At 72.4% G+C, this 52,151-nt stretch carries 52 protein-coding genes; 27 read left to right on the top strand and 25 right to left on the bottom strand.

Going from position 1 to position 52,151, the window contains the following annotated elements:
* Positions 1–56: 56 nt before the first annotated feature.
* A complete protein-coding gene (locus IG74_RS0137815; RefSeq protein WP_030686754.1) occupies positions 57–425 on the bottom strand; it encodes a metal-sensitive transcriptional regulator in 369 nt (122 codons plus the stop codon).
* A gap of 167 nt (positions 426–592) precedes the next feature.
* Between IG74_RS0137815 and IG74_RS0137810 the strand changes: the two genes are divergently transcribed.
* The gene (locus IG74_RS0137810; protein WP_016644813.1) at positions 593–1,213 is read left to right on the top strand and encodes a DUF47 domain-containing protein; all 621 of its coding nucleotides are present in this window, start codon (positions 593–595) and stop codon (positions 1,211–1,213) included.
* 8 nt (positions 1,214–1,221) lie between these two features.
* Positions 1,222–2,220: an inorganic phosphate transporter gene (locus IG74_RS0137805; RefSeq protein ID WP_030686751.1), complete on the top strand. Its 999-nt coding sequence runs from the start codon at positions 1,222–1,224 to the stop codon at positions 2,218–2,220.
* Between the two features lie 108 nt (positions 2,221–2,328).
* Here IG74_RS0137805 and pstB read toward each other — a convergent pair whose 3' ends face one another.
* The 8 genes from pstB to mshD all read right to left on the bottom strand — a co-directional run bounded on the left by pstB (position 2,329) and on the right by mshD (position 12,008).
* Positions 2,329–3,105, bottom strand: a complete 777-nt coding sequence (gene pstB, locus IG74_RS0137800) for a phosphate ABC transporter ATP-binding protein PstB (protein WP_030686749.1) — start codon at positions 3,103–3,105, stop codon at positions 2,329–2,331.
* 73 nt (positions 3,106–3,178) lie between these two features.
* Positions 3,179–4,234, bottom strand: a complete 1,056-nt coding sequence (pstA, locus tag IG74_RS0137795) for a phosphate ABC transporter permease PstA (protein ID WP_030686746.1) — start codon at positions 4,232–4,234, stop codon at positions 3,179–3,181.
* Positions 4,231–5,256 (bottom strand): phosphate ABC transporter permease subunit PstC, encoded by a 1,026-nt coding sequence (pstC, locus tag IG74_RS0137790; protein ID WP_030686744.1) that lies wholly within the window; start codon positions 5,254–5,256, stop codon positions 4,231–4,233. The genes pstA and pstC overlap by 4 nt, the downstream gene beginning before the upstream one ends.
* 105 nt (positions 5,257–5,361) lie before the next feature.
* Entirely contained in the window at positions 5,362–6,483 is a 1,122-nt protein-coding gene (pstS, locus tag IG74_RS0137785) for a phosphate ABC transporter substrate-binding protein PstS (RefSeq protein WP_030686742.1), read from the bottom strand.
* A 340-nt stretch (positions 6,484–6,823) separates the two neighbouring features.
* Positions 6,824–7,252, bottom strand: a complete 429-nt coding sequence (locus IG74_RS0137780) for an NUDIX hydrolase (protein WP_030686738.1) — start codon at positions 7,250–7,252, stop codon at positions 6,824–6,826.
* A 16-nt stretch (positions 7,253–7,268) separates the two neighbouring features.
* Positions 7,269–8,375: a CHAD domain-containing protein gene (locus IG74_RS0137775; protein WP_030686736.1), complete on the bottom strand. Its 1,107-nt coding sequence runs from the start codon at positions 8,373–8,375 to the stop codon at positions 7,269–7,271.
* Complete coding sequence (locus tag IG74_RS0137770; RefSeq protein WP_030686734.1) at positions 8,356–10,629, bottom strand: RNA degradosome polyphosphate kinase; 2,274 nt, start codon at positions 10,627–10,629, stop codon at positions 8,356–8,358. Before IG74_RS0137770 ends, IG74_RS0137775 begins: the two co-directional genes overlap by 20 nt.
* A gap of 383 nt (positions 10,630–11,012) precedes the next feature.
* On the bottom strand, positions 11,013–12,008 hold the full coding sequence (gene mshD, locus IG74_RS0137765) for a mycothiol synthase (protein ID WP_030686732.1): 996 nt from the start codon (positions 12,006–12,008) through the stop codon (positions 11,013–11,015).
* Between the two features lie 157 nt (positions 12,009–12,165).
* On the opposite strand from mshD, the gene IG74_RS0137760 reads away from it, so the two are divergent.
* A complete protein-coding gene (locus IG74_RS0137760; RefSeq protein WP_030686729.1) occupies positions 12,166–14,013 on the top strand; it encodes a bifunctional metallophosphatase/5'-nucleotidase in 1,848 nt (615 codons plus the stop codon).
* A gap of 52 nt (positions 14,014–14,065) precedes the next feature.
* Entirely contained in the window at positions 14,066–15,274 is a 1,209-nt protein-coding gene (locus IG74_RS0137755; RefSeq protein WP_030686727.1) for a DUF2993 domain-containing protein, read from the top strand.
* A 36-nt stretch (positions 15,275–15,310) separates the two neighbouring features.
* Here the strand turns inward: IG74_RS0137755 and abc-f are convergent, their stop codons facing one another.
* The 6 genes from abc-f to IG74_RS0137725 form a co-directional block, all read right to left on the bottom strand.
* Positions 15,311–16,945: a ribosomal protection-like ABC-F family protein gene (gene abc-f / locus IG74_RS0137750; protein WP_030686724.1), complete on the bottom strand. Its 1,635-nt coding sequence runs from the start codon at positions 16,943–16,945 to the stop codon at positions 15,311–15,313.
* A 135-nt stretch (positions 16,946–17,080) separates the two neighbouring features.
* Positions 17,081–18,511 (bottom strand): ATP-binding protein, encoded by a 1,431-nt coding sequence (locus IG74_RS0137745; RefSeq protein ID WP_030686722.1) that lies wholly within the window; start codon positions 18,509–18,511, stop codon positions 17,081–17,083.
* Entirely contained in the window at positions 18,508–19,248 is a 741-nt protein-coding gene (locus IG74_RS0137740; RefSeq protein WP_030686720.1) for a response regulator transcription factor, read from the bottom strand. The genes IG74_RS0137745 and IG74_RS0137740 overlap by 4 nt, the downstream gene beginning before the upstream one ends.
* A gap of 233 nt (positions 19,249–19,481) precedes the next feature.
* The gene (locus IG74_RS0137735; protein WP_030686719.1) at positions 19,482–20,516 is read right to left on the bottom strand and encodes a S1C family serine protease; all 1,035 of its coding nucleotides are present in this window, start codon (positions 20,514–20,516) and stop codon (positions 19,482–19,484) included.
* 93 nt (positions 20,517–20,609) lie between these two features.
* Entirely contained in the window at positions 20,610–21,035 is a 426-nt protein-coding gene (locus IG74_RS0137730; protein WP_030686716.1) for a hypothetical protein, read from the bottom strand.
* Between the two features lie 197 nt (positions 21,036–21,232).
* Entirely contained in the window at positions 21,233–21,553 is a 321-nt protein-coding gene (locus IG74_RS0137725) for a hypothetical protein (protein ID WP_158857920.1), read from the bottom strand.
* A gap of 536 nt (positions 21,554–22,089) precedes the next feature.
* On the opposite strand from IG74_RS0137725, the gene IG74_RS46610 reads away from it, so the two are divergent.
* Complete coding sequence (locus tag IG74_RS46610) at positions 22,090–22,344, top strand: hypothetical protein (RefSeq protein ID WP_037826732.1); 255 nt, start codon at positions 22,090–22,092, stop codon at positions 22,342–22,344.
* Positions 22,345–22,416: 72 nt separating this feature from the next.
* Here the strand turns inward: IG74_RS46610 and IG74_RS0137715 are convergent, their stop codons facing one another.
* Together IG74_RS0137715 and IG74_RS0137710 are read right to left on the bottom strand one after the other, a co-directional pair.
* Positions 22,417–23,442 (bottom strand): LacI family DNA-binding transcriptional regulator, encoded by a 1,026-nt coding sequence (locus tag IG74_RS0137715; RefSeq protein WP_030686709.1) that lies wholly within the window; start codon positions 23,440–23,442, stop codon positions 22,417–22,419.
* 23 nt (positions 23,443–23,465) lie between these two features.
* A complete protein-coding gene (locus IG74_RS0137710; protein ID WP_030686707.1) occupies positions 23,466–24,323 on the bottom strand; it encodes a response regulator transcription factor in 858 nt (285 codons plus the stop codon).
* Between the two features lie 276 nt (positions 24,324–24,599).
* On the opposite strand from IG74_RS0137710, the gene IG74_RS0137705 reads away from it, so the two are divergent.
* From IG74_RS0137705 to IG74_RS0137680, 7 genes are all read left to right on the top strand, one after another.
* The gene (locus tag IG74_RS0137705) at positions 24,600–25,445 is read left to right on the top strand and encodes an alpha/beta hydrolase (protein ID WP_078869401.1); all 846 of its coding nucleotides are present in this window, start codon (positions 24,600–24,602) and stop codon (positions 25,443–25,445) included.
* 20 nt (positions 25,446–25,465) lie between these two features.
* Positions 25,466–25,720 (top strand): MoaD/ThiS family protein, encoded by a 255-nt coding sequence (locus IG74_RS0137700; protein WP_030686702.1) that lies wholly within the window; start codon positions 25,466–25,468, stop codon positions 25,718–25,720.
* Positions 25,721–25,722: 2 nt separating this feature from the next.
* Positions 25,723–26,976, top strand: coding sequence for a hypothetical protein (locus IG74_RS0137695; protein ID WP_030686699.1), 1,254 nt, complete (start codon positions 25,723–25,725; stop codon positions 26,974–26,976).
* A 147-nt stretch (positions 26,977–27,123) separates the two neighbouring features.
* Positions 27,124–27,876 (top strand): DUF2993 domain-containing protein, encoded by a 753-nt coding sequence (locus IG74_RS0137690; protein ID WP_030686697.1) that lies wholly within the window; start codon positions 27,124–27,126, stop codon positions 27,874–27,876.
* Positions 27,877–28,123: 247 nt separating this feature from the next.
* A complete protein-coding gene (locus IG74_RS54810; RefSeq protein WP_361843195.1) occupies positions 28,124–28,204 on the top strand; it encodes a putative leader peptide in 81 nt (26 codons plus the stop codon).
* Between the two features lie 141 nt (positions 28,205–28,345).
* On the top strand, positions 28,346–29,191 hold the full coding sequence (locus tag IG74_RS0137685) for a sulfurtransferase (RefSeq protein ID WP_030686694.1): 846 nt from the start codon (positions 28,346–28,348) through the stop codon (positions 29,189–29,191).
* 38 nt (positions 29,192–29,229) lie between these two features.
* On the top strand, positions 29,230–29,517 hold the full coding sequence (locus IG74_RS0137680) for a DUF1416 domain-containing protein (protein ID WP_030686692.1): 288 nt from the start codon (positions 29,230–29,232) through the stop codon (positions 29,515–29,517).
* Positions 29,518–29,642: 125 nt separating this feature from the next.
* Here IG74_RS0137680 and IG74_RS0137675 read toward each other — a convergent pair whose 3' ends face one another.
* Positions 29,643–29,900: a DUF3099 domain-containing protein gene (locus tag IG74_RS0137675; protein ID WP_030686690.1), complete on the bottom strand. Its 258-nt coding sequence runs from the start codon at positions 29,898–29,900 to the stop codon at positions 29,643–29,645.
* Positions 29,901–30,145: 245 nt separating this feature from the next.
* Here IG74_RS0137675 and IG74_RS0137665 point away from each other — a divergent pair, with 245 nt between their 5' ends.
* The 3 genes from IG74_RS0137665 to IG74_RS0137655 are packed head-to-tail and all read left to right on the top strand — an operon-like array spanning position 30,146 to position 32,257.
* Entirely contained in the window at positions 30,146–30,718 is a 573-nt protein-coding gene (locus IG74_RS0137665) for an FABP family protein (protein WP_030686685.1), read from the top strand.
* A gap of 17 nt (positions 30,719–30,735) precedes the next feature.
* Complete coding sequence (locus tag IG74_RS0137660) at positions 30,736–31,257, top strand: Fur family transcriptional regulator (protein ID WP_234334574.1); 522 nt, start codon at positions 30,736–30,738, stop codon at positions 31,255–31,257.
* Positions 31,258–31,291: 34 nt separating this feature from the next.
* Positions 31,292–32,257 (top strand): YgfZ/GcvT domain-containing protein, encoded by a 966-nt coding sequence (locus IG74_RS0137655; protein WP_030686680.1) that lies wholly within the window; start codon positions 31,292–31,294, stop codon positions 32,255–32,257.
* A gap of 81 nt (positions 32,258–32,338) precedes the next feature.
* Here the strand turns inward: IG74_RS0137655 and dtd are convergent, their stop codons facing one another.
* Positions 32,339–32,764, bottom strand: a complete 426-nt coding sequence (gene dtd, locus IG74_RS0137650; protein ID WP_030686677.1) for a D-aminoacyl-tRNA deacylase — start codon at positions 32,762–32,764, stop codon at positions 32,339–32,341.
* Positions 32,765–32,920: 156 nt separating this feature from the next.
* Here dtd and IG74_RS0137645 point away from each other — a divergent pair, with 156 nt between their 5' ends.
* From IG74_RS0137645 to IG74_RS0137635, 3 genes are all read left to right on the top strand, one after another.
* Positions 32,921–33,595 (top strand): ABC transporter substrate-binding protein, encoded by a 675-nt coding sequence (locus IG74_RS0137645; protein ID WP_078869399.1) that lies wholly within the window; start codon positions 32,921–32,923, stop codon positions 33,593–33,595.
* 52 nt (positions 33,596–33,647) lie between these two features.
* Positions 33,648–34,616 carry an asparaginase gene (locus IG74_RS0137640; RefSeq protein ID WP_030686673.1) on the top strand — a complete coding sequence of 323 codons (969 nt, stop codon included), beginning with the start codon at positions 33,648–33,650 and terminating at the stop codon, positions 34,614–34,616.
* 406 nt (positions 34,617–35,022) lie between these two features.
* Positions 35,023–35,886 (top strand): GntR family transcriptional regulator, encoded by an 864-nt coding sequence (locus IG74_RS0137635; RefSeq protein ID WP_051856223.1) that lies wholly within the window; start codon positions 35,023–35,025, stop codon positions 35,884–35,886.
* A 6-nt stretch (positions 35,887–35,892) separates the two neighbouring features.
* Here IG74_RS0137635 and IG74_RS0137630 read toward each other — a convergent pair whose 3' ends face one another.
* Complete coding sequence (locus IG74_RS0137630) at positions 35,893–36,081, bottom strand: hypothetical protein (RefSeq protein ID WP_030686668.1); 189 nt, start codon at positions 36,079–36,081, stop codon at positions 35,893–35,895.
* Between the two features lie 125 nt (positions 36,082–36,206).
* On the opposite strand from IG74_RS0137630, the gene IG74_RS0137625 reads away from it, so the two are divergent.
* The 3 genes from IG74_RS0137625 (at position 36,207) to IG74_RS0137615 (ending at position 39,255) form a co-directional block, all read left to right on the top strand.
* Positions 36,207–37,118, top strand: coding sequence for a GntR family transcriptional regulator (locus IG74_RS0137625; protein WP_078869402.1), 912 nt, complete (start codon positions 36,207–36,209; stop codon positions 37,116–37,118).
* Entirely contained in the window at positions 37,119–37,847 is a 729-nt protein-coding gene (locus tag IG74_RS0137620) for an HAD family hydrolase (RefSeq protein WP_030686663.1), read from the top strand. It abuts the gene before it with no gap.
* 271 nt (positions 37,848–38,118) lie between these two features.
* Positions 38,119–39,255: an aminoglycoside phosphotransferase family protein gene (locus IG74_RS0137615; RefSeq protein WP_030686661.1), complete on the top strand. Its 1,137-nt coding sequence runs from the start codon at positions 38,119–38,121 to the stop codon at positions 39,253–39,255.
* Between the two features lie 148 nt (positions 39,256–39,403).
* On the opposite strand, the gene IG74_RS0137610 is transcribed toward IG74_RS0137615, so the two are convergent.
* Together IG74_RS0137610 and IG74_RS0137605 are read right to left on the bottom strand one after the other, a co-directional pair.
* On the bottom strand, positions 39,404–39,997 hold the full coding sequence (locus IG74_RS0137610) for a hypothetical protein (RefSeq protein WP_158857918.1): 594 nt from the start codon (positions 39,995–39,997) through the stop codon (positions 39,404–39,406).
* 11 nt (positions 39,998–40,008) lie between these two features.
* Positions 40,009–40,677: a TetR/AcrR family transcriptional regulator gene (locus tag IG74_RS0137605; RefSeq protein WP_051856220.1), complete on the bottom strand. Its 669-nt coding sequence runs from the start codon at positions 40,675–40,677 to the stop codon at positions 40,009–40,011.
* Between the two features lie 73 nt (positions 40,678–40,750).
* On the opposite strand from IG74_RS0137605, the gene IG74_RS0137600 reads away from it, so the two are divergent.
* Both IG74_RS0137600 and IG74_RS0137595 read left to right on the top strand, forming a co-directional pair.
* On the top strand, positions 40,751–42,787 hold the full coding sequence (locus IG74_RS0137600; RefSeq protein WP_030686655.1) for a HelD family protein: 2,037 nt from the start codon (positions 40,751–40,753) through the stop codon (positions 42,785–42,787).
* A gap of 143 nt (positions 42,788–42,930) precedes the next feature.
* Positions 42,931–43,710: an SRPBCC domain-containing protein gene (locus IG74_RS0137595; RefSeq protein WP_030686654.1), complete on the top strand. Its 780-nt coding sequence runs from the start codon at positions 42,931–42,933 to the stop codon at positions 43,708–43,710.
* Between the two features lie 30 nt (positions 43,711–43,740).
* On the opposite strand, the gene IG74_RS0137590 is transcribed toward IG74_RS0137595, so the two are convergent.
* Complete coding sequence (locus tag IG74_RS0137590) at positions 43,741–44,841, bottom strand: pyridoxal-phosphate dependent enzyme (RefSeq protein WP_030686653.1); 1,101 nt, start codon at positions 44,839–44,841, stop codon at positions 43,741–43,743.
* Between the two features lie 93 nt (positions 44,842–44,934).
* On the opposite strand from IG74_RS0137590, the gene IG74_RS0137585 reads away from it, so the two are divergent.
* From IG74_RS0137585 to IG74_RS0137570, 4 genes are all read left to right on the top strand, one after another.
* Positions 44,935–45,867: a LysR family transcriptional regulator gene (locus tag IG74_RS0137585; RefSeq protein ID WP_030686650.1), complete on the top strand. Its 933-nt coding sequence runs from the start codon at positions 44,935–44,937 to the stop codon at positions 45,865–45,867.
* 356 nt (positions 45,868–46,223) lie between these two features.
* A complete protein-coding gene (locus tag IG74_RS0137580; protein ID WP_030686648.1) occupies positions 46,224–47,066 on the top strand; it encodes a DUF4097 family beta strand repeat-containing protein in 843 nt (280 codons plus the stop codon).
* A gap of 69 nt (positions 47,067–47,135) precedes the next feature.
* Positions 47,136–48,134 carry a daunorubicin resistance protein DrrA family ABC transporter ATP-binding protein gene (locus IG74_RS0137575; RefSeq protein WP_037826730.1) on the top strand — a complete coding sequence of 333 codons (999 nt, stop codon included), beginning with the start codon at positions 47,136–47,138 and terminating at the stop codon, positions 48,132–48,134.
* Positions 48,131–48,931, top strand: a complete 801-nt coding sequence (locus IG74_RS0137570; RefSeq protein ID WP_030686643.1) for an ABC transporter permease — start codon at positions 48,131–48,133, stop codon at positions 48,929–48,931. The genes IG74_RS0137575 and IG74_RS0137570 overlap by 4 nt, the downstream gene beginning before the upstream one ends.
* Before the next feature lie 31 nt (positions 48,932–48,962).
* On the opposite strand, the gene IG74_RS0137565 is transcribed toward IG74_RS0137570, so the two are convergent.
* Both IG74_RS0137565 and IG74_RS0137560 read right to left on the bottom strand, forming a co-directional pair.
* Complete coding sequence (locus tag IG74_RS0137565; protein WP_030686641.1) at positions 48,963–50,405, bottom strand: FG-GAP-like repeat-containing protein; 1,443 nt, start codon at positions 50,403–50,405, stop codon at positions 48,963–48,965.
* Positions 50,406–50,526: 121 nt separating this feature from the next.
* The gene (locus IG74_RS0137560; RefSeq protein WP_030686639.1) at positions 50,527–51,972 is read right to left on the bottom strand and encodes a PLP-dependent aminotransferase family protein; all 1,446 of its coding nucleotides are present in this window, start codon (positions 51,970–51,972) and stop codon (positions 50,527–50,529) included.
* Between the last annotated feature and the right edge of the window lie 179 nt (positions 51,973–52,151).

Here is a 52,151-nt window from a genome sequence, read left to right as displayed (position 1 = left end):
GGGTGGGAGAAGGGGCCTGCTGCAGCCGGGGCCCGCTGTTCGGCGCGCCGCAGGCGTCAGGTGCGGAGCATGCGGCCGATGGCCTTCGTGGCCTCCTCGACCTTCGCGTCGATCTCGTCGCCGCCCTTGACCGCCGCGTCCGCGACGCAGTGCCGCAGGTGCTCCTCCAGGAGCTGCAGGGCGAAGGACTGCAGCGCCTTCGTGCCGGCCGAGACCTGGGTGAGTATGTCGATGCAGTAGACGTCCTCCTCGACCATGCGCTGCAGGCCGCGGATCTGGCCCTCGATGCGGCGCAGCCGCTTGAGGTGTTCGTCCTTCTGCTTGTGGTACCCGTGCGTCTGGTGCCCCGCGTGGTCCGCCGTCTGCTCCGAGCCGGAGGGCGCTTCGGTGCCCGTGGCCGCCGCGGCCGCCTCTGTGGTCGTCATCGCGTCCTCCTGTGCATACCCCTAGTGGGTATATGGTACTGGATTTCTCGGGTGGTGTGCTGATCACTGTGCCTGATGGGCGACACTGGGGTATGGCCGGTTAGCCGTGGCCAGATGATGCGCCTAGCATCAGCCTGACCGCATCCAAAGCACCCCGAGGACCCCACGTGCGATTTCGTCTGACCCCCAGGGAGACGAGCTTCTACGACATGTTCGCCGCATCCGCGGACAACATCGTCACTGGCTCGAAGCTCCTGATGGAACTGCTCGGGGCCGACGCCTCGGCCCGAGCCGAGATCGCAGAGCGTATGCGGGCCGCGGAACACGCGGGGGACGACGCGACGCATGCGATCTTCCACCAGCTGAACTCCTCGTTCATCACGCCGTTCGACCGCGAGGACATCTACTCCCTCGCGTCCTCGCTCGACGACATCATGGACTTCATGGAGGAGGCCGTCGACCTGGTCGTTCTGTACCAGGTCGAGGAGCTCCCGAAGGGCGTCGAGCAGCAGATCGAGGTCCTCGCCCGGGCCGCCGAGCTCACGGCCGAGGCCATGCCGCACCTGCGCACCATGGACAACCTCACCGAATACTGGATCGAGGTCAACCGCCTGGAGAACCAGGCCGACCAGATCCACCGCAAGCTGCTCGCCCACCTCTTCAACGGCAAGTACGACGCCATCGAGGTCCTGAAGCTCAAGCAGATCGTGGACGTCCTCGAAGAGGCCGCCGACGCGTTCGAGCACGTGGCGAACACCGTGGAGACCATCGCGGTCAAGGAGTCCTGAGTCACTTCATGGACACCTTCGCTCTGGTCGTGACCATCGGTGTCGCGCTCGGTTTCACGTACACGAACGGCTTTCACGACTCCGCGAACGCCATCGCCACCTCCGTCTCCACGCGTGCGCTGACGCCCCGCGCGGCGCTCGCCATGGCCGCGGTGATGAACCTGGCCGGTGCCTTCCTCGGCAGCGGCATCGCCAAGACGGTCAGCGAAGGGCTGATCGAGACGCCGCACGGCACCAAGGGGATGTGGATCCTCTTCGCCGGTCTGGTCGGCGCGATCGTCTGGAACCTCGTCACCTGGTACTTCGGCCTGCCCTCGTCCTCGTCGCACGCGCTCTTCGGCGGTCTCGTGGGTGCCGCGCTCGCCGGTGGCATCGGGGTCATCTGGTCGGGTGTCATCGAGAAGATCGTCATCCCGATGTTCCTCTCGCCGCTCGTCGGGCTCGTGGTCGGCTACCTCGTGATGTGCGCGATCATGTGGATGTTCCGGAAGGCCAACCCGCACAAGGCCAAGCGGGGCTTCCGGATCGCCCAGACCGTGTCGGCCGCCGGCATGGCGCTCGGGCACGGCCTGCAGGACGCGCAGAAGACCATGGGCATCGTGGTGATGGCCCTCGTCATCGCCGACGTCGAGAACCCGGGCGACCCGATCCCGGTCTGGGTGAAGATCTCCTGCGCGGTGATGCTGTCGCTCGGTACGTACGCCGGTGGCTGGCGGATCATGCGGACGCTCGGCCGGAAGATCATCGAGCTCGACCCGCCGCAGGGGTTCGCGGCGGAGACCACGGGCGCGGGGATCATGTTCACCACCGCCTTCATGTTCCACGCGCCGATCTCCACGACGCATGTGATCACCTCGGCGATCATGGGTGTGGGCGCCACGAAGCGGGTCAACGCCGTGCGGTGGGGGGTCGCCAAGAACATCATTCTCGGCTGGTTCATCACCATGCCCGCGGCCGCGATCGTCGCCGCGGTCAGCTTCTGGATCGTGAATCTGGCGTTCCTGTAACTCCGGCAGCCGCACGCACGCGGGCCCGCCCCCGGGAGCCGGGGGCGGGCCCTTTTGCGTTCCCCGCGGTGGCACCGCCATGCAGCACCGCGGGGAGTCGGGGGCGGCTCAGCCGAAGCGGCCGGAGATGTAGTCCTCGGTGGCCTGGACGGACGGGTTGGAGAAGATGCGCTCGGTGTCGTCGATCTCGACGAGCTTGCCGGGCTGCCCGACCGCCGCGAGGTTGAAGAACGCCGTACGGTCCGAGACGCGGGCCGCCTGCTGCATGTTGTGCGTCACGATGACGATCGTGAAGCGCTCCTTCAGCTCGCCGATCAGGTCCTCGATGGCGAGGGTGGAGATCGGGTCGAGGGCGGAGCAGGGCTCGTCCATGAGGAGCACCTGCGGCTCCACGGCGATCGCCCGTGCGATGCACAGGCGCTGCTGCTGGCCGCCGGAGAGGCCGGAGCCGGGCTTGTTGAGGCGGTCCTTGACCTCGTTCCAGAGGTTGGCGCCCTGCAGCGACTTCTCGACGATGTCGCTCAGCTCGGACTTCTTGTACGAGCCGTTGAGCTTCAGGCCCGCGGCCACGTTGTCGTAGATCGACATCGTGGGGAAGGGGTTCGGGCGCTGGAAGACCATGCCGATGGTGCGGCGCACGTTCACCGGGTCGACACCGGAGCCGTACAGGTCGTCGCCGTCGAGGAGCACCTTGCCCTCGACGCGGCCGCCGGGCGTGACCTCGTGCATGCGGTTCAGGGTGCGCAGGAACGTGGACTTGCCGCAGCCGGAGGGGCCGATGAAGGCCGTCACCGAGCGGGGCTCGACCGTCATGGAGATGTCTTCGATTGCCTTGTGCGAGCCGTAGAAGGCGTTCAGGCCCGAGACGTCGATTCGCTTGGCCATGGGGATCACTGCTTTCGAGAAGTCTGCTGTTGGTCGCGTACGGCCCCACTCGGCGGAGCCGAATGAAGTCGCCTCAGCGACCGGTCTTCGGGGCCTTCCAGCGGGCGATGCCGCGGGCCACGAGGTTGAGGATCATGATGAAGGCGATCAGGGTGAGGGCCGCCGCCCAGGCGCGGTCGTATCCGGCGTTCGTGCCGGACGCGTACTGCTGGTAGATGTACAGCGGCAGGGAGCCCTGGGGGCCGTCGAACGGGTTCGTGTTGATGAAGGGGTTCGTCCACACGAGCAGCAGCACCGGGGCCGTCTCGCCCGCGATGCGGGCCACCGCCAGCATGACGCCGGTCGTGATGCCGCCGATCGCGGTCGGCAGGACCACCTTCAGGATGGTGCGCCACTTCGGTACGCCGAGGGCGAGCGATGCCTCGCGCAGCTCGTTCGGGACGAGCTTCAGCATCTCCTCGGTGGAGCGCACGACCACCGGCATCATCAGGATCGAAAGCGCCATGGCGCCGGCCCAGCCGGAGAAGTCGAAGCCCAGGATCAGGATCCAGAAGCTGAGGACGAACAGACCCGCGACGATGGACGGGATGCCCGTCATCACGTCGACGAAGAAGGTGACCGCCTTGGCGAGCTTGCCGCGTCCGTACTCGACGAGGTAGATCGCGGTGAGCAGACCGATCGGCACGGCGATCAGGCAGGCGAGTCCGACCTGCTCCAGGGTGCCGATGATCGCGTGGTAGATGCCGCCGCCGGTCTCGTCGTCGGCGACGACGCCCATGGAGTGGCTGAGGAAGTAGCCGTCGAGGACCTTCGCACCGCGCTTGACGGTCTCGTAGATCAGCGAGGCCAGCGGGATCACGGCCAGCAGGAACATCACCCACACCACCGAGGTGGCGAGGCGGTCCCTGGCCTGGCGGGGGCCTTCCACGCGGGCCGCGAGGGCGTAGGAGACGCCGACGAACAGCAGGGCCGCGATCAGGCCCCACTGGATGCGGGAGCTCAGGTCCGCCGCGAGGCCGACGGCGCTGGCGACGGCGAGCGAGCCGGCCGCGACGACGTAGGGCGTCCAGCGGGGCAGGCGCGCGGCCTTCAGGCCGGCGGGCGCGGGCTTGACGGTGGTGGTGCTCATGCGTTGGCCCCCGAGTACTCCTTGCGGCGGGCGATGATCATCCGGGCCGCGCCGTTGACAAGAAGAGTGAGAACGAAGAGGACGAGACCGGAGGCGATGAGGGCGTCCCGGCCGTACTCGCTGGCCTCACTGAACTTGCTGGCGATGTTCTGCGCGAACGTGCCGCCGCCGTAGTCGAGCACGGAGGCCTGGATCACGAAGGTCGGGGAGAGCACGGTGGCCACGGCGATCGTCTCGCCGAGCGCGCGGCCGAGGCCCAGCATCGAGGCGGAGATGATGCCCGAGCGGCCGAAGGGGAGCACCGACATGCGGATGACCTCCCAGCGCGTGGCGCCGAGGGCGAGCGCGGCCTCCTCGTGCATCTTCGGGACCTGGAGGAAGACCTCGCGGCTCACGTTGGTGATGATCGGCAGGATCATGATCGCGAGCAGGATGCCGACGGTCATCAGCGAGCGCGGGGCGCCGCCCTCGTACTCGAAGATGCCGGTCCAGCCGAAGTAGTCGTCGAGCCAGCTGTAGAGGCCGGTGAGCTTCGGGGCGACCACGAGGGCGCCCCACAGGCCGTACACGATCGACGGCACGGCGGCCAGGAGGTCGATCACGAAGGCGATGGGGGAGGCGAGCCTGCGCGGCGCGTAGTGCGAGATGAACAGCGCGATGCCGATGGCCACGGGCACGGCGATCACGAGCGCGATGATCGAGCTCACGATGGTGCCGAAGACCAGGACGGCGATGCCGAAGTAGGGCTTGCCGTCGTGCAGGGCGCCCGCGGGGTCCCACTCGAAGGTGGTGAGGAAGCTGCCCTCGTTGTCCGCGAGCGCGATGGACGCGCGGTAGGCGAGGAAGGCCGCGACGGCGGCCATGATCAGCAGCAGCGTGATGCCGGAGCCCCGGGAGAGCGCGAGGAAGATCCGGTCACCGGGGCGGGTGGCGCCGCGTGCGGCGCGCTTCTGCTCGGTGGTGGTGGGCTTGGCGTCCTCGACGGTCGAGGGCGGGGGAGGAGTGTCGGTGGGTATGTCCATGGGGTTCTCCGGTCTGCGGAGCCGGCCGTGCGGTGGGCGCGGGCGGCTCCAGGCGGCGGTGCACCGGACGGCGCGGCCCGCCGGGGAGGCGGGCCGCGCTCAGGTTCAGCTCAGGGCCTTGACGGTCTCGCGGACCTTGGTGATGATCTCGGCCGGCATCGGCGCGTAGGACTCGTCCTTGAGCACGGACTGGCCGTCCTCGCTGGCGATGTAGTTCAGGAAGGACTTCGTCGTGGCGAGGGTGTCCTTGTTGTTGTTCTTCTCGCAGACGATCTCGTACGTGACCAGGATGATCGGGTACGCGCCCTCGGCCTTGGGCTTGTAGTTCAGCTCCATGGCCATGTCCTTGCCCTTGCCGACGACCTTGGCCTCGGAGATGGCCTTGGAGGCGTTGTCGACGGTGGCCTTGACCGGCTCCTTGGCGTCCGTCTTGATGTCGACGGTCTTGATGCCTTCCTTGGCGTACGACAGCTCCATGTAGGAGATGGCGCCCTCGGTCTGCTTCACCTGCTGGGCGACGCCGGAGGAGCCGCTCGCGGACTGGCCGCCCTTGGCCGCCCAGATCTTGGCCGGCTCGTGCGGCCAGGCGGCGGGCGCGGCGCCCTTCAGGTACTTGGTGAAGTTGTCCGTGGTGCCGGACTCGTCGGAGCGGTGGAAGGCCTGGATCTTGGTGCTGGGGAGCTTGGCGTCCGGGTTGAGCTTCTGGATCGCCTTGTCGTCCCAGGTCTTGATCTTGTCGTTGAAGATGTCGGCGACGGTCTTGGCGTCCAGGGTGAGGCTGTCGACGCCCGGGACGTTGTAGCCGATCGCGATCGGGCCGCCGACCATCGGCAGGTCGATGGCCTGGCTGTCCTTGCAGACCTTCTTCGACTTCTCGATCTCCTCCGGCTTCAGGGCCGAGTCGGAGCCCGCGAAGGCGGTCTGGCCCTGGAGGAAGGAGGTGATGCCGGCGCCGGAGCCGTCGGGCTTGTACTGCAGCTGCACGTCCTTGCAGGCCGCGCGGTACTGCTTGACCCAGGCGTCGATCGCGCCCTTCTGGGCGGACGAGCCGGAGGCCATGAGCTGGCCCTTCGCGCCCTCGCAGTCGATGTTGCTGTTGGCGGTGGTCTTCTTGCCGCCGTTGCTGTTGCCGTCGTCGTCCGAGCCGCACGCCGTGAGGGCCAGGGCGCCGGAGACGGCGAGAGCACCGAGGGTGAGGGCCCGCCGGTTCATGCGCTGAAGCTTCACTTTCGGGAGTTCCTTCCGGGAGCCGCCGGCCGTGACTGGCCTGTTCGTGGCGGCGTGCGAAGTGGTTCGGGTGGCCGTGGCGGCCGCTGGTTCGAGCACGCGGGGCGGAGCTTTCTCGACGATCGCGCCGTCGCACCGCGTAAGGCCGAAATTAGGCAGAACAGGTGAAGCCGCCGATGGGCGTAAGTGAACGAGCGGTGAACCTACGCGGACTTTGTGGTTAGGTCACGGGCTGATTACGTCGACAGGCGTGTGAAAGCTTTGCTGGGCGCGCATTTGTGAGCGCGCGCTGGGTAGTGCACGCCCCTTGTGGGAGGCGGGACCGCAGGTGGGGGCGGGATCAGAGCGTCCCGAGGGCGTACAGGGTCGCCAGACAGGCGTCGAGGAGCTGGCGGTCGCGGAGCTGGGTGAGGCGTACCCGGGCCTCGTGCGGGGCGAGCCAGCGGACGCGGTCGACCTCGCGGCTGGGGGTGAAGTGGCCGCCGAGGGCTTCCGCGGCCCAGTAGTGGACCTCTTTGGGGCGGCCGTTCGCGACGTAGCGGGCCATGGGGAGCGGGGGGCCCGGCGCGCAGCGCTGGCCCGTCTCCTCCTCGACCTCGCGCAGGGCGCAGGCCAGGAGCGTCTCGCCCGACTTGATCTTGCCCTTCGGCCAGCTCCAGTCGTCGTACTTCGGCCGATGGACCACGCAGAGGACCAGGCCGTCCGGGGCGGTGGAGCGGCGCCACAGGACGCAGCCCGCCGCCTTGATCGGCTCCGGTGCTCCGGTCATCGGACCGCCCTCCGGCTCACGGTGCCGTGACCGCCTCCCGCAGCCACGCCTGCTGGAACGCGAACCTCGCCGCCTCCACCTCGTGGCGCTGGTCGGCGTGCAGGACGCCGAGCGCGTACGCGGTGGCCGGGGCGATGCGCGGAGTGCGGGCCGCGGCCGCGGCCGCCGATGCCGCGTCGGCGGCCTCGCGGTGCCGGTCCAGGGCCGCGCCCGCCGCCGTGAGCCGGGCGTCCGGCGGGGCGGCGCCGAGCAGGACCTCCTGGGCGTAGCGGTGCAGGCGCAGCAGGGAGCGGACCTTGAGCCAGGGGGCGTCCTGGGCCTCCGGTGCCGTGTCGGCGGCCAGGCCGTGGACGAGGGCCTCGGCGTTGTACGGGTGGCCCGCGCGCAGCAGGGGCAGGGCGGCGACGGCCTCGGTGAGGTGGGCCTCGGCCGCGGCTGCCAGGGGTTTCAGGTCCGCGTCCGGTGCGGGGCGCAGGGGGACGTCGCTGGCCATGACGGCGACGTTGTCGGCTACGGCGTGGAAGCGGGAGGAGCCGAAGGCCTGGAGGGCGGCGGAGTGGGCCCGGGTGCGGGCCAGGGTCAGCTGCCGCTCCAGCAGGGCGGCGGCCTTGGCTGCGCCCACGGCGAGCTGGCCCGCCGGTTTCCTGGCGCCGGGCCTTGCTTCGCCGGTGCGGGGCGCCGGGGGCTGTGCCCACCCCTCCCCAAGCTCTCGGCTTCGCTCGGGCAGGGGATCCCCCACTCGCCCCGCGGGACGATTGCCCACAGTAGGAACGGGCAGAGCTGGCGCCGGAGTCGACAAGCGGTGGAGGGCGCCCAAGAGGCGGTCCAGGCGGGCCGCGTAGGCGTGCTCGCGTGCGAGCGTGCCCGAGAGCCAGGCCAGCTCCGGCCGGAGCCCCTCCGCCCACTCCTGGTCCAGGAGGGGGCGGAAGGTGTGCAGCGTGGCGCCGACGCGGCGCGCGGCGCGGCGCAGCGAGCGGGCCGCGGCGAGCGACTCCTCGGCGCCCTGTGCGTCCGTGGAGGAATCGCGGTGCAGCCGCAGCGAGCGGAGGAAGTCGGTCGCCTGGTCCTGCAGGTAGACCGACAGGGCCTCGCCCGCCGTCATCTCATGGTGTTGCTGTGCCACGCCGGCGCCTCCGGGCGTCTATGAGCATCTCCTGTACGTTCCGCAGGGGCTGGCCTTCCGGGTCCGTGGCGTGCCGCGTCCAGTTGCCGTCCGCCCCCAGGTGCCACGAGGCCGTGGTGTCCGACATGCCGGTCTCGAGCAGCCGGTTGAGGGTGGCCCGGTGAGCCGGGGCCATGACCCTCACCATCGCCTCGATGCGGCGGTCGAGATTGCGGTGCATCATGTCGGCGCTGCCGATCCACACCTCCGGTTCGCCGCCGTTGCCGAAGGCGAAGACCCGGGAGTGCTCCAGGAAGCGGCCGAGCACGGAACGCACGCGTATGTTCTCGGAAAGGCCCGCGACCCCGGGCCGCACCGCGCAGATGCCGCGCACCCACACGTCCACCGTGACACCCGCCTGCGAGGCGCGGTACAGCGCGTCGATGATGGCCTCGTCGACGATCGAGTTGACCTTGATGCGGACGTAGGCGGGGCGGCCCGCGCGGTGGTGCTGGACCTCCCGGTTGATGCGGGTGATCAGGCCGTCGCGCAGGGAGCGCGGGGCCACGAGCAGCCGGCGGTAGGTCTCGCGGCGCGAGTAGCCGGAGAGCCGGTTGAACAGGTCCGAGAGGTCCGCGCCGACTTCCTGGTTGGCGGTGAGCAGGCCCAGGTCCTCGTACAGGCGCGCGGTCTTGGGGTGGTAGTTGCCGGTGCCGACGTGCGAGTAGCGCATCAGCTGGTCGCCCTCCTGGCGGACGACGAGCGACAGCTTGCAGTGGGTCTTCAGGCCGACCAGGCCGTAGACGACGTGGCAGCCCGCCTCCTCCAGCTTGCGGGCCCACTTGATGTTGGCCTGCTCGTCGAAGCGGGCCTTGAGCTCCACCAGGACGAGGACCTGCTTGCCGGACTCGGCGGCGTCGATGAGCGCGTCCACTATCGGCGAGTCGCCGGAGGTGCGGTACAGGGTCTGCTTGATGGCGAGCACGTTCTCGTCGGCGGCGGCCTGTTCGAGGAAGGCCTGCACGGACGTGGAGAACGAGTCGTACGGGTGGTGCAGGAGCACGTCGTGGCCGCCGCGCAGGGCGGCGAAGATGTCGGGCGCGGACGCCGACTCGACCTCGGCGAGGTCCCGGTGGGTGCCCGCGACGAACTTGGGGTACTTCAGCTCGGGCCGGTCCAGGCCCGCGATGGCGAACAGGCCGGTGAGGTCGAGCGGCCCCGGCAGCGGGTACACCTCGGCCTCGCTGATCTTCAGCTCGCGCACCAGCAGGTCGAGGACGTCCTTGTCGATGGACTCCTCGACCTCCAGGCGCACCGGCGGCCCGAAGCGGCGCCGCATGAGCTCCTTCTCCAGGGCCTGGAGGAGGTTCTCCGCGTCGTCCTCCTCCACCTCCAGGTCCTCGTTCCGGGTGAGCCGGAACATGTGGTGCTCCCGGATGTTCATCCCCGGGAACAGCTCCTGGAGGTGCTTGGGCGCGGCGATGACGTCCTCGATGGGGACGTACCGCTGCGGCGAGGCCTCCAGGAAGCGGGAGAGCAGCGGCGGGACCTTGACGCGGGCGAAGTGCTCGTGGCCGGTGACCGGGTTCTCGATCACCACGGCGAGGTTCAGGGACAGGCCCGAGATGTAGGGGAAGGGGTGGGCGGGGTCCACGGCCAGGGGAGTGAGCACGGGGAAGATGCGCTGCATGAACAGCGTGTAGAGCCGGGACTGCTCCTTGTCGGTGAGCTCGTGCCAGCGCACCACGTGGATGCCCTCGTCGGCGAGGGCGGGGGCGACCTCTTCCTGGTAGCAGGCGGCGTGCCGGGCCATGAGCTCGCGGGAGCGGTTCCAGATGAGCTCCAGGACCTCGCGGGGCTGGAGGCCGGAGGCCGAGCGGGTGGCGACGCCGGTCGCGATGCGGCGCTTGAGGCCCGCGACCCGGACCATGAAGAACTCGTCCAGGTTCGAGGCGAAGATCGCCAGGAAGTTCGCCCGCTCCAGGAGCGGGGTGCCCGGGTCCTCGGCGAGCTCCAGGACGCGTTCGTTGAAGGCGAGCCAGCTGCGCTCCCGGTCCAGGAAGCGGCCCTGCGGCAGCGCGGTGCCGTCGTGGCCGGTCTGGGCGTCCTCGTCGTACGCGTCGAGGTCGGCGTCGATGTCCGGATCGAGGTCGGACACGGCGGCCGCGACGGTGTGCGGCCGGTGCGCGGCGAGGGCGCCCACGGAGGGCTGGACGTGCCGGATGCCGTCGGAGTCGGGGCTCGGGGCTTCGGTCTGCGCGGTGGGCTCGCTCATGGTCTTATTCTTCCGCGCGCCACCCCCGGCGGGCGCGCCGGAGAGCGCGGGCGCGGGACGGACCCGGCCGTTGTGGCGCGCACGGTCCTGCACCGGGTCGGGCACGGTGGGGGGCTGCATTGCCTGAGCGTCGCAAGCCTGTCTGAATCATTGGTTACGCCGACATGACGCCTGGGAGTGCGCATGGGGACTCCCAGGCGTCTACACGGCGCCCCGGTCAGCCGCGCGGCCCGGACGAACTGGTGCGGCCCCGCTCCGAGTTCGCCCCGGACGCGAGCGGCGCGGGTCGGCGTTCGTGGCGGCGGGCCCGTGCCGGGGGGCTGAGCCCGTCCGGCGTTTGAGGACGAGCGCGCAGCGCGACGAGCCGTCCCGGAGGTCCCCCGTCAGGACTCCGTGCGGTACATCAGGTCCGTCTCGTGGGTGGTGAAGCCCATGCGCTCGTACACGTTCACCGCCGCCTTGTTGTCCGCGTCCACGTACAGCATCGCCGTCGGCAGGCCCGCCGCGGCCAGGTGGCGGAGGCCGATCGCGGTGAGCGCCTTGCCGAGGCCGCCGCCCTGCGCGCCGGGGCGCACCCCGAGGACGTACACCTCGCCGAGGCGCTCCGCCGCGTGCGTCTTCGTCCAGTGGAAGCCGATCAGTTCGGCTCCGCCCTCGGGCCCGCGCTCGGCGAGGAAGAACCCGGCCGGGTCGAACCACGGCTCCGCCTTGCGGTCGTCGAGGTCCCGCTGCGTCAGGGAGCCCTGCTCCGGGTGGTGCGCGAACGCCTCCGCGTTCACCGCGAGCCACGCCGCGTCGTCCGCGCCGGGGACGAAGGCGCGCACGCGCACGCCCTCGGGCAGCACCGGCTCGTCGAGGTCCAGGCCGTCGAGGGGGCGCCGCATCTGGCGCAGCTCGCGGAACAGGGTGAGGCCGAGCACCTGCGCCAGGTGCCGGGCCGCGGAGTGCCCGCCGTGTGCCCACACCCGCAGCCGCCTGCCGGACTCCGCGAGCAGCGCGGTGCCGAGCGCCCGCCCGTGCCCGTGGCCGCGGTGCGCCGGGTGCACCACCAGCTCGGCGGCCGGGGCCTCCACGGGGTCGTTGTCCTCCAGCTGTGCGTAGCCCACGAGTTCGCCGTCGACCGTCAGGAGCAGATGCCGCACGCCCTCGCGGGCGCCGCCCGCCCGTCGCCCACCACCACCCTCAACCGAGTCGCTGCGCGACGCTGTGAAGTTCCGCAGCTGGAGCCGCCCCTGCTCGGACACGGCCTGCTGGCCGTCGGTGCGCGCGGCCTCCGCGAGGAGCGCGAGCACGGCGGCGGCCTGCTCGTCCGTGAGCACGTCGTACGTGTCGATCTGGCGGAGGGCGGCGGGGGTCCTGGCGGGCGTCTCGTCTGTCATGGATCCGAGGGTAAGTCGAAGGGTGGCGACGGCACGACAGCGCCTGGGCGGCGGTGAATGGCTATCAGGCTGTAACCACCGGGACTCTGTTGCGCTACGCGCGTTGACCATAGGCTTCCGCACGGCCCCAGTCGTCCACACCACCCCAGGGGAACACGTGTCAGCCACATCCCAGCCACGCAGGCCGAGGCGCAGAGCCGCCCGGGTGCTCGCCCTCACGGCGGGCCTCGCCACCGTCGGCGCGCTCGCCGCCGCGCTGCCCGCCGCCGCGGGCCAGGAGCAGGGTCAGGACCGGATGGCGGCCGTGGGCCACCACGGCAAGAAGCGCACGGTCGATGTGCAGCTGCTCTCCTTCAACGACTTCCACGGCAACCTCCAGGCGCCCGCCGGGTCCTCGGGCCAGGTCACCGAGAAGCAGCCGGACGGCACGGAGAAGAAGGTCGACGCGGGCGGCGCCGAGTACCTGGCGACCTCCCTGCGCACGGCCCGGAAGGGCCACCCGTACTCGATCACCGCGGCGGCCGGCGACCTCATAGGCGCGAGCCCGCTCCTGTCCGGCCTCTTCCACGACGAGCCGAGCGTCGAGGCCCTGAACAAGATGGACCTGGACGTCTCCAGCGTCGGCAACCACGAGTTCGACGAGGGCGCCAAGGAACTGTCGCGCATCCAGAACGGCGGCTGTCACCCCAAGGACGGCTGCTACGAGAAGGACAAGCACGGCAAGGCCAAGAAGTTCGAGGGCGCCGACTTCCCCTACCTGACGGCCAACGTCACCAAGGAGAAGACCGGCAAGTCCCTCCTCAAGCCCTACTACGTGTGGAAGCACAAGGGCGTGAAGATCGGCTTCATCGGCCTCACCCTCGAAGGCACCCCGGACATCGTCTCGGCCGACGGCATCAAGGGCCTGAAGTTCCACGACGAGGTCGAGACGATCAACAAGTACGCGAAGGTCCTCGACAAACAGGGCGTGAAGTCGATCGTCACCCTCATCCACGAGGGCGGCTCCCCGGCCAGCCAGGCCTACAACTACGACTGCGACTCGCCGGGCGCGGGCGACGGCATCTCCGGCCCGATCGCGGCGATCGCCAAGAACGCCTCGCCCAAGGTCGACGCGTTCGTCACCGGCCACACGCACCAGGCGTACGTCTGCACCATCCCCGACCCCGCGGGCAAGCCGCGCATGGTCACGTCGGCGTCCTCCTACGGGAAGCTCTACACCGACACCACGCTGACGTACGACCGCAAGACCAAGGACATCGTGCGCACCGGCGTGAAGTCGGCCAACCACGTCGTCAGCCGTACGCAGCCCAAGGCCGCCGACATGACGCGCCTGATCGACCGCTGGAACAAGCTGGCCGCGCCGATCGCCAACAGGCCCGTCGGCTACATCTCCGGCGACATCCCCGGCCGCGGTGCCGCGACGCCCGAGTCGCCGCTCGGTGACCTCATCGCCGACGCGCAGCTCGCGCACGCCAAGTCCCTGGACCCGAAGGCCGCCGTGGCCCTGATGAACCCGGGCGGCATCCGCTCCGACCTCGTCCACAAGGCGAGCGGCGGCGAGGGCGACGGCGTCGTGACCTACGGCGAGGCGTTCACCGTGCAGCCGTTCGCCAACACCGTGAACCTCGTCGACCTCACCGGCGCGCAGCTGCTCACCGCCCTGCGCCAGCAGGTCAGCGGCCCGAACGAGGCCTCCCCGAAGATCCTCCAGATCTCGGCGGGACTCACGTACACGCTGGACATGACGAAGACGGGCGCGGACCGGATCGTCACCGAATCGGTGAAGCTGAACGGTCAGCCGCTGGCGGCGAACGCCACCTACCGCGTCGCCCTCAACTCCTTCCTCGCGGGCGGCGGTGACGGCTTCGCCGAGCTGGGCAAGGGCACGAAGCCGCTGGTCGGCGCGGACGACCTGAAGGCGCTCAACGACTACTTCGCCGCGAACTCCTCGGCCGCCAAGCCGATCGCGCCGCCGAAGGCCGACCGGATCACGGTTGTGAAGTAACTCTCCGCAGTGAGGCTTGGGGTGGGGTGTGAGCGTGTGGTGAGATCACCTGATGCGTTCCCCCCACCGCATAGCCCCCACGACTGACCCCATAGCGAAGCCCAACCCGTACGACGAACTGGCCGAGCTCGCGCCGAACCCGCTGGACGACTTCCTCGAAGAGGACGTCGGGGACGCGGACGACGAGCCCTGGTCCCCGCCCAACCACCGGCGCGGCAGCCGACGCCGCCGCAACCGGTTCGCCGGGCTCCCGTTCGCCGCGAAGACCCTCGTCGCGCTCGCCGTCGGCGCCGCCTTCCTCGTCCTCGCCGACCGCTGGGCGCTGCTGTACGCCGAGCACGAGGCCGCCGCCAAGCTCAAGGACCAGCTGAACCTCAGCGCGGCGCCCGAGGTCGACATCGAGGGCTTCCCCTTCCTCACCCAGGTCCTCGACCAGCGCCTGGACGAGGTCGAGGTCACCGTCCCCGACGTCGCCGCCGACCGGGTCTCGCTCGCGAAGGTCTCGGCGACCGCGACGGACGTGACCCTCAAGGGCGACGGGCCCACCTCCCTCACCGGCGCCCTCATCGACAAGATGCACGGCGAGGTGCTGCTCTCCTTCGACGACCTGAACCGCGAACTCGGCGCCTCGCAGGTCACCTTCACCGGGCACGGCCGCGACCAGGTCCTGGCACGCGGCACGCTGCCCGTCGCCGGGCACGACCTGAAGGTGCGCGCCGACGCCCACATCGAGCGGGTCGGCGTGCGCGGCGTGGCCACCGACATCGACCGGATGCGGCTCGACATCGGCGACCTGGCGACGTACCGGCCCGGCGCGCGGGCCTCCGAGGGGCTGCACCTGAGCCGGAAGTCCGCCGGGCGGGTGGCCCGCGAGTCGGACCGGGCCGAGGCGCTCCTCGCGGTGCCGGCGATCGCCCACCGGCTCGGCCTGCCCGACGCGGCCGTGCGCGAGGCGCTGCGCAGCGACGCCAAGCTCAACGAGCTCACCGGGTCGCCCCGGTTCGTCGACGACGTGATGCGCCTGAACCTCCTGGACGTGGCCCGCCGCCACCCCGAGCTGCTCCGCCGCCTCGGCCTGGACCCCGCCCTCCTCAAGGGCCTCGAAGAACTCACCCGCCCCGTCCTCGTCGACCGCCTCACCCTCGCCTTCCAACTCCCGGAGCTGCCGGGCGAGGGGGCGGTGGCGCTGCGCGACGTGACGGTCGAACGGGACGGAATCCGAGCGGGCGTCGAGGGCTACGGCATCGGCTTCGGCGACTAGGCCCGGCGAGGGTGGTGGGCGGCAGGGCGCGGTGCCTCAGCCGAGGCTGAGGGTCGGGCCCGGGAAGGCTTCCCGGAGTTTCCTGTCGTGGCTGACCACGACCACCGTGCCGGGGTAGGTCGCGAGCGCCGCCTCCAGGTCCTCCACGAGGGCGGGCGCCAGGTGGTTCGTCGGCTCGTCGAGCAGCAGCAGGTCGTACGGCTCGCTGACCAGGCGGGCCAGGGCGAGCCGCCGCCGCTGCCCGGTGGACAGGTCGCGCACCGGCCGGGCCAGGTCCCGCTCCCGGAAGAGCCCGAGCGCGAGCAGCTCGTCGGCGCGGTCGGCGCCGAACGCGGCGAGCACCGAGCGGGTCTCCCCGAGCCGGGTCAGCGGCTCCTCCACCTGCCGGAGGAGGCCGACCCGCGCGGGCCTGCGGACCGTGGCGCCCGGCTCGGGGGCCAGCTCGCCCGCGAGCACGCGCAGCAGCGTGGACTTGCCCGCGCCGTTGGGCCCGGTGACGAGGAGGCGCCCGCCCGCGGGCACGTGCAGGGAGTCGAGCGAGAGCCGCCCCGGCACGCGCACGTCGGCGAGTTCGACGGCCCGGTCCGCGGCCCCGGCGATGGCCGCGGTGAACCGCAGGGGCTCGGCCGGCCGGGGTGCCGGGTTCGCGGCGAGCCGCGCGAGGCGCTCCCGCGCGTCCCGGATGCGGCTCATCGCGCCGTGCGCCCGCGACCGGGCGCGGAAGGCCCCCGCGCCGCTGAACGCCGCGGGCGCCTTGCGCGGAATCGCGTCGAGCCGCCCGATGTGGGAGTCGGCGAGCCGCGACTGTCGGGCCACCTCGGCACGCCACTCCTCGTACTCCCGCTCGAGGCGGGCCCGTTCGGCGGCCTTGGCGGTCAGATATCCCGCGTAGCCGTTGCCGTAGCGGCGTACGGAACGGGTCTCGTGGTCGACCTCCAGGACGGTGTCGGTGACGCGGTCGAGGAACGTCCGGTCGTGGGTGACGGCGACGAGCGTGCCCCGGTGGGCGCGCAGCCGCTCCTCCAGCCAGGCGACGGCCTCGTCGTCGAGGTCGTTGGTGGGCTCGTCGAGCAGCAGCAGCTCGGGCGCGGAGGCGAGCGTGGCGGCAAGGGCCAGGCGGGAGCGCTGCCCGCCGGAGAGCGTGCCGAGCCGCCGCGCGCGGTCGAGGCCGGTGTGCTCGCCCAGGTGGCGCAGGGCGACGTCGACGCGCCGGTCGGCGCCGTAGCCGCCGCGGGCCTCGAACTCCTCGACGAGGGCGGCGTACTCCTCGGCGTACTTCGCGTACGAGGACGGTTCGCGCTCGTCGAGCCGGGCCCCCGCGGTCTCGATCCGCCGCTCCAGGGCGCGGAGTTCGGCGAGGGCGAGGTCGACGGCGTCGCCGACGCGCGCCGAACCCGGCAGGTCGAGGGTCTGCGCGAGATGCCCGACCCCGCCCGGCGCGACCACGGTCACCGTGCCGTTGTCGGGCCGCTCCGCCCCGGCGAGCAGCCGGAGCAGGGTGGACTTCCCCGAGCCGTTGTCCCCGATGACCCCGGCCTTCTCGCCGGGACGGACGGTGAGCGAGACGCGGTCGAGAACGACGTGGTGCGGATAGCGCTTGGTGACGTCGGCGAGCGTGAGCTGCGAGGCGGCGGTGGTACGGGCGGCGGTGACTGCGGGAACACGGAACAAATGAGGCTTCTTTCGCAGGCGATAGGGTCAAATTCCGAGACGAGACGGTCCGTCTCGTTCGAAGTGGCTTCACCATAGCGCCTTCGCGACGCCTTGGCAAGACGTTGCGTCTCGTTTGTTTTCGTACGGGGTTCGTCAGGGCGCCGCGGGCGGCGGCGTCGGGGCACCCGGCAGGGTGATCGTGGCGACCGTTCCGGTGGTGGGGGCCGGGCCCAGGGTCACCTCGCCGCCGGACTGGCGGACCGTGCGGGCCACGATGGAGAGGCCGAGCCCGGAGCCCGGGAGGCTGCGGGCGGTGGGGGAGCGCCAGAAGCGGTCGAAGACGTAGGGCAGCTCGTCCGGCGGGATGCCGGGGCCGTGGTCCCGCACGGTCAGGACGCCCTGCTTCAGGGCGACCTCGATGGCCGTGCCCGGCGGGCCGAACTTCACCGCGTTGTCCAGGACGTTGACGATGGCCCGCTCCAGGGCGGGCGGCTCCGCGCGGACGTACCACGGCGTGAGGTCCGCCTCGAACGTCAGCTCCGGACCGCGGAGCCGGGCCCGCTGCAGGGCCGCGTCCACGACCTCGTGCAACGCGACGACCTGCACCTTGCTCTCGCCCGCCGCGTCCGGGCGCGACAGCTCCTGGAGGTCGCCGATGAGCGAGGCGAGCTCCGTCATCTGCGCCTTGACCGACGCGAGCAGCGCCCGGCGGTCGTCGGGCGGGATGGCGCGGCCCGTCTCCTCGCTGCGGGCGAGCAGCTCGATGTTCGTACGCAGCGAGGTGAGCGGGGTGCGCAGCTCGTGCCCCGCGTCGGCGATCAGCTGCTGCTGGAGGTCGCGGGAGGAGGCCAGGGCCGACGTCATGGCGTTGAAGGACCGGGACAGACGGGCGATCTCGTCGTCGCTCGCCTCCTCCGTCGGGATGCGCAGACCCAGGTCCTCGGTACGGGCCACGTGCTCGACGGCGGCCGTCAGCTCGTCCACGGGACGAAGGCCGGTGCGGGCCACCCACAGGCCCGCGGCGCCCGCGCCGACGACGCCCACCCCGGCCACCAGGGACAGCACCAGGACGAGGTTGCTCAGGGTGTCCTGGACCTCGTTGAGGGGCCGGGCGATGGAGATCGCCAGGGGCTGACCGGGCATTGGATAGGTGTAGACGCGGTACTTCACGCCGTCGGACGTGGTGGCGTCGTGGAAGGACTCGGCCCGCTCGCGCAGCGCGACCTCGGTGTCGGACTTCTTCAGCTGGAGCGTGATGTCCGGCCGCCCCAGGACGATGCAGGCGTTGCCGTTCTGGTCGACCACCTGGAAGATCTGCTGATACAGATCCGGCCTGTTGGTCCGCCCGATGGACGCGCGCCCGCACCGTCCGGTGTCGTCGATCATGCTGCGGACCTGGTCGTCGAGCGAGCTGGTGCGGCGCTCGCTCAGCGCGTCGTCCAGCGAGCTGACCAGCACGTTGCGCACCACGAACCAGCACGCCACCGCCGCCGCGGCGACCGCGAACGCCACCGCCGCCGTCACCAGCAGCGCGAGCCGCGAGCGCAGCGGCAGCGCCTTCAGACGGCGCACCAGGCCCTTCACTCGCGGCCGCCGGTCCCCGCGCCGTCCGCGCGCAGTACGTACCCCACGCCCCGCACCGTGTGCACCAGGCGCGGCTCGCCACCGCCCTCGGTCTTGCGGCGCAGGTACATGACGTACACGTCCAGGGAGTTGGACGACGGCTCGAAGTCGAAGCCCCACACCGCCTTCAGGATCTGCTCCCGGGTGAGCACCTGGCGCGGGTGCGCGAGGAACATCTCCAGGAGCGTGAACTCGGTGCGGGTCAGCTCCACCGTGCGCGCGCCGCGCGTCACCTCGCGGGTGGAGAGGTCCATCCGCAGATCGGCGAAGGCGAGCACCTCGCTCTCCGTCGTCCGCCCGGCGGCGACCGCGTACGAGCTGCGCCGCAGCAGGGCGCGGATGCGGGCGAAGAGCTCGTCCAGCTCGAAGGGCTTGACCAGGTAGTCGTCCGCGCCCGCGTCCAGGCCCGAGACGCGGTCGCCGACCGTGTCCCGGGCGGTGAGCATCAGGATCGGCGTCGTCGAGCCGGTGGCGCGGAGCCTGCGGGCGGCCGTCAGGCCGTCCATGCGGGGCATCTGGATGTCGAGCACGACGAGGTCGGGGCGGTACGCGGCGGCCTTCTCCAGGGCGTCCGCGCCGTCCACGGCGACCTCGGTGCCGTAGCCCTCGAAGGCGAGGCTGCGCTGGAGCGCCTCGCGTACGGCGGGCTCGTCGTCCACGATCAGGATCCGCTGCGGGTCGCCTTCGGCGGGGCTCATGGGTGTGGGTCTTCCTCGGGTCCGGTGCGGTCAGGGGTGCTATCAGCGTCGCACGGGCCCTCGCGGGTGCGCCCCAGGCCCGCCCCTTCCCGAACTGGGGCTCCGCCCCAGACCCCGCTCCTCAAACGCCGGAGAGGCTGGAAGTTTCAGCCCGTCCGGCGTTTGAGGACCGGGGGTACGGGGGCGGAGCCCCCGGAGCGGGAAGGGGCGGGCCTGGGGCGCCCCGCGAGGCCTCAGCCGTCCGCGCCCGCCCGCAGCTTCGCCAGGTCCGCCTTCACCGTGTTGACGGGGATCGCGAAGCCGAGCCCGACGCTGCCGGAGTCGCCGGACCCCCCGGCCCCACCGCTGCCCGAACTGGGCGCGTACATCGCGGAGTTGATCCCGACGATGTTCCCGTTCATGTCGATGAGGGCGCCCCCGGAGTTCCCGGGGTTGAGCGACGCGTCGGTCTGCAGCGCCTTGTACGTCGTCTTCGACGACCCCGTGTCGCCGTTGAACTCCTGGCCGCCGAACTCGAAGGGCCAGCCGCCGCCGGACCCCTGCCGCTCCTGGCCGCCGCCCTTGCCGGGGTCCGCGGACACGGTCACGTCCCGGTCGAGGGCGGAGATGATGCCGCTGGTGACGGTCCCGGTCAGCCCCTCGGGCGAGCCGATCGCGACGACCTCGTCGCCGACCTGGACCTTGTCGGAGTCGCCGAGGCTCGCGGCCTTCAGGCCCGACGCGCCCTCCAGCTTGATGAGCGCGAGGTCCTTCTTGCTGTCCGTGCCCACCGTCTTGGCCTGGTACGTCTTGCCGTCGCTGGTCCGCACGGTGATGGCGGTGGCGCCGGAGATGACGTGGTTGTTGGTGATGATCTCGCCGTCGGAGGTGATGATCACGCCGGAGCCGGTGGACTTGCCCGCGTTGCCGGTGGCGTTGATCTCGACGGTGCTCGGCGTCACGGCGGCGGCGACGCCGGAGACGGTGCCCTTGCTGCCCGCGGAGACGCTCGTGCCGTTGATGTTCTTCGCGCCGGTCCCGCTGTCGTCGCCGGTGAGGGTCTGCACGGCGTAGGCGGTGCCGCCGCCGACGGCCGCGGCGGCGAGGGCGACCGCGGCCAGGAGGGCGACGGGCCCCTTGGCGCGGCGCCGGTGCGCGCCCGCGGGCGGCCCGGCGGGCTCCGGCTCATGGGCGGGCGGGGGCGGGTACGCGCCCTGCGTACCGCCGTGGTGCCCAGGGGAGGCCTGCTGCTGGAGGTACTCGCCGCTGTGGCGGAAGCTCTCGGTCATGTACCTGAGCATCACGGCCGTAGATGAGAGCCCTCTGAGCGCGCGCTGAGAAGCCCGGCAGAACCCTGTTTGCCCGACATAAAGGCCTCGCGCTCACAGGTCGCGGCTGCGTTCGTCGCTGGCGAAGAAGAAGCCGAAGGCCGCGCTGGCCAGGGCCACCACGGGGGTGAAGACGAGGCTCAGCTCGCGGTAGTTGTCGGCCTTGAAGTGCGTCCAGTGGCTGAAGACCAGGGCGAGGCTGGGGACCACGGCCAGGACGCAGACGAGCCAGAAGAGCCCGAGGGCCAGCACCCGCCGGGTCTCGTTCATGTGCCGCTGCTTGCTGATCTTGAGCCAGTTCTCGGTGTCGAGGCCGGCGGCGGAGGGCGGCTCGTCCTCGATGAGCGCGGGCCCGGCCTCGGCGGGGCGCTCGGCGCCGCGGCCGCCCGGCTGGACGTGCTCGCGCAGGAAGCCGAGGTCGAGTCCGTCCCCGGAGGGCGGTTCGGTCTCGCTCAGGTCGTCACCGGGTCCGGTGGTCACGGCATCCTCCCGCGTGCGGCGAGCAGGGGACGGGCTGCGGCGGTGACTCCGGCGAGCAGGGGACCGGCGGCCCCGGCCGCCACGTCGGTGCGTCCGTCAACGGTTGCTCGTCCTCCCGGGCCGGGTCCGGTGCCGCCGTCGGCGGCACCGCCCCGTCTCGTTACTCGTGCCATTGGTCGTCCGGCGTTGGGTGTGCGTCATTCGTGGGTGGGGCACCCCTGTCCCGCCGCGTCGCAGCGCTCCACCGGCAGGGGAGGGCCGATCCGGCAGATCTCGCCGTCCGGCAGGGGCAGTTCATCCTCGCGCAGCAGCACTTCGGGGCCGAGCGCGGGGTCTTCGTCGTCCGCTTCGATGAACTCCCCGAAGGGGGCTGGGAGTTCGGGCACCTCGGTGAGCTGCAGCTCGTTGTGCCATTCGCGGTAGGGCGTGAGGTGGCCCACCTTCGTCGCGCAGCAGAACTGCACGGCCACGTGCCGGATCTTCCCGCGCGCCCCGTGCGCAGGTGTCGGCTCATTCATCCGTGGTGCCCCCTCCGGTGCTCGCCCTGTGGGCGAGGGGGCCGTGCCACAGCTCAGGACCCCCAAGCTTCACCTGAGCGAGGCTAGCACATTCCATGTGATCTATTTCAACATCCGACGCACATTCGATGTGGATTTGATGCACACTGGAAGTGTACTGAAGGCACATCGGGTACGGATTTGCTTGACATGATGTGTGCGGGAGGGCAACATGGAAGCCACGTTCCGAGGGGCACGGCTGGGAGGAGCAGGTCATGGGTGCGTTCATCGGCCGTTTATGGGCCCCGTGAGATCCAGCGCGTACGCCGGTGGGACCGCCGGTGTCGGCACGCGCTGACCTGGATTTCTGGCGCACGGAGTGCGCCGGCGCGGACCTGTGAGAGGTAGCGCCCATATCCGCAGCGCCGGGGTCGGCCCCGGATGCTTGCGATCGCTCGGGGAGCGTTCAGGGAATCACCTGGACAGGGCTGCCCGGCCGCCGTGTGTCCGGAGCTCCCGCGACATCTTTGCCTACTGAGGTTCTGAGGGGAACTGGCATGCCTGCTGACAACACGACCGAGACGCCCACCACGGCGGCAGACACTCAAGTCACCCGCCTCAGCGTGAACATCAACGCGGAGACAGCGGCCAAGCTGCGCTGGTACAAGGAGCAGAAGGGCATCTCGATCACCGAGACCATCCGGCGAGCCGTGGCGCTGCTTGATCTCGTCGAGCGAGAGTCGGCCGGGGGCAACGAGGTCCTGCTCAAGTCCCGTGACGGCAAGTCGGTCCGCCAGCTGTGGCTGGTCTGATCCGCGCTCGTGCCGCCCGCACCCCCGACCTGCCGACGGGCTGAGCGGTCGCCCGCGGCCGTCGCCCCCGCGTCAGCCCTCGCAGCCGCAGGAGCTGCGCACCACCAGGCGTGACGGGAAGACCTTCAGCCGCTCGCGGCGCGACCCGGCGACCCGCAGGCCGTCGTCCAGGACCAGGTCGACGGCCGCGCGGGCCATCGCCGGGCGGTCGGAGGCGACCGTCGTGAGGGGCGGGTCGGTGAGCGCCGCCTCCTTCACGTCGTCGAAACCGGCGACGGCCAGCTCGCCCGGCACGTCGATCCGCAGCTCGCGCGCGGCCCGCAGGACGCCGATGGCCTGGTCGTCGGTGGAGCAGAAGATCGCGGTGGGCCGGTCGGGGCCGCTCAGGAAGCCCAGCGCCAGCTGATACGCGTCGTAGCGGTTGTACGGGGCGTCGAAGAGGCGGCCCTCGGTCGACCGGCCCGCCTCGCGCATCGCGCGCCGCCAGCCCTCGACGTGGTCGGAGACCGGGTCGCCGACGGTGGGGGTGTCCGCCATGCCGCCGACGCAGGCCACGTACTCGTGGCCGTGCTCCAGGAGGTGCCGGGTGGCGAGCTGGGCGCCGCCGATGTCGTCCGTCACCACGGCGACGTCGTCGATGGCCTCGGGCCGCTCGTGCAGCAGCACCACGCGTGCGTCCCACGCGTCGATCTCGGCCGCGGCCTGGTCCGTCAGACCGTGGCTGACCAGGATCAGACCGGAGACCCGCATGCCGAGGAAGGCCCGCAGATAGTGGGTCTCACGCTCTTCCACGTAGTCGGAGTTGCCGACCAGGACCATCTTTCCGCGCTCGGACGCCGCCTGTTCCACCGCGTGCGTCATCTCCGCGAAGAACGGCTGCCGTGCGTCCGGCACGATCATGCCTATGAGGTCCGTGCGGCGGGACGCCATGGCCTGGGCGACCCGGTCCGGGCGGTAGCCCAGCTCCTTGATCGCGGCGAGGACACGCTCGCGCGTGGCCGGGGCGACCGGCCGGGGTCCGTTGTTGATGACGTAGCTCACGACCGCGGTCGAAGTACCCGCCAGTCGCGCCACATCGTCCCGCGTCACCTTGGCCACGCGCGCAGTCTACGCGGATGGAGTCAGCCCTGAGCAGGGCGTGCGGCCGCTTCCTCGGGCGTCCGGGCCACGGACGCGGGCGTCCGTCGTGACGAAGCGGACGAAGGGGGCGTCCCCTCGCCCTCGTCCTTCCGCCCGCCCGCGTCGTCGCCCGGACGGGCCGACCGCGGCGGCTTCGCCGGCGCCTCCGGCTTCGCGGACTTCTCCGGCTTCTCCGGGACGACGAAGCGGTAGCCCACGTTGCGCACGGTGCCGATGAGCGACTCGTGCTCGACGCCGAGCTTCGCCCGCAGCCGCCGTACGTGCACGTCGACCGTGCGCGTGCCGCCGAAGTAGTCGTAGCCCCAGACCTCCTGCAGCAGCTGGGCGCGGGTGAAGACCCGGCCCGGGTGCTGCGCGAGGTACTTGATCAGCTCGAACTCCTTGAAGGTCAGGTCGAGGACCCGGCCCTTCAGCTTCGCGCTGTACGTCGCCTCGTCCACGGACAGGTCACCGTTGCGGATCTCCATGGGGGAGCCGTCGGCGGTGATCTGCTGGCGGCCCGTGGCCAGGCGAAGGCGCGCCTCGACCTCGGCCGGGCCCGCGGTGTCCAGGAGGACGTCGTCGATGCCCCAGTCCGCGGTGACGGCGGCGAGGCCGCCCTCCGTCACGACGAGGAGCAGCGGACAGCCGGGCCCGGTGGAGCGCAGGAGCTGGCACAGGCTGCGGACCTGCGGCAGGTCGCGGCGCCCGTCGACCAGGATGACGTCGGCACCGGGGGTGTCCACGAGGGCCGGGCCCTCGGCGGGGGCCACCCGTACGTTGTGCAGGAGCAGTCCGAGGGCGGGGAGCACCTCCGTCGACGGCTGGAGGGCGTTGGTCAGGAGCAGCAGAGAGCTCATCGCGCCCCACCTGCCTGGGGGGACGGGGTCTGCCTACTGCCGTGCACGTTTCGCTCGCCCATTACGTCGGTTCCTCCTCGGGTCCCGTGCGAGGACGTGGGGGCACTGCTTCGTACGTTGCTACACCTCCCGCGCCCGGGGAGGTGTCCGTGCTCGCCGGTCTTGAGGCTACGTTTACCGACCGCGTCCCGCGCGGTCCGTACCAACGGGCCCGGAAAGCACGAAAGGACCCGGGGGCTGCGTTGCCCGGATCCTCTGCGCAGCAGAATAGCCCACATGAGTTCCGGTCCGGCAGGTCAGACGGCGCGATCTTCTGTGCCCCCGATCACTCGCGTTCAGCGGAGCGCAACGCTGCGTACCACGCTCCGTACCGCGGACGGGGTACGCCTCGACGCCGCGTACGACCCCGGTCCCGGCCCGGTCGGCGGGCCCGCGATCGTGGTGGCGCACGGCTTCACGGGGGACCGGGCGCGGCCGCACGTGCGGCGGGCGGCGCGGGCCTTCGCGCAGCGTGCGGCCGTGGTCACGTTCTCGTTCCGGGGGCACGGGGCCTCCGGCGGGCGGTCCACGGTCGGCGACCGCGAGGTGCTCGACGTGGCGGCGGCCGTCGCCTGGGCGCGCTCGCTCGGGCACACGCGCGTGGTGACCGTCGGTTTCTCCATGGGCGGCTCCGTGGTGCTGCGCCACGCGGCGTTGCACAGGGGGCGCACGGAAGCGCGGGTTGACGCCGTCGTCGCGGTCAGTGCCCCGGCCCGCTGGTTCTACCGGGGCACCGCGCCGATGCGGCGGCTGCACTGGCTGGTCACCCGCCCCGCGGGCCGGGCCGTGGGCCGCCTCGGCCTGCGCACCCGCATCCATCCGCGCGAGTGGGACCCGGTGCCCCTGTCGCCGACGGAGTCGGTGCCGCTGCTCGCGCCGACGCCGCTCCTGATCGTGCACGGGGACCGGGATCCGTACTTCCCCCTCGACCATCCGCGGATGCTGGCCGCCGCCGCGTCCGGCGCGGCCGAGCTGTGGCTGGAAGCGGGCATGGGCCACGCCGAGCACGCGGCGGACGACGCGCTCCTGGGGCGGATCGCCGACTGGGCCACGGCATCATGGACGTCGGCAACCGCCGAGTGACGAGTGGCAGGAGGGGCACCATGGCAGCCGGGACGATCCGGTACTGGGCCGCGGCGAAGGCGGCCGCGGGCCTTGCCGAGGAGCCGTACGCGGAGGCCACGCTGGCCGACGCGCTGAGCGCGGCCCGCACGCGACACCCCGGGGAACTGGAGCGCGTCCTGCTCCGCTGCTCGTTCCTCGTCGACGGCGACCCCGTGGGCACGCGCGCCCATGAGACGGTACGTCTGGCCGAGGGCGGCACGGTCGAGGTGCTCCCGCCGTTCGCAGGAGGATGACGTTGAGCGACCAGCCGCACCAAGGGTACGACCCGTACCAGGCGCAGCAGGGGTACGACCCCTATGACCCGTATCAGCAGCAGGCCCAGCAGCAGTGGGGGTATCAGGACCCTTACGCCGGGCAGCAGGATCACCAGGACCACACCCAGCAGTGGCAGGGGCAGACCTGGGAGACGCAGATTCAGCCCGCGGCGCCGCTGGCCGACATGAGCGAGACCGCGTACCTGCCGTCGCAGCCGGCCGATCAGTGGGCCCCTGCTCCTGCGGCCTCTTACGCCCAGGCCCAGTACACGGATCAGGGCGCCCACGCTGTGCCCGCCCATCCCCAAGCTCTCGGCTCCGCTCGAGCAGGGGAGACCCCACTCGCCCCCTGGGCGGACCAGCCGCCCACAGAGGGGGTGGGCGGGTACCAGCCGTCCGCGGAGGAGGAGCCCCGGCCGGAGCCTGAGTCCGATGCCGGGCCCTCCTACGGTCCCGCCACCACCACCGGGAACACCCGGGTCACCGATGCGCAGCGGGCGCGGGCCGAGGGGCGCTCCCCGATCATCGAGCCGGGGATGCAGCCCGCCGCCCTGACGGCGGTGCTCGGCCTGCTGCTCGCCGGGGGCGCCGCGATGGGGCAGTACGCGCTGCTCGTACCGCTGGTGATCCTCCAGGCCGTGACCGCCGCGGGCTGGTTCCGGCTCAACGGCATGTGGCCCGCCCGGCAGGGCATCGCGCTCGCCTTCCTCGGCGGGCTCGTCGCCGACGCCGCGCTGCTCGCCACCGGCGACGGCAACGCCCCGGCCGCGATCCTCGGCACCCTCGGCGTCTGGGTGCTGCTCGTCCTCGTGCTCCAGCTGCGCAGCCACGCCGGTGCCGACGAGCGGATGTACGGCCTGATGGCGACCGTCGCCTCCAGCGCGCTCACGATCATCGCGGCCGGGCACCTGGCCGCCGCGCACGAGGCGGCGACCGTCGGCGGCATCGCGGTCGCGGCGGCCGTGCTCGCCCGCGCGCTGCCGCTGCCCACCCCCGCGTCGGTGGTCGTGGCGCTGCTCGCCGCGGCCGGTGCGGGCATCGCCGTCGGCGGGCCCACCGACTTCGGTTCCAAGGGCGCGCTTCTCGGCCTCGCCGCCGGGGTGTGCGCGCTCGTGGGGCACCGGGTGGCCAGCTACGACTACCCGTCGCGGTTCGTCCACTTCACGGCCGGTGTCGCGCTGCCGCTGGCCGCCGCGGCGCCCGCCGTGTACCTCCTGGGGCGTGCCATCGGCTGACCCGCGGCCCCTCGCGTGTCCGTCTCGTACAGGTGCGAGGCGATCGTCACAGCTGTTCGACAGGTCCCCGTCCGGGCGCTCCGGCCGGGGACCCGTCCTTTAGGCTCGCGGCAACTGACTCTGAGGCGGGGGAACGGGAAACCAGGCATGAGCAAGCGCGCGATACGCATACTCCTGATCGTCGTCGTGGTCCTCGGTGGCCTGTTCGTCGCGGCCGACCGCTTCGCGGTCTCGTACGCGGAGAGCGAGGCGGCCGACAAGATCAAGAGTCAGGAGGGGCTCAGCAGCACGCCCGACGTGTCGATCAAGGGCTTCCCGTTCCTGACCCAGGTCATCGGCGGCAAGCTCGACGACGTAGAGATCACGATGAAGGACTACGACGCCAAGTCCGACGGCGACACCATCCGCGTCGCCGACCTCAGCGCCACCATGCACGGCGTCGACTTCTCCAGCGACTACAGCTCCGCCACCGCCGACCGGGCCGCGGGGGTCGCCCGGATCTCCTACGACGAGCTGCTCAAGGCCGCGAAGGCCGAGCCGGTCGAGCTGCCCCTCGGCGCCAAGGGCGAGGTCGTCGGCCTCTCCGACGGCGGCGACGGCAAGATCAAGGTCTCGGTCGAGGTCAGCAAGGGCGGCACGAAGCTGCCCGAGCCCGTGGACGTGCTGAGCACGGTCAGCGTCGAGGGCGACACCATCCGCGTGCACGCCGACAAGATCCCGGACAAGCTGAACGTGCTCGGCGTCAGCGTGCCGCTGCCCGAGGGCCTGGTCCGCGACGTCACCGACTTCCAGGAGAAGGTCTCCGACCTGCCCGGCGGCATCCAGCTCGACACGGTGCAGGCCGCGCCGGACGGCGTGGACGTGGCGGTCAAGGGCGAGAACGTGGACCTGGTGTCCTGAGCCCCGGGTCTGCGGGTTCCTCCGGCGCGTTCCTCCGGCGCGCCGGTTTTGGCACGGGCGCTGTCCGTAGTACGAGACGCAAGTGTCCGTCCTTCAGATGGCGGGCGCGTACTCCCCCCGTGGGGACGGGGCGGCGCGCCCCCGGCGGCGGCCGGAAAGCAATGCTCCGCTCATATGCTGGACGAAATCGTCTCAACATCCGACATGCCGGTGACACGGCCGCGTCGGCGTCCCTACGATCGGACCCATGCACCGACAGGCGGACCTCACGAAGCGGCGGGCAGTGGACCTGTGCCGCGTCGCCGCCATGCTCTGTCGCGCTCTCTGAGCGGGATGCCCGACTCCCGTATCCCCCCGGCCCGTTGACTGCCGTCAGGGCCGACACGTGCCGTACGCCCGTGCCTCCCCGCACCCGCGTGACCGCACCTCACCGTTCAGCTTCGCCGCACCTGCTCCGGAGGAGAAACGCATGAGCCGCAGCGACGTCCTGGTAGACGCCGACTGGGTCGAGGCCCACATCGACGACCCGAAGGTCGTCCTCGTCGAGGTGGACGAGGACACCTCGGCGTACGACAAGAACCACATCAAGAACGCGATCCGGATCGACTGGACCAAGGACCTCCAGGACCCGGTCCGCCGCGACTTCATCGACCAGGAGGGCTTCGAGAAGCTCCTCTCCGCCAAGGGCATCGCGAACGACTCCACCGTCGTGCTCTACGGCGGCAACAACAACTGGTTCGCGTCCTACGCCTTCTGGTACTTCAAGCTCTACGGCCACCAGGACGTCCGCCTCCTCGACGGCGGCCGCAAGAAGTGGGAGCTCGACTCCCGCGACCTGGTCGACGGCTCCCAGGTCCCAAGCCGCGCGGCCACCGAGTACAAGGCCAAGCCGCAGGACTCCTCCATCCGCGCCTTCCGCGACGACGTCGTCGCCGCGATCGGCACGCAGAACCTGGTCGACGTCCGCTCGCCCGACGAGTTCTCCGGCAAGCTGCTCGCCCCGGCCCACCTGCCTCAGGAGCAGTCGCAGCGCCCCGGCCACGTGCCGAGCGCCCGCAACATCCCGTGGTCGAAGAACGCCAAGGACGACGGCACCTTCAAGTCCGACGACGAGCTCAAGGCGCTGTACGCCGAAGAGGGCGTCGACCTGGCCACGGACACCATCGCGTACTGCCGCATCGGTGAGCGCTCGGCCCTGACCTGGTTCGTGCTGCACGAGCTGCTCGGCGTCGAGAACGTCAAGAACTACGACGGCTCCTGGACCGAGTACGGCTCCCTCGTCGGCGTGCCGATCGAGCTCGGCGCCAACAAGTAGTCCGCCGCCCCTTCCCCCTTCATTCCTAGGAGTACGTCATGTGTGGAGCCAAGGCCGGCGGCCCCGACGCCTCGACGGCGAAGCCCGGTGAGACCACCATCCAGGGCCAGGTGACCCGCGACGGCGAGCCGGTGACCGGCTACGTCCGGCTGCTGGACTCGACCGGCGAGTTCACCGCCGAGGTGCCGACCTCGGCGACCGGTCAGTTCCGCTTCTACGCGGCCGAGGGGACGTGGACCGTGCGCGCCCTGGTGCCGGGTGGCAGTGCCGACCGCACCGTGGTCGCCCAGAAGGGCGGGCTCGCCGAGGTGGCCATCGCCGTCTGAGCCCTTTCCCGGCCGGGGGCCGCACCCAGGGGTTGGACGCCACGGGTGCGGCCTTCGGCCTGTGCGGGGGTTCATCGGCGCTGCGCGGACGAGGCCGAAGCCCGATCGACCGCCGGACGCGCCCGCTAGGGTCGGCGCTTGCCGTCCAGCTCGTCCCACCACTCGTCGGACTTGGGGTCTCCGGAGGGGTCGTCCCACCAGCGGTCGTCGGGGCCGCGGCGGTTCGCCACCACGGCCGCGAGCGGGGGGATCACCATCGCCACCACGCACATCCCGACCGCGACCGGGACCGACCAGAGCCGCACGACGCCCCAGGCCAGGACGAACAGGGCGAGGCACGTGCCCATCATGGTGAAGTACACATGACGCCGTCGCGCGTACATACGTCCAGCGTACGGCGGACCTCACCGAGAAGCGGCCGCCGGGCCCCACTACAGTGGAGCCTGGCTCTGTTACCGCTCACCACAGCTCACCGAGGAGCACCCCGTGCTTGAGGCCTTCTTCTCCGCACTCCTTGTCCTGGTCTGCGTCGGCGTTCTCGCCTTCACCGGTCTGGCAGTGAAGAAGCTGTACCAGGGCCAGCGCTGACCCCCCACCGGGACCCCCACGAGAGACTCCTGAGCAACCCATGATCCAGATTCCGTCCGACCTGCACCCCGACCTCGTCCCCCTCGTCTGGCTCCTCGGCACCTGGGAAGGCGCGGGCGTCACCGACTTCCCCGGCTCCGCGAAGGCGAACTTCGGCCAGGAGGTCACCTTCACGCACGACGGGCGGGACTTCCTCGAGTACCACTCGCACACGTGGGTGCTCGACGCCGAGGGCAAGAAGACCGAGCCGCTGGAGTCCGAGTCCGGCTTCTGGCGCGTCGACAAGGACCGCAAGGTCGAGGTCGTCATGGTCCGCCAGGACGGCGTCGTCGAGGTCTGGTACGGCGAGCTCGCCGACCAGAAGCCGCAGATCGACCTGGCCACCGACGCCGTCGCCCGCACCGCGGCCTCCGGCCCGTACAGCGGCGGCAAGCGCCTGTACGGCTACGTGAAGAGCGACCTGATGTGGGTCGGCGAGAAGCAGACCCCCGAGGTGCCGCTGCGCCCCTACATGTCGGCCCAGCTCAAGAAGGTCGTGTCCCCCGAAGAGGTCGCGGAGATGGCCCGCAACCTGGGCGACCTCCCGGACGACGGCATCGCCTTCTTCAAGTAGTCCTTAGACTCGGGGGTGTGGTGACCACAGACCCGGACGTGACGACGGACTGGAAGAGCGACCTGCGGCAGCGCGGCTACCGCCTGACACCGCAGCGTCAGCTCGTGCTCGAAGCCGTCGACAAACTGGAGCACGCGACCCCCGACGACATCCTCTGCGAGGTCCGCAGGACGGCGTCGGGGATCAACATCTCCACCGTCTACCGCACCCTGGAGCTCCTGGAGGAGCTCGGGCTCGTCTCCCACGCCCACCTCGGGCACGGCGCGCCCACCTACCACCTCGCCGACCGCCACCACCACATCCACCTGGTGTGCCGGGACTGCACGGAGGTCATCGAGGCCGACGTCGAGGTCGCCGCGGACTTCACCGAGAAGCTGCGCACGATGTTCGGCTTCGAGACGGACATGAAGCACTTCGCGATCTTCGGCCGGTGCGGGACGTGTGCGACGGACGGCCCCGCCGAAGGCCCCGACGAATCCGACGGGGCCCCGGGGGCGGCTCCGGAAATGACCGCCGGCGAGGGCCCGGGGGAGAAATAAACTCGCGGCCGCGCGAGTCGTAGTCTTTGTGAACATGAAGAGCCCCCTGCTGTCCCTGCCCGGCGCCGTCCCCGCCGAGGGCGTGGACGAAGGCGTCGCCGCCCACTACGGCGACCTGTTCCGCGAGCAGCGCGCCCTCGCCGACGGCACCGGATTCGTCGACCTCTCGCACCGCGGCGTGGTCACCGTGACCGGTGCCGACCGGCTGAGCTGGCTGCACCTGCTGCTCACCCAGCACGTCAGCGACCTCCCGGCGGGCCGGGCCACCGAGGCGCTGATCCTCTCCGCCAACGGGCACATCGAGCACGCCCTCTACCTCGTCGACGACGGCGAGACGATGTGGGCGCACGTCGAGCCCGGCACCCAGGAAGCGCTCATCGCCTACCTGGAGAGCATGAAGTTCTTCTACCGCGTCGAAGTCGCCGACCGCACCGAGGACTTCGCGGTCGTGCACCTGCCCGCCGGGTCGATCGCCGCCCTGCCCGACGCCGTCGCCGTACGCGAGACCGCGCACGGCCGCGACGCCTTCCTGCCGCGCGCCGGACTGTCCGCCTTCGCCGAGGCGCACGGCCCCGCCGCCGGGCTCCTCGCCCACGAGGCGCTGCGCGTCGAGCACCACCTGCCCCGGCTCGCCTTCGAGACCGACCACCGCACCATCCCGCACGAGCTGGGCTGGATCGGCACCGCCGTGCACCTCCAGAAGGGCTGTTACCGCGGCCAGGAGACCGTCGCCCGCGTGCAGAACCTGGGCAAGCCGCCGCGCCGCCTGGTCTTCCTGCACCTGGACGGCAGCGAGGTGCACCTGCCGGTGCACGGGACGCCGATCCACCTCGCCGCGGACGGGCCCGACGGCCGCAAGCTCGGGTTCATCACGACGTCCGCCCGCCATCACGAACTGGGCCCGATCGCCCTGGCCCTGGTGAAGCGGAACGTGCCCGTGGACGCGGAGCTGATGGCGGGCACCACGGCCGCGGCCCAGGAAACCGTGGTCGAGCCGTAGCCCACGGCTCGGGAAGGGGCGCCCGCGCGCGGAGCGCGCTCATGGATGCCGCGGGGCGCCCCGCGTAGCGCCCCGCGCGGGTCACATCTCGAGCAGCACCGTGAACGGCCCGTCGTTCGTCAGGCCCACCCGCATGCTCGCGCCGAAGCGTCCCGTGGCCACCGTCGCGCCCAGCGCCCTGAGCCGAGCCACCACCTCGTCGACCAGGGGCTCCGCCAGATCCCCCGGCGCGGCCGCGTTCCACGTGGGCCTGCGGCCCTTGCGGGCGTCGCCGTACAGGGTGAACTGGCTGATCACCAGGAGCGGCGCACCGACGTCCGAGCAGGACTTCTCGTCGTGCAGCATCCGCAGCGACCACAGCTTGCGGGCCAGCTGCGCGGCCTTCTCCTTGGTGTCGTCGTGCGTGACCCCGACGAGCACGCACAGGCCCTCGCCCGAGATCTCGCCGACCGTCTCGCCGTCCACGACGACGCTCGCGCCGTCCACCCTCTGCACCACCGCACGCATGCCGCCATCATGCCCTGCCGGGCGCGCCGCCCGTGCGCCGGTCCGGAACCCCCCATCCGGGGCCGATTGGGGGCACTCGGTCACAGAGTGGCCACGAGGGGTGGCACCATGCTCACACGCGGTGTACCGCGCCGGCTGAGGGGACGGTAGAGCCACATGAGCACACCCAGTACGCCCAGCGCGCCCAGGGCGAGGCCCGCGGGCGGAACAGGCGGGACAGGCGGCGCGGGCTTCGGCGGCACACCCGTGCCCCGCCCGCCCGCGCAGCGCACCGACAGCCCCGTCCTGCCCGAGGCGCCCGCCCACGACCTGGCCGCGCTGCGCCTGCCGGAGCTGCGCGAACTGCGCAGGACCGCACAGCAGGACGAGGCCGATCTGAGCTACGTACGACGGCTGCTCCAGGGGCGCATCGACATCCTGCGCGCCGAGACCGCGCGCCGCGCGCGGCCGCGCGCGGGAGCGCCCCAGGACGGCGGCGCGGACGCCCCGGGCGGCGACGGGGCGGCGGCCCTCGTCGTGGACCGGCTCCCGGAGATCCTCATGGACGGCCCGGCCCGCCGCCGCGCCTCGGCCCGGCACGTGACGCTCGGCACGCCGCACCGCGAGGAGTACCGGCGGCTCGCCGCCGACATGCTCGCCGAGGTCGCGCTCTCCGACCTGGCCGCCCGCACGGACGACGAGCTGCACACGGCCATGGGCCGCCTCGTGCGGTACGAGCAGCAGGTGTCGCGGCGGCGCCAGGAGATGCAGCGGACCGCGGACGATTGCAGTGCGGAGATCGCGCGCAGGTACCGTGAAGGTGAAGCACAAGTGGACGACCTGCTCGCGTGACCCCTCCGGGCGCGGCCGGTCCGTCGCACCACCCGCACCCGGAAGGCCCCCGATGACGCCGACGTCCGCCGCCACCCCCGTCATACCGCCGGTCCTCGCCGAAGTCGTACGTTCCGGCTTCGTCGAGGGCCGCCACCGGGGCAGCCTCGTGCTGCTCGGGGCGGACGGCGAGGTCGAGCTGGCGCTCGGGGACGTCGCCGCGCCGGTCTTCCCGCGCTCCACGAACAAGCCGATGCAGGCCGCCGCGGTGCTGCGGGCCGGGCTCGACCTGTCCGGCGAGCGGCTCGCCCTGGCGGCCGCCAGCCACTCCGGGGAAACGTTTCACCGGGACCTGGTGCAGAAGATGCTCGCCGAGCACGGGCTGACCGCCGCCGAGCTCCAGTGCCCGCCGGACCTGCCGCTCGACCCCGTCGAGGCCGAGACGTACCTGGCGGCGGGCGCCGTGCGGGAGCGGGTCACCATGAACTGCTCCGGCAAGCACACGGCGATGCTCGCCGTCTGCGACGTGAACGGCTGGGACAAGGAGACCTACCTGGACCCGGCGCATCCGCTCCAGCGCCTGGTGCACGACGTGATCGAGGAGGCGGCGGGGGAGCCGGTGGCCGCCGTCGGCACGGACGGCTGCGGGGCGCCGCTGATGGCGATCTCCCTGACGGGGCTCGCCCGCGCCTACCGGCACTTCGTCCTCGCGGCGCCCGGCACGGCCGAGCGGCGCGTGGCCGACGCGATGCGGGCGCACCCGGAGTACGTGGCGGGGACGCGGCGGCCGGACACGTGGCTCATGCGGGAGGTGCCCGGGACGCTGTCCAAGATGGGGGCCGAGGCGGTGCAGGCCGTGGCCCTCGCGGACGGCCGTGCGCTGGCCTTCAAGATCGACGACGGCGGCACGCGGGTCCTGGGACCTGTCCTCGCCCGCGCCCTCGCCCTGGCGGGCGTCGACTCCCCGCTCCTGCCCCGCCTGGCCGACGCCCCCCTGCACGGCGGCGCCACCCGCGTGGGCGAAATCCGAGCGGCCTTCTAGCCGGCCGGGGCCTCGTGCTGCGGGACCGGCCCGGCGAAGCTCTGGAGCAAGAGGTGGGAGGGGCCTCAGGCCCCTTCGGGGTGGGTTGCCGTGGGGGTGGCGGGCCCCATGTGCCGCCGCCCCCACGGCCTGGGGGCACCCCCGCCCCGCTCAACGGCTGACCGAACTCCCGGCTCCCCTCCGGATGAGAGCCCGGTCAGCCCGACCTGGGAGTGGAGCTGGCAGCCAACCCTCCAATGGTTCCGACCATGTTCGCCCGAGTTGGCCACCAACTCCACTGAACTTATCTCCGCCCTGGTGCGTCTTATAACCACCTACCCCGCAACTCCCCAAAGATGGCGGGAAGTTGTACGGTTTGGTTGTGAGCACGGACCAAGCCTCCGTCAACGATCGCAAAAGGCCGGGCATGCCGCCGCACCGCTCGCACCGGGACGTGGCGGACGAGCTGCGGGCCCGGATCAGGTCCGGCCTGCTGCGGCCGGGGCAGCGCATGCCCACCCAGGCGGAGCTGGCGTCCGAGTTCGGCGTGGAGCGCGGCGCGGTGCGCCAGGCCCTGCGCATCCTGCAGAGCGAACACCTGCTGGCCAATGTGTCGAAGGGCAGCCCGGCCACGGTCGCGACCCCCGCCGCGCCCAGCCGCGACGCGGTGCGCCCGCAGCCCACGATGGTCGGGCTCGCGCCGCGCATCGCCGCCGCGTTCCAGGCGCCGCACGTGGAGATCGACGCGCTGTGTCTGACCTCCGTCTCACTGACGATGGCGATCGGCGAGCCGCTCCGGCAGATCCACGCCGGACGGCTGAAACCGGCCAAGGTCGACGTCCGCGTACTGCTGCCGAGCCGCGACATCGACCTCGCCTTCCCGGCGCCGGTGGGGGGCGGCGGCGCGGACGGCCCCGTGCACCGCCGCTGGCTCGACCAGCGGAACGCGCAGGGGCAGGTCCTGCGCCACAACCTGCTCACGCTGCGCGGCACGCACGGCATCGACGTGCATGTGGAGTTCCGCGCCCTGCCGTTCACACCCCCCGTGAAGCTCTATCTGCTCAACGGCTCCGAGGCGCTGTTCGCGTACTACACCCTCGCCAAGCGGGGCGAGGAGATCGGCCAGGAGTATCTGGAGATGTGGGACGCGCAGGGCACGCAGTCGATGCTCTTCCCCTTCCAGCAGGGGGACGGGCTGCGGGACACCACCTTCGTGGAGCAGTCCCACCTGTGGTTCAACGCCTTGTGGAACACGATCAGTCGGGATCTGAGACTGAACCCAGGACCGTAGCCCCGGCTACAGGGCGGGCCCCGTCACCATCAGGGCGAGCACGAGCGCGCCCAGGGAGCTGCACGTGGTGTTCCGCGCCTTGGCGCCCACGGTCAGCAGGAGCAGTCCGACGATGCCGAGGGTGCCGTACTTCCACTGCACGAGCTGCTCGACGACGACGGCGAACACGGCTGCGAGGAGAGCTATGGCGGGCATGGTGGTTCCCCCTTCTGCCATCTCGGGAGAGTTGGCAACCAACTCACTGAAGTTGTCCCCACTTGGCAGGTGTTCATAAACAACTTCGCGCCCAACTCCCCAAAGATGGTGGGTAGTTGTATCGTCTGGCCGTGACCAAGGAGAACGGTGCAGTGACCGGCAGCAGAAAGCCCTCGCCCCAGGACATCGCCGACGCCCTGCGCGACCGCATCCGTACCGGCACCCTCAAACCGGGCGACCGGCTGCCCACCCAGGCCCGGCTGGCCGAGGAGTTCGGCGTGGAGCGCGGCACCGTGCGCCAGGCCCTGCACGGCCTGCACCGCGACGGCCTGATCAACCACGTCACCAAGGGCAGCCCGCCCCGCGTGGCGGCCCCCGCCGAGCCCGCCGTCTCCGCGACACCGGAACCCCAGCCCTCCATGGTCGCGCTCGCCCCGCGCCTGGTGGCGGCCTTCAAACAGCCCCACGTACGCGTGGACGCGGTCTCCTTCACCGCCGAGACCCTGATGAACGCCCTCACCGAACCGATCCGCCAGATCCACGCCGGCCTGCTCCACCCGAACTCCATCGACGTACGCATCCTGCTGCCGAGCAGCGACATCGAGCTGGCCTTCCCGGTGCCGGTGGCGGCGGAGGCGGAGGACGAGGGCCGCGACCGGCTGCACCAGCGCTGGCTGGCGCAGCGCAACGCGCAGGGGCAGGTCCTGCGCCACAACCTGCTCACGCTGCGCAACGAGCCGCACGGCATCGACGTCCACGTCACCTTCCGGGCCCTGCCGTTCACCTCTCCGGTGAAGCTCTACGTACTCAACGGACACGAGGCGCTCCTCGCGTACTACACGCTGCATCGCGACCGGGTGGAACTGGACGCGGAGGGCGGCGAGACGCTTGAGCTGTGGGACGCGGGCGGCCTCAAGACGCCGCTGTTCTCCTTCACCGGCGGCACCAATCCGCGGGACTCCGGCTTCGTGGAGGAATCTCAGAAGTGGTTCGACGCACTCTGGGAAACGATCACGACGGACCTAACACTCTCTTAGGTGACTTCTGACACGAGTGATCCGACCGAGGGCCTACAAAAGCTGATCGAGCTCGCCCGCTTCGTGCTCTTCGACTTCGACGGCCCCATCTGCCGCCTGTTCGCCCGGCACTCGGCGGTGGGGGTGGCGCGCGAACAGGTGCGCTGGCTGGAGGGACGGGGGCTGCACGGCCTGCTCACCAACGGGGTGCGCAACGACCCCGACCCGCAGGTCGTGCTGCGCGCCGTCGACCGCCGCAGGCCCGGCAGCGACCTCGTCGTCGAACTGGAGGAGCGGCTCACGCACGAGGAGCTGACGGCGGTCGCGTCGGCCTGGCCGACGGAGTACGCCGACGCGCTGATCCGCACCTGGTCGGCCGTCGGCGCCCGGCTCGCCATCACCACGAACAACTCGCCGCGCGCCGCCGTCCGTTACCTCGCCGGGCGCGGCCTGCTCGACTGCTTCGCGCCGCACATATACGGCCGCACCCAGGACCTGCGGCTGCTCAAGCCGAACCCGTACTGCGTCCGGCGCGCCCTGAGCGCGATGGGCGCCGACCCGGCGGGCTCGCTGATGATCGGCGACACCCCGTCGGACTTCCACGCCGCCCGGGCCGCCGGGGTGCACTTCCTGGGGTACGCGCGCGACGCCCGCAAGGAGGGGCTGCTGCGCGAGGCCGGCGCCGACCGGATCGTGACCTCGCTCAAGCCGGTGCTCGACGTGGTGTACGGCCTGGGCGCGCCGGGGTGACCAACTGTGCGGTGCGGGAGGGGCGGTTGGGGTTTCGCACACGGGGGCCCACGGAGATTTGTTCGCCCGGTTCGCCCCGGAATTCCCGTCCTGTCGACCTGACGCGGGGCCGTTCGCCCCGGGCCGGTGACAAAACGTTTCAACTATGGGGAGTTGAGCCGTCGGAGGCCGTGACTCAGGGGGTACTTTTGCTCCGCTCCTCTCGTTCGTCTCCAACGGACCGGTTTTCCCGTCCGGAAGAACCGGTTTCCCAGGCTGGGAGAAACGTGCCATGCCCTCTGAGTCGACCTCCGCGGCCCGGGCCCGCGCCGCCCGTGTGAGCGGCGGCCTGGCCGCGCTCGAAGGGCCGCTCAGGGGCTACCACCACGAGACGTACGTCTTTCCGCTGCCGGACGAGTCGGGGGTGACCTGGCGCTGGAAGTGCCGGGAGCCGCGGCCGGGCCTGCTGTGGTTCGACCGCCGCTGCTTCTGGTCGGAGGAGGAGCTGCTCGTCGCGCTTGCCGGGCACGTCACGCGCATTCCGGAGGTCATCCAGAAGGACGGATTCCGGCTCCAGCGGTTCATCGAGGGGCGCACGCTGGGCTCCTGCGCGCGCTCGGAGGAGGACGAGGGCGCCGCGGAGTTCGAGGCAGGACCCGGCACGGGGCGCGGCGCCGACATCCCGGCCGGGGTGATCGACCAGATCGCCGGCCTGTTCGGCGAGCTCGCGGGCGTGGGCCCGGACGGCGTGGCGGCCGAGCGGCGGTGCGTCGCCGCCGACCGGCCGCGGGACGGGGACACCAACGGCTTCATCGAGCGCCTCGTCTTCTTCACCGAGGAGTACGTCTACCTGAAGAACGAGGAGCGGTTCGGCCCGCTCTTCAAGGAGTTCGGGATCGGCCGGGACTCCTTCGCCGTGCTGCGCGAGCGGGTGGCGGGGCTGACGCGCCGCCCTTTCTGCCTGCTCCACGGCGACCTGCACCGGGAGAACTTCGTCCTCGACCGCTGCGGCCAGCTCTGGACGATCGACTGGGAGCTCGCGATGGTCGGCGACCCCCTCTACGACCTGGCCACGCATCTGCACCTCATGCGGTACGCCCCGGGCCAGGAGTGGCAGGTGGTCCGGCGCTGGTGCGAGGCGGTGTCGGCGGCCAGGCCGGGGAGCCGCGCCGGGTGGTGGCGGGACCTGCCGCGGCTGCTCGACTACAAGCGGGCCCAGTCCGTCTTCACCGACGTCATCCGGGCGGCCCTGGTGCTGGAGGCGGAGCAGGGGGCGGTGGGCGCCCTGGAGCGGGCGGCCGGGCGCGTGCACACCGCCCTCGGTGCCGCCCGGGACGCCCTGGGCCTCGGGTCCACCCCGTCGCATGCCGACGTCATGGACGCCCTCAAGCGCTGGTCCTGGCTGGAAGGGGAGCGCGGGCCCCGGTAGCGCGGTGGAGCGGTGTTTCCGGGGGTCCTGCCGTCTTCCTGGGCGTCCCCCGCGGCGGGCATCATGTCGCTGGCCGCCGGTCCGGGCGGCGATCCCTCCTGGGGGTGGCGGAGACGCGCGGAACGACGAGGGACGTGACGTGAAGGAATCACTGCGGCCACCGGGGCGGCAGTACGCGTCGACGGCGGCAGGGGCCGCTGCCGTCCTCGAGCACTGCCTCGACGCGGCCCTCGACCGGGATCCCCGTATCGACGCCGTCGCGTTCACCGGCGAGGACGTGGTGCGGGCGGTGATGTGCTGCCTCGGCAGGCCCGGCCTGTCGGTGCGGCCGCACGTCACCTTGCGGGTCATCGTGCCGGACTTCACCCGGCCGACGCCCCTGCCGGGCCGGAGCGGTGCCGGGGGAGAGGGCGCCGAGGCCGCTGCGGACGACGCGGCCGCGCGGCGGGCGCTGCTGCGGCGGGTGCTCGGGCACGCGCAGGACGTCGCGACCCTGCGGAGCGCCCTCGCCCGGGGTGAACAGGCCCGGCTCGACGGGGAGTTCCGGGCCCTGCACCTGACGCCGTTCCCCGGCTTCTGTCTGATCGGGCGGGAGCAGCTCGTCGACGTGGAAGTAACGCGCTGTGCCGTCATTCTGCTGCGGCGCCGTCGTGGCTGGTCGCGCCCGCGCGGCGGAGCCGCAGATCGACAGGTCCCGCGCCCCTTCGAGGGCGCTCCCGTAACGCAGCGGACTTCGCCGCACCCGCTTGGCGCTCAGGAGTGCTCCGGCAGGCCCGCGGCGAGGCGGGCGAAGGCCTGCTCGGCGGCCGCCCGCGCCTCGGGCAGGACCGCCGCCGCGGCCTCGTGCGCCGCGATCCGGCGCCAGTTCTCCAGGGCCAACACCCGCTGCACCGCCAGGATCTGCGCGGCGGCCAGGCGTGCTTCGAGGGTGGCGTCGCCGGGCCCGGCCGTGCCGTCGAGCGCGTGCGCGAGGGCGCGCTCGGCCCGCTCCTGGTACGCGTACAGGCGGCCCACCAGCGACGGGGTGCCGTAGAGCAGCCGGTGGAAGGCGAGCACGTGGGGGTCGTCGCTGAGGCCGGTCACCGGGTCGTGCCGGTCGAGCCCCGCCCGGAAGTGGTCGCGCAGGGCCGTCAGCGGGGAGCGGTCGCCGCGGTCCGTGACCACGCGGGCCGCCTCGTCCTCGTGGTCGGCGAACCGGTGCAGGACCAGGTCCTCCTTGGCCGGGAAGTACCGGAAGAGCGTCGGCTTGGAGACCTCCGCCGCGGCCGCCACCTCCGCGACCGACACCTTGTCGAAGCCGCGCTCCAGGAAGAGCGCGACCGCCGTGTCGGAGATCGTCTGCTGCGTGCGCAGCTTCTTCAGCTGCCGCAGGCCGACGGGGGCCGGGGCGGCGTGCGGGGGCGTGTCCGTCGTGCCGGTCATGGCTCCAGCGTAGCGCACAGTGAGTCTCAGTAATAAATGTTACCCAGTAACGTTTTTTGCTACGCTCGTCGGCATGACACCACTCGACGAAGAGCTCGCACGGGAGCGCGGCTACCACGAGACCTGCCGCGCCGCCCTCGCCGCGATGGTGGACGGGGCCCAGGAGCAGGTGGTCAGCGGCGAGAACGCCTCCGCGTCCGGCGCCGACGCCGAGGTGCTCGGCTACCAGCTGCGCAGCAAGGCCAAGGAGATGCGCGAACTCCCGCAGGCACCCCTGTACTTCGGGCGGCTCGACTTCGACGCCGCGGCGGCGGAGGCGGGCGACCACCGCGGCCAGCGCTACCACATCGGACGGCAGCGCATCACCGAGGACCCGGCCGCGCCGCCGCTGGTCGTCGACTGGCGGGCACCCGTGTCGCGCGCCTTCTACCAGGCGGGCGCCCGCGACCCGCAGGGCGTCGCCGTCCGCCGCCGCTTCGGCTGGGCACCCGGCAGCAAGGGCGCGTCCGCCGACCTCACGGGTCTTGAGGACGAGCACCTGACGTCCGGCGAGGCCGCCACGCCGAGCCGCATCGTCGCCGGGGAGATCGAGCGGCCCCGCGTCGGCCCGATGCGCGACATCGCCGCCACCATCCAGCCCGAGCAGGACGACCTCGTCCGGGCCGCCCTCACCGCGTCCGTGTGCGTGCAGGGCGCCCCCGGCACCGGCAAGACCGCCGTCGGCCTGCACCGCGCGGCGTACCTCCTCTACACCCATCCGCAGCGCGTCCGCCGCTCAGGACTGCTGATCCTCGGCCCCAACCGCACCTTCCTGCGGTACATCGCCGAGGTCCTGCCCTCGCTCGGCGAGACCGGGGTGCGCCAGTCCACCGTCCAGGACGAGATCGCCCGCCACCCCGTCACGGCGTACGACGACGAGCGGGCCGCGGTCGTCAAGCACGACGCCCGGATGGCGGAGGTCCTGCGCCGCGCCCTCTACGCGCGCGTGACGCCCGTCGCCACCGACCTCGCGCTGCCGGACGGCTCGTACCGCTGGCGGATCCCGGCCGCGGACCTCGAACGGATCGTCGCGGACGTCCGCGCGGAGGAACCGCCCTACGACACCGGCCGCGAGCGCGTCCGCAGCCGCGCCGTCCGCCACGTCCAGGACCAGGCCGAGCGGCGCGCGGGCCCGATGAGCAACACCTGGGTGCAGAAGGTCTCCCGGGCGCGGCCCGTCTCCGCCTTCGTCGACGCGGCCTGGCCCAAGGCCCGCCCCGAGGAGGTGCTCTGCGAACTCCTGGGGGACGCGGACGCGTTGGCGCGGGCCGCGGACGGCCTCCTCGCGCCCGCGGAGCAGCGGGCGATCGCGTGGGCCCGGCCCCCGCGCTCGTACAAGTCCGCGAAGTGGTCGGCCGCCGACCTCGTCCTCCTCGACGAGCTCGCGGGCCTCGTCGAGCGGCCCGAGGGCTACGGCCACATCGTGGTCGACGAGGCGCAGGACCTCTCCCCGATGGAGTGCCGCGCGATCGCACGCCGCGTCGGCTTCGGCTCCGTCACCGTCCTCGGCGACCTCGCCCAGGGCACCACGCCGTGGGCCGCCCGCGCCTGGCCCGAACTCCTCGCCCACCTGGGCAAGCCGGACGCGCCGGTCACCCCGCTCACCACCGGCTTCCGCGTCCCGCGGGCCATCGTCACGCTCGCCAACGACCTGCTCGCCGGGCTCGACGTCGACGTGCCGCCCGCGCGCTCCCTGCGCCGGGACGGCGACCTCGCGGTCCAGCGGGTGCCGGACGCGGTGGCCGGCGCCGTGGCGGCGGTGCGGGGTGCGCTCGCCCGCGAGGGCTCCATCGGCGTCATCGCGGCCGACGCCGCCACGGACGCGCTGCGCGCCGCGCTCGCCGGGGCGGGCATCGAGGCGGCGGGCCCGGACGAGCTGGGCGCGCGCGTCACGGTCGTCCCCGCGTCGGTGGCCAAGGGCCTGGAGTACGACCACGTGGTGGCGGTCGAACCGGCCGCGATCGCGGAGGCGGAGGAGCGCGGCGGGCACCGGCTGTACGTGGTCCTGACGCGGGCGGTGTCGAGCCTCGCGGTGGTGCACAGCAGGGAGCTGCCGTGGAAGGCGGCTTAGGAGGCCGGGGCTGGGGCCGGGGGCGGGGCCGGGGCGTCCGGGGTGTCCCTTCCTCATCCGGCATTGGATAGATGGTTCTATTCACACCGGGACAAGAAGTCGTCCTGCTCCGCCTTCGGCCCCGTGATGGAGGACGTACCGTCATGAACCCCCGTGCCGACACCTTGACCACGGCCCCCGACGGGCGGAGCGTGCTGCGGATGGAGCGCCGCGTCGGCCACCCGCCCGAGCGGGTCTGGGCGGCCCTCACCCGGCCCGAGCACCTGAAGCACTGGTTCCCTTCCGAGCCGCCGGGCGAGGTGACCGACGCCGAGGCGCCGCGCCTGTTCGCGTTCGCCTGGGGCGGCGGCCACCTGCGCTGGGAGGTCGCGCCGGACCCGGGGACCGGCGGTGCGCTGCTCACGCTCACGCACACCTTCGACGACCGGTTCGGCGCCCCCAGCTTCGGCGCCGGGTGGCACCTGTGCGTCAGCGCGCTCGGCGAGCACCTGGACGGCGTCGCCGAGCCGGCCCGCACCCCTGACACGGGCGAGCTGCACGAGGCGTATCTGGAGCAGTTCGACCTCGGCGGCGGCGAGATCACGGCCGACGGCACCGTCCGCTTCGAACGCCAGCTGGTGCGGCCAGCCGACGTCGTCTGGGCCGCGCTCACCGAGGGCGACGTGGTCCTGCAGGGCTCCGAGGCCCCGGAGGGAATCGTCGCGGACGGCATCCCGGCCGGGGAGGTCACGGAGGTGCGGGTGCCGGAGACGGTGACGTACGAGGTGGCCGGAGGCGGCGAGGTGAGCATCCGCCTCGCCCCGGGCACGGGGTACGGGGCCCGGCTCCTGCTGACGCACGTCGGGTCCGGGGACCCGGCGGCGGCACGTACGGCGTGGCACGCACGGGTGGAGCGACTGGCGGGCCGCCTGCTGGAACGCTGAGCGGCACCATTCGGCCCGTCCGGCGGGCACTCAGCCGTGCGGGTTGGCCTCCCGGCCCTCCGTGCTGAGGAGCACCACCGTCGTGGTCGGTGTCACCCCGAGCGCGGCCCGGCGGTCGGGGCCGGTGAGTGCGGCTCGGGCCCCCGCCAGGGCCGCGGCGCCGCACGGCCCGGACGGTACGCCGAGCGCGGTCAGGTCGCGCAGGGCCGTGGCGGCCGCCTCGTCGGAGACGGCCGTGGCCGCGTCGAGGCCGTCGCGCAGGTACGGCCAGGCGAGGCTGGAGACGGTGCCGCAGTTCAGGCCCGCCATGGCCGTCGCGCGCGTGGGCACGGTGACGGGCTCGCCGCGGGTCAGGCCGGCGAGGGCGGGCGCCGCCGCGGTCGGTTCGACGGCGAGCAGCGCGGGGCCGGTGCCGGGGGCCGGGCGGCCGCGGTAGTGCGTGATCGCGGCCTGCGCGAGGGAGCCCACGCCGACGGGCACCGCGACCAGCCCTGCCGCCCCCGCCCCTGCGGCCGCGAGCTGCTCGTCGACCTCGGCGAACAGCGTGGCGTACCCCTGCACGATCAGCGCGGGCACCTCCTCGTAGCCGGGCCAGGCCGTGTCCTGGACGAGCACCGCGTGCGCGGTGTCGCGCGCCGTCGCGGCGGCCTCGCGCACCGCCCGGTCGTAGTCCCCGTCGACCCGGGTGACCCGCGCCCCCTCGCCCTCGATCGCGGCGGCCGCGCCGGGGTGCACGCCCTGCGAGACGAAGACGTGGGCGTCGTGGCCGAGCCGCCGTGCCTCGCGGGCCACCGCGCGGCCGTGGTTGCCGTCGGTCGCGGTCACGAACCGCACGCGCTCCCCGGCCGGGCGGTCCGCGAGCAGCCGATGCACGGCCCAGGACGTGCCGAGGACCTTGAAGGCGGGCAGCCCGAGCCGCGCCGACTCGTCCTTCACGAAGACCCGGCCCACCCCCAACTCGGCTGCGAGGGAGGGAAGTTCGGTCAGCGGCGTGGGCGCGTAGCCGGGCAGCGACGCGTGGAAGGCGCGGACGTCGTCCGGGGCGGGCGCACAGGACCAGGCGCGGGCTCCGGGGTGCGCGAACCACGGCGTCGTACGGGTCGTACGGGAGGAGGCGGAGGTCTCGGTCATGCGTCCCACCCTGCTGCCGGTCCGATCTTTCGGTCCAGCGGATCTTTCCGACCTATATTCGTCAGGAATCCCGAAGGGTTGGAGCCGCCGCACGTGTACGACCTCCGCCGACTGCGGCTGCTGCGCGAGCTGAAGCACCGCGGCACCCTCGCCGCCGTCGCCGCCGCGCTCTCGTACAGCCCCTCCTCCGTGTCCCAGCAGCTCGCGCAGCTGGAGGCGGAGGCGGGCGTCCCGCTCCTCGAACCGGTCGGGCGGCGGGTGCGGCTCACCGCGCAGGCCGAGATCCTCGTCGCCCACACCGAGGCGCTCCTGGAGCGCATGGAGCGGGCCGAGGCCGACATCGCCGCGTCGCTCACCGAACTCACCGGCACCCTGCGCGTCGCCGCCTTCCAGACCGCGGCCCTCGCGCTCGTCCCGGCCGCCCTCACCTCGCTGCGCGCGGCCCATCCGCGGCTGCGCGTGCACGTCACGCAGCTGGAGCCGGAGGCGGCTCTTCCGGCGCTGCTCGCCCGGGACTTCGACCTGGTCGTCGCGGAGGAGTACCCGGGCGGCGCGGGGCCGCGCTCCGACGTCCTCGAACGGCAGGAGCTGTGCCGGGACCCGCTGCGGCTCGCCGTGCCGGGGCCGGCGGGCGAGCCGGACCCGGACCCGCGGTCCCTGTCCGGCCACCCCTGGGTCATGGAGCCCGAGGGCACGGCCGCGCGGCGCTGGGCGACGACGGTGTGCCGCGAGGCCGGGTTCGAGCCCGACGTGCGGTACGAGTCCGCCGACCTGCTCGTCCATCTGCGCCTCGCCGAGCGGGGGCTGGCCGCCGCGTTCCTGCCGGACCTGGTGTGGGGCGCGGGCCCCCGCTCGGTGGCGCCCGCCACGCCGACGGTCGCGCTGCGGGACCTGCCGCCGGGCCTGGGCGCGCGCCGGATCTTCACCGTCGTACGCCGCGGTGGTGGCGGCCGTCCCGCGGTGACGGCGGCCCGGCAGGCGCTGCGCGAGGCGGCCCGGATGGCCGTGGCTCCTTTGCTGCCCTGACCGGCGCCTCTGTGGCGCACTGGCGGTGCCACGCATCCCTCACGCCCCTCGTGTGACGCCTTCGGCGACGGAGTTTGACACCGAGTTGGCGCCCGTGGCGCACCCTGCTCCTGGCCTGCTCGCGTAGCGATAACAGCAGGTCAGGGCGTGTTCATTCGCCTGGTCGTACGCGCTGTGCGCCCTGGACTACACCCCGTGGCACCACGCTTGCGCCAAGGAGGCTTGCGTTGGCGCCATGGTGATGCCATGCTGGCGTCATGAAGTTCAGGGCTCCGGGGCCGCGCCCCCGCGGCCCGCACGGCCCAGGACGCCCGCCCACCGGCGGGCCGGACCCCATCGACCGGAACAGGACGGCCATGCCTACCTTCGACACCCCCGAACCGCTCTCCGCCCTCGTCGAGTTCGACATGGGCACCGCCCGCTTCACCGCCACCAAGCGCCTGGACACCGTCGTCACGGTGACGCCGACCGACGAACGCGAGAGCGCCGACGTCAAGGCCGCCGAGCAGGTCGAGATCTCCTGCGTCGACGGCCGCCTGACCGTCAAGGGCCCCAAGCAGCGGTCCGTGTTCGGCAAGAGCGGCTCGGTGGAGGTCACCGTGGAGCTCCCGTCCGGGTCCGACGTCCGGGGCACGACCGCCGCCGGTGCCTTCTGGACCCAGGGCCGCCTCGGGGACTGCCGCTTCGAGTCGTCCGCCGGTGACATCCACGTCGCGGAGACCGGCGCGGCCTTCCTCAAGACGGGCTTCGGCGCGGTCCGCCTGCAGCGCGCCACCGGCGACGTCGTGGTCGAGGCGGCCGGACAGGTCGACCTCGGCGACATCACCGGCACCGCCACCGTCAGGAACCACCAGAACGACACCAGCATCGGCGAGATCACCGGCGACCTGCGCGCCACCACCGCCAACGGCAACATCTACGTGGGCGTCGCGCACGCCGCCGTCGACGCCAAGGCGGACAACGGCAGCATCAAGCTCGGCGACGTGGCCCGCGGCCGGGTCACCATGGAGGCCGCCATCGGCGACCTGGAGGTCGGCATCCGCGACTCCAGCGTCGCCTGGCTGGAGGCCAACTCCCAGTTCGGCGCGGTCCGCAACGCGCTCGGCTCCGCCGCGGGCCCCGCGCCGGGCGCCGAGACCGTCGAGATCTCGGCCCGCACCGGCTACGGCGACATCGTGGTCCGCGCCGCCTCCGTCTGACGCCGCCGCGGGCGCACGACGTACGGGCTCGAACCAGCCACGCAAGACACGAAACAAGGAGGCGGCACGATGACTGCCACCACCGGTGTGACCGCTCCGCCGAAAGCGATCGCCGCACAAGGGCTGCGCAAGGCGTACGGCGAGAAGGTCGTGCTCGACGGGATCGACCTGAGCGTCGCACCCGGCACGGTCTTCGCGCTGCTCGGTCCGAACGGTGCGGGCAAGACCACCACCGTGCAGATCCTCTCCACCCTGATCACCCACGACGGGGGCACGGCCGAGATCGCGGGCCACGACCTGGACCGGCACTCCGACGCCGTGCGCAAGTCCATCGGCGTGACAGGCCAGTTCGCGGCGGTCGACGGTCTGCTGACGGCCGAGGAGAACATGCTCCTCATCGCGGACCTGCTGCACCTCGACCGGGCCGAGGGCAGGCGCCGCGCCGCCGAACTCCTGGAGCGCTTCGAGATCGCCGACGTCGCGCGGAAGCCCGCGTCGACCTTCTCCGGCGGCATGCGCCGCAAGCTGGACCTGGCGATGACGCTGGTCGGCCGGCCGAGTGTGATCTTCCTCGACGAGCCGACCACGGGCCTCGACCCGCGCAGCCGCCGCACCATGTGGGACCTCATCCGCGACCTGGTCGCGGGCGGCACCACCATCTTCCTGACGACGCAGTACCTGGAAGAGGCCGACCAGCTGGCCGACCGCATCGCGGTGCTCGACGGCGGGAAGATCGTCGCCGAGGGCACCGCCGAAGAGCTCAAGCGCCGCATCCCCGGCGGCCACATCCGCCTGCGCTTCAACGACGTCCACCAGCTGAACGCCGCCACCGACCGCCTCGCGCTCAGCACCGTCACGCGCGACGACGACGAGCTCACGCTCCAGGTCCCCAGCGACGGCAGCATCCCCGTCCTGCGCGCGGTCCTCGACGTCCTCGAAGGCTCCGGCATCCAGGCCGAGGCGCTCACCGTGCACACCCCCGACCTGGACGACGTGTTCCTGGCCCTGACCGGCCAGGACCGCAGGACCGCCGCCGTGGGCACCGCCGTGAAGGAGGCCCTGCGATGAGCACCACCACCTACGCGCTGCGCGACTCGATGACGATGCTGCGCCGCAACCTCAAGCACGCGCAGCGGTATCCGTCGCTGACCCTGTCGGTCGTGGTGCTTCCGGTCCTGATGCTGCTGATGTTCGTGTACGTCTTCGGCGCCCCGCTGGGCAACGGCATCGACGTGCCCGGCGTCGGGGGCGGCGGCCGGGAGGAGTACACCAACTACATCACCCCCGGCATCCTGTTGATGGCCATCGCCACCAGCTCGATCGCCACGGCCGTGTCGGTGTGCACCGACATGACCGAGGGCATCATCAACCGCTTCCGGACGATGTCGATCTCCCGGGCCTCGGTCCTCGTCGGACACGTCCTCGGCAACGTGGTGCAGACCGCGGTCAGCCTGCTGCTCATCGTGTGCGTCGCGCTCGCGGTCGGCTTCCGCGCCAACGCCCACGTCCTGGAGTGGGCGGCGGTCATCGGCCTGCTGCTGTTCCTGGCGTTCGCGCTCGCCTGGCTCTCGGCGGCGATCGGCCTGGGCTCCGAGAGCGTGGAGACGGCGTCCAACGCGCCGCTGCCCCTGGCCTTCCTGCCGTTCCTCGGCTCGGCGGTGGTCCCGCCGGACTCGATGCCCGCGGGCATCCGCTGGTTCGCGGAGTACCAGCCCTTCACGCCGATCACCGAGACGGTCCGCGGTCTGCTGCTCGGCACCGGGATCGGCAACGACGCCTGGATCTCCCTGGCCTGGCTGACCGCGCTCACCGTGCTCGGCTACGTGTGGGCCAAGGCCTCCTTCAACCGGGTCGCCAACCGCTGAGCGGCCCCGCGCGGGCGCGGGGCCGCCAGGATCAACCGACCATCCGGTACCCGAAGTTGCCCCCGCCCGCCGGGCCGCCCAGGGCGTCGAGCCGGAAGCTGGTGGAGCCGGTGCCGGTGACGCCGTCCGCCCCCGTCGGCAGCCGCCAGACGCGGCCCTTGAAGCCGTCCTCGCCGTTGCCGCCCACGAGCACCTCGGGGCGGCCGCCCGCGCCGGTCACGGCCACCGCCGCGCCGAAGTGGTCGTCGGCCTCCGAGGTGCTCGGCACGCCCTTGGAGTTCTGCGTGAGCGTCCTCGCGCCCTCGGTGGTGATCCCGGACGGGCCGCCGCGCAGCACGGTCACCGCGCCCGCCTTCGCCGTGGCCACCGGGTCGGAGCCCGTCTCGTACGAGGCGCCGACGACAAGGTCCGCGTACCCGTCCGCGTCGGTGTCGCCGACCGCCACCGCCGAGCCGAACTTGTCGCCCGCCTCGTCGACGCCCGGCACCCCCGCGCTCGCCTGGGAGTACGAGCGGGACTTCAGGGTGGCGCTCGTGCCGTCCGGGCCGCCGTACGTCACGTACACCTTGTTCTGGTCCGGGTGACCGGTGACCAGGTCCTGGTAGCCGTCCTTGTTCAGATCGCCGAACGCGGACGGCAGGACGGTGCCGTGCCGGTACGGGGCCTTGAAGGCGCTGCCCTTGACCAGGCCGTCCTTGGACCCCTTGAGGACGACGCCGCCCGGCTTGCCGCTGCCGAGGACGACACCTCCGCTGGCCACGACGTCGTCGATGCCGTCGCCGGTCAGGTCGCCCACGTAGACGGTGCCGATGACGAGCTTGTCGGCCTTCGCGGAGTCGCGGTGCCAGATGCCCGCGGGCTTGCCCGTCTCCCGGTTCAGCGGGCCGAGCAGCACGGAGACGCCGTACGAGAGGCCGTTGTGGCCGCGGCTGACGAAGTCGTCGACGCCGTCGCCGTTGACGTCGCCCACACCGGCGCCGCCGCCGAGCAGCTTCGGCGAGTCGGCCCGGTAGTCGCCGGGCGGCAGGGCGGTGCCCGCGCCGGTGATGCCGTCCTCGCTGCCCCACAGGACCGTGTTCTTCTGGAGCCAGTGCACGACCAGGTCGTCGTAGCCGTCGCCGTCGAGGTCGCCGTAGTCGCTGACCTCGCGCCAGCGCGCGTCCGGCACGGGCTCGCCCGGGACGCCCGGCGAACCCTGACCGAGGACCTGCGCGGTGTCGTACGTCAGACCGTGCGCGGAGCCGTAGGCGACGGTGACGGCGCCCGCCCGCTTGACGCCGTCGACGGTCGCGGTGTGCGCGCCGACGGCCAGGTCCGGAAAGCCGTCCCCGTTGAAGTCCGGCCCCTCGACGGCCGGTCGGGCGCCGCCGGGCGCCTTCTCCGGCGCGTCGGCACTCGCGACCGGCGCCAGGCCGACGGCTCCCAGGACGACGGCGGCGCACAGGCCCGCCGCGGTGAGCGCTCTATGGCGCATGGGTCCCCCCCATTGTTCACGGCGGCCCCCCGGCCACCGGAAGATCGAATAGGTGTCCGGATGATACGCGGACGACTCGGACGCGGGCCCGGACCCGTCGGCGTACGCGTACGACCCGTCCTCAGACGACCCACCGGGGGCGGGGGGCGCCCGCCGGCAGGGGCCGGTCGTCGGCGAGCGCGGCGGCCAGGCGGCGCACCGCCTCGCGCAGCGCGTCCGGGGGAGCGGCGAACGGGATGCGCAGGCGCTGCTCGAACACGCCCGGGTCGGCGGCGAAGCAGGCGCCGCCCTCGATCCGCACGCCGTAGTCCAGGGCCCGCTCGGCGAGCGCGGCGGCGACCGGCGCGCCCAGGTCCACCCAGAGCGAGAGCCCGCCGGGCGGCTGCCGCCAGGTCCACCCCGGAAGGTGCGCGGCGAGCGCCCCGGTGAGCGCGTCCCGCCGCTCGCGCAGCCGCGCGACCCGCTCCGGCACCGAGGCCTCCGCCCGCTCCAGGAAGTGCAGGGCGAGGAGCTGGTCCACGACCGAGCCGCCGAGGTCGTTCGCGACGCGCTGGGCGGCCAGCTCGGTCACCAGGCGCGCGGGCGCGCGCAGCCAGCCGACGCGCAGGCCGCCCCAGTGGCTCTTGCTCATCGAGCCGACGGTGATGACCTGCGCGGACCCGCCGGGCGCCGCGTGCGCGGCGCAGGGGCGCGGCGCCGGGACGTCCAGGGCGAGGTCCGTGAGCGTCTCGTCGACGACCAGCCAGGTGCCGGTGCGGTGCGCGGCGCGCAGCACGCGGTCGCGGGTGCCGTCCGGCATGAGCAGCCCGGTCGGGTTGTGGAAGTCGGGGATGAGGTAGGCCAGTTGGGGCACGGCCTGGCGCAGCGTCGACTCCAGGAGCTCGGCGTCCCAGCCGTCGTCGGTCACCGGGACGGACACCGGGCGGAGCCGGGCGCGGCGCACCGCCTCCAGGGCGTTCGGGTACGACGGGCTCTCCACCAAGGCCCGGTCGCCCGGGCTCGACAGGAGCCCGAGGACCAGCGTGAGCGCGTGCTGGGCGCCGGAGGTCACCAGGATCTGCTCCGGCACGGTGGCGAGGCCGCGCCGGGTGAACCGCTCGGCGACGGCGGCCCGCAACTCCGGGAGCCCGTAGGGGTGGTAGCCCGGGCTCCGCGCATGGCCGGCGACACCGGGCGCGACCGCCGCGAGGGCCGCGGCCACGGCTTCCTCCGGCGGGCTCGGCGCGGCCCTGGCCAGGTCGATGGCGGCGTCCGGCGGCGCGAGGGCCCGGGCGACCCCGCTCGGCGCCCGCCCCTCGGGCAGCGCGGTCCAGGTGCCGGAGCCCCGGCGGCTGTGCGCGTAGCCGCTCTCGCGCAGCAGGTCGTAGGCGGCGGTGACGGTGGGCCTGCTGACCCCGAGGGCCAGGGCCAGCTCCCGCTCCGCGGGCAGTCGCACCCGCAGCGCGATCCGTCCGTCGAGCACCAGGTCGCCGATGGCCTGGGCCAGATGCCGGTAGGCGGGCCTGGCCCCCGCCGCGCCGGGCAGCAGCGCGGCGAGCTGCTGACTGCCCAGACTCCGCTCGGCCATACCACTCCCTGAAGATTGGCCATGCTTTCAAGGCCAATGACTGTACAGACTCCTGGCCATCGGGTCCGGGCGGGCGGGTGGGAAACCCCGCCGCGGCAGCGGCGGAACACCCACCGGGCGGCAGACGAACGGGAGGAGCGGGGCGTGGGACTTGGGGCGGGGCAGCGGCGGCAGGGGCG

The organism is Streptomyces sp. NRRL B-1347 (assembly GCF_000720325.1).
GTDB lineage: Bacteria > Actinomycetota > Actinomycetes > Streptomycetales > Streptomycetaceae > Streptomyces.
Note: the sequence above shows the minus strand (reverse complement) of the source record. Positions and strands in the feature narration are given on the sequence as shown.

What these genes read in the sequence shown, in the direction of transcription:
- IG74_RS0137740 (WP_030686720.1), bottom strand. Translation starts at nt 19,248, where the DNA reads ATGAGCCCCGCCGAAGGCGACCCGCAGCGGATCCTGATCGTGGACGAC.
- IG74_RS0137710 (WP_030686707.1), bottom strand. Translation starts at nt 24,323, where the DNA reads ATGAGCTCTCTGCTGCTCCTGACCAACGCCCTCCAGCCGTCGACGGAG.
- dtd (WP_030686677.1), bottom strand. Translation starts at nt 32,764, where the DNA reads ATGCGTGCGGTGGTGCAGAGGGTGGACGGCGCGAGCGTCGTCGTGGAC.
- IG74_RS0137700 (WP_030686702.1), top strand. Translation starts at nt 25,466, where the DNA reads ATGGCAGCCGGGACGATCCGGTACTGGGCCGCGGCGAAGGCGGCCGCG.
- IG74_RS0137630 (WP_030686668.1), bottom strand. Translation starts at nt 36,081, where the DNA reads ATGCCCGCCATAGCTCTCCTCGCAGCCGTGTTCGCCGTCGTCGTCGAG.
- IG74_RS0137580 (WP_030686648.1), top strand. Translation starts at nt 46,224, where the DNA reads ATGCCTACCTTCGACACCCCCGAACCGCTCTCCGCCCTCGTCGAGTTC.
- pstC (WP_030686744.1), bottom strand. Translation starts at nt 5,256, where the DNA reads ATGGACATACCCACCGACACTCCTCCCCCGCCCTCGACCGTCGAGGAC.
- IG74_RS0137570 (WP_030686643.1), top strand. Translation starts at nt 48,131, where the DNA reads ATGAGCACCACCACCTACGCGCTGCGCGACTCGATGACGATGCTGCGC.
- IG74_RS0137780 (WP_030686738.1), bottom strand. Translation starts at nt 7,252, where the DNA reads ATGACCGGAGCACCGGAGCCGATCAAGGCGGCGGGCTGCGTCCTGTGG.
- IG74_RS0137685 (WP_030686694.1), top strand. Translation starts at nt 28,346, where the DNA reads ATGAGCCGCAGCGACGTCCTGGTAGACGCCGACTGGGTCGAGGCCCAC.
- IG74_RS0137675 (WP_030686690.1), bottom strand. Translation starts at nt 29,900, where the DNA reads ATGTACGCGCGACGGCGTCATGTGTACTTCACCATGATGGGCACGTGC.
- IG74_RS0137815 (WP_030686754.1), bottom strand. Translation starts at nt 425, where the DNA reads ATGACGACCACAGAGGCGGCCGCGGCGGCCACGGGCACCGAAGCGCCC.
- IG74_RS0137805 (WP_030686751.1), top strand. Translation starts at nt 1,222, where the DNA reads ATGGACACCTTCGCTCTGGTCGTGACCATCGGTGTCGCGCTCGGTTTC.
- IG74_RS0137600 (WP_030686655.1), top strand. Translation starts at nt 40,751, where the DNA reads ATGACACCACTCGACGAAGAGCTCGCACGGGAGCGCGGCTACCACGAG.
- IG74_RS0137615 (WP_030686661.1), top strand. Translation starts at nt 38,119, where the DNA reads ATGCCCTCTGAGTCGACCTCCGCGGCCCGGGCCCGCGCCGCCCGTGTG.
- IG74_RS0137705 (WP_078869401.1), top strand. Translation starts at nt 24,600, where the DNA reads ATGAGTTCCGGTCCGGCAGGTCAGACGGCGCGATCTTCTGTGCCCCCG.
- IG74_RS0137770 (WP_030686734.1), bottom strand. Translation starts at nt 10,629, where the DNA reads ATGAGCGAGCCCACCGCGCAGACCGAAGCCCCGAGCCCCGACTCCGAC.
- IG74_RS54810 (WP_361843195.1), top strand. Translation starts at nt 28,124, where the DNA reads ATGCACCGACAGGCGGACCTCACGAAGCGGCGGGCAGTGGACCTGTGC.
- IG74_RS0137605 (WP_051856220.1), bottom strand. Translation starts at nt 40,677, where the DNA reads ATGACCGGCACGACGGACACGCCCCCGCACGCCGCCCCGGCCCCCGTC.
- IG74_RS0137590 (WP_030686653.1), bottom strand. Translation starts at nt 44,841, where the DNA reads ATGACCGAGACCTCCGCCTCCTCCCGTACGACCCGTACGACGCCGTGG.
- pstA (WP_030686746.1), bottom strand. Translation starts at nt 4,234, where the DNA reads ATGAGCACCACCACCGTCAAGCCCGCGCCCGCCGGCCTGAAGGCCGCG.
- mshD (WP_030686732.1), bottom strand. Translation starts at nt 12,008, where the DNA reads ATGACAGACGAGACGCCCGCCAGGACCCCCGCCGCCCTCCGCCAGATC.
- IG74_RS0137755 (WP_030686727.1), top strand. Translation starts at nt 14,066, where the DNA reads ATGCGTTCCCCCCACCGCATAGCCCCCACGACTGACCCCATAGCGAAG.
- IG74_RS0137595 (WP_030686654.1), top strand. Translation starts at nt 42,931, where the DNA reads ATGAACCCCCGTGCCGACACCTTGACCACGGCCCCCGACGGGCGGAGC.
- IG74_RS46610 (WP_037826732.1), top strand. Translation starts at nt 22,090, where the DNA reads ATGCCTGCTGACAACACGACCGAGACGCCCACCACGGCGGCAGACACT.
- IG74_RS0137680 (WP_030686692.1), top strand. Translation starts at nt 29,230, where the DNA reads ATGTGTGGAGCCAAGGCCGGCGGCCCCGACGCCTCGACGGCGAAGCCC.
- IG74_RS0137735 (WP_030686719.1), bottom strand. Translation starts at nt 20,516, where the DNA reads ATGACCGAGAGCTTCCGCCACAGCGGCGAGTACCTCCAGCAGCAGGCC.
- IG74_RS0137655 (WP_030686680.1), top strand. Translation starts at nt 31,292, where the DNA reads ATGAAGAGCCCCCTGCTGTCCCTGCCCGGCGCCGTCCCCGCCGAGGGC.
- IG74_RS0137690 (WP_030686697.1), top strand. Translation starts at nt 27,124, where the DNA reads ATGAGCAAGCGCGCGATACGCATACTCCTGATCGTCGTCGTGGTCCTC.
- IG74_RS0137645 (WP_078869399.1), top strand. Translation starts at nt 32,921, where the DNA reads ATGAGCACACCCAGTACGCCCAGCGCGCCCAGGGCGAGGCCCGCGGGC.
- IG74_RS0137575 (WP_037826730.1), top strand. Translation starts at nt 47,136, where the DNA reads ATGACTGCCACCACCGGTGTGACCGCTCCGCCGAAAGCGATCGCCGCA.
- IG74_RS0137565 (WP_030686641.1), bottom strand. Translation starts at nt 50,405, where the DNA reads ATGCGCCATAGAGCGCTCACCGCGGCGGGCCTGTGCGCCGCCGTCGTC.
- pstB (WP_030686749.1), bottom strand. Translation starts at nt 3,105, where the DNA reads ATGGCCAAGCGAATCGACGTCTCGGGCCTGAACGCCTTCTACGGCTCG.
- IG74_RS0137560 (WP_030686639.1), bottom strand. Translation starts at nt 51,972, where the DNA reads ATGGCCGAGCGGAGTCTGGGCAGTCAGCAGCTCGCCGCGCTGCTGCCC.
- IG74_RS0137665 (WP_030686685.1), top strand. Translation starts at nt 30,146, where the DNA reads ATGATCCAGATTCCGTCCGACCTGCACCCCGACCTCGTCCCCCTCGTC.
- IG74_RS0137640 (WP_030686673.1), top strand. Translation starts at nt 33,648, where the DNA reads ATGACGCCGACGTCCGCCGCCACCCCCGTCATACCGCCGGTCCTCGCC.
- IG74_RS0137635 (WP_051856223.1), top strand. Translation starts at nt 35,023, where the DNA reads ATGCCGCCGCACCGCTCGCACCGGGACGTGGCGGACGAGCTGCGGGCC.
- IG74_RS0137725 (WP_158857920.1), bottom strand. Translation starts at nt 21,553, where the DNA reads ATGAATGAGCCGACACCTGCGCACGGGGCGCGCGGGAAGATCCGGCAC.